This window comes from Bacillus sp. ISL-39, assembly GCF_018613295.1.
Taxonomy (GTDB): Bacteria; Bacillota; Bacilli; order Bacillales; family Cytobacillaceae; genus Mesobacillus.
This window is the reverse complement of the sequence record NZ_JAGGQM010000002.1, coordinates 57,672-115,342: the sequence shown is the minus strand read 5'-3', so window position 1 is coordinate 115,342 and position 57,671 is coordinate 57,672. Positions and strand designations below refer to the sequence as shown.

Below are 57,671 nucleotides of genomic sequence, written 5' to 3'. Positions count from 1 at the left end.
AAAGGTGCGCTCTAAACTGAGTGCACCTTTCATTTGAATAAAATATCCAAAGAAGTATTATGAACTTTAGAAAACACAGCTCTTATTCTGAACGGTTGGTTATTAATGCAACTTATACATACTATAGGTTATTGATGGGGAAGGTATTTTTAGTATATCTTTTTTGGAGGTTACTTATGGAGGGAAAGGGAAACCAGATCAGGCTAACAGCAGGTGAGATCGCTCAACTTTGGATTCAATACTTGAATGATAGCGCAAGTATATGTATTCTGTCGTATTTTTTAGAAAAAGCTGAGGATGAAGAAATTAAGCCTCTCATTAAATTTGCTTTAGGGTTATCTCAATTACATATTCAAAAAATCACAGCGATTTTAACAGAGGAAAAAAATGTTGTGCCATATGGATATAATATAAAAGAGGATGTTGACTTGACTGCCCCCAGGCTTTATTCAGACAGTTATGTCCTTAATTTTCTACACCAAATGGCTAAGGTTGGACTTACATCCTATGCTGGCAGTCTATCTACATCTGTAAGAGACGACATCAAAACCTATTATATGGATTGCCTTACCGAAACGATGAATTTATATAAAAAATCAACCGATTTATTATTGTCAAAAGGATTGTTTATCAGGTCTCCCAGTTTGCCTAATTTAGAAAAAGTTGAATTTGTGAAAAAGCAATGGTTTATATTAGATGTGTTTGGCGAGAAAAGGCCATTAATAGCAGCTGAAGTAGATCATTTATATGCTAATCTCCAAAGAAATGCATTGGGGGTGGCAACTCTTACTGGATTTAGTCAGGTTGCGCAAAATAAGGATGTAAAACAGTTCTTTTTAAAAGGATTAGAAATTGGCAATAAACATATAAAATTATTTAGAGCTAAGTTAGAGGAAAGTAAACTTCCCGCACCAATGGGCTGGGATTCAGAAATAACAAATAGTACATCGCATACATTTTCTGATAAACTAATGATGTTTTTTACATCTGGTTTGATTTCTTTGAGCGTAGGCTATTACGGTACAGCCACCAGTCAAAGTCCCAGAGGTGATATTGGAGCGATGTATAACAGGCTATCAATGGAAGTTCAGATGTATTCTGAAGATGGAGCTAATATAATGATAAAAAATGGCTGGCTGGAACAGCCTCCAATGGCATCCGATCGAGATGAATTAATAAGGAGAAAAAATCATTTATAAATCGATTCAAAGTCCGTATGTATATATCCATACGGCCTTTCTTTTATGTATCTTCCCCCCGATAGCTAGTGAAAAGTTTCCAGCTTCTATATGGACTGATATTAAGATGCTTGGGACCAAAGTATATGGACCCGGGCATTTTTTTGTGCTTTACTTTTCCAAACTGCTTGCAAGGGTCTGTTCAAGGAATGTACCAATATATCGAACTTACTTCAGACGATAATACAATCGCTGCTGTATTTTGTTTGTCGTAAATACAAGAGGGGAACTTCTATTATGTAGTTTGTAATGGAAGGGGTTCATGCTATATGATTGCAAACAAAACAAAGGCAAAAAACGTGATCCTTCCGATCCTTTTGGTTGCTGCAGGTTTAGGAACATCGATTGCTTTTCTTTACTTATTTGCCGAGCTGGCGGAAGAATTGCTGGAATCCGAGGTTAAAAAATTCGATGAAAGCATTATTCAATTCCTTTATCATATAGAAAATAATGTGTTAGATATGATCTTGTTTATCTTCACCGAGTTGGGTTCCGTCTGGTTCCTGACCATTTTTTCGATCATGATCATTTCATTCCTATGGTTTAAAAAGAGAGACAAATGGAGCATCCTCTTTTTCATTATCGGCATAGGCGGGGGAGGCCTCCTGACCAAACTTTTGAAATACTATTATAGAAGGGAACGACCTTCAATCGATGAAACCATTGACGCGATCGGCTACAGCTTTCCGAGCGGCCACGCAATGGGGTCTTTAATTTTTTACGGATTTCTGAGTTACTTACTGTTTCGTTCCAGCCTTCGAAAAAGAATCAAGTGGGTCGCGCTGTACATATGTGGTGTGCTGATTATGTTCATCGGGATCAGCAGGATTTATCTGGGAGCCCATTATCCAAGCGACGTCATCGCCGGCTATCTGGCAGGAAGCATCTGGCTCATCCTCTGTATTCTTGCGTTGGAATATGTAAAGTGGAGGAGTACTTCACAAAGAAAACCGATGAAGGCATTTAAGAAGTTTATTGGGAAGCAGTTGAGCAGCAGGGTTTAGGTGCCTATTTAGGGAATTGCAGGTACATGAGCAAGAACTTATTCGAAGTAGTTGCACCTTCAGACAAGATGGCAGGGCAGAAGCAAAAAGCTGTCAGAAATCAGGGTGACTTCGGACAAAACTGGGGTATAAACGCAAGATTTTGCCCGAAGTAGTGGCAGGTTCGGACAAAATTGAAGGCAACCAAGGAAAAGTTGTCCGAAGTAAGGGTAAGTTCGGACAAAAATGAAGGTAATCAAGCAAAAGTTGTCTGAAGTAAGGGTAAGTTCGGACAAAAATGAAGGTAATCAAGCAAAAGTTGTCTGAAGTAAGGGTAAGTTCGGACAAAATTATCGTGCAAGGACAGGAAGTTGTCCGAAGTGGGTGCATCTTAAGACAAGATTGAAGGGCAGAAGCGAAAAGCTGTCAGAAATCGAGGTGACTTCGGACAAAATTACGGTATAAACGAAAGATTTTGTCCGAAGTAGTGGCAGGTTCAGACAAAATTGAAGGCAATCAAGCAAAAGTTGTCTGAAGTAAGGGTAAGTTCAGACAAAATTACCGTACCAGGACAGGAAGTTGTCCGAAGAAGGTGCACCTTCAGACAAGATGGAAGGGCAGAAGCGAAAAGCTGTCAGAAATCGGGGTGACTTCGGACAAAATAGCGGTATAAACGCAAGATTTTGTCCGAAGTAGTGGCAGGTTCGGACAAAATTAAAGGCATTCAAGCAAAAGTTGTCCGAAGTAAGGGTAAGTTCGGACAAAATTACCGTGCCAGGATAGGAAGTTGTCCGAAGAGGGTGCATCTTCAGACAAGATGGAAGGGCAGAAGCGAAAAGCTGTCAGAAATCGAGGTAACTTCGAACAAAATTACGGTATAAACGAAAGATTTTGTCCGAAGTAGTGGTAGGTTCGGACAAAATTGAAGGCAACCAAGCAAGAGTTGTCCGAAGTAAGGGTAAATTCGGACAAAATTACCGTGCCAGGATAAGAAGTTGTCCGAAGAAGGTGCATCTTCAGACAAGATTTAAGGACAGAAGCGAAAAGCTGTCAGAAATCAGGGTAAGTTCAGACAAAATTGCGGTATAAACGCAAGATTTTGTCCGAAGTAGTGGCAGGTTCGGACAAAATTGAAGGCAATCAAGGAAAAGTTGTCCGAAGTAGTGGTAGGTTCGGACAAAATTGAAGGCAATCAAGCAAAAGTTGTCCGAAGTAAGGGTGAGTTCAGACAAAATTGAAGGCAATCAAGCAAAAGTTGTCCGAAGTAGGGTAAGTTCGGACAAAATTACTGGCCCAGGACAGGAAGTTGTCCGAAGCAAGAGTACGGAAAAAGCAGAAGAGGGTTCGAATCTATTTAATTCTCCTTGTCCCAAATCATACTATAATATATACGAACATACATTCCGCTGATATACTTATCTATGTACAGCAAATGCGGGGTGGGAGCACCCATTCCTCACTTTCTTAGGAAAGGGGATCCGCTGAAGGTTACGGACGAAGCAATGGACATAATGATTAATTTTGCTACTTTAGTCATTGCCGTCGGCGCATTAGGTACTTCTTCAAATAAAAAAATGATCTACCCTGCAATCCACAATGTTTGAGTAGACCATTTCTTATCCATATTTGGCTGCTGCACGCCAAGCAGCTTGCTATACATTAAGTCTCCGGTAGCAGCCGGATGCTCTGTTACATTAATTGTACAGAATTTCAATCCTAAATCTAAATGGTTTTCTTTTACCTCTCAATAAAGAAGGTAACCACCACAAACAGGATAAACGCAATCAGCAGCAATGATCCGCCTACGATGAATAGGACCATCACCAATGTATCACCGAGGTTGAATGGGTTGATATTGTACATCCACATTCCAATCGTTAGCCCAAGAGAACCGATCATCCCGGTGATAGAATGAATGGCTACTAGTTTTTTAGATTTGATTTGATAGTTTTTGTAAAAAATTCCCCAGGCGAATACGGATAGCCAGCCGACTAACAGGATGTGGGCGTGGATCGGGCGCATGGCATAGTCGCCGGCACCCGCCATATGTGAGCCCATGAATGTTCCGATGAGTCCGAAAATCGCTGCAAATCGTATAAGCCGAATACTCCAAGTTTGTTCCATTTTTTTATTCCTCCGTCTGTTTTTCTTTAGGGAGCTTTATCGTAAAAGTCGTGCCTTTTTGAATCTCGCTCTCCACTTCAATTTTTCCATTGTGTAATTCAATGATATGTTTAACAATCGACAGGCCCAACCCGGTTCCGTCTTTCTTTCGCGCCGCATCGACACGGTAAAAGCGTTCGAAGATTTTTGAAGCTTGCTCCTTGTTCATGCCGATTCCGGTGTCCTTGAAGGTGACCGTGGCAGAATCGTCGTTTCCGAAAATTTGAATAAAAATACTGCCGCCAGTTTGATTGTATTTAATAGCATTCGTAAGCAGGTTGTCCCAGACCGTCATTAAAAGTTCCGGGTCAGCGAGAATCGGGGCCGGGGGAAGAAGATAGGAGATTTCAATCTCCTTTTCCTCTAGCCGCCATTGATGCCTTCTGACCGTATCCTTGATTTGTGTGTCAATCCTTGTGACGCCCAGCTTCATGGGATATGATTTTTGGTCCAGTGAGGTAAGAAGCAGGAGCTGCTTCGTTAAATTGGACAGCCGTTTCGATTCCTGGTCAATGATATCGACATACTCGAGGTGCTCCTCATCGAGCGCCTGGGTTTTTAACAGCTCTGCATATCCCTGGATATTCATCAATGGTGACTGAAAATCATGCGATACATTATTGATGAAGGATTTCCGCGCTTCATCATTATGCTGCAATTGAACCTGCATTCTGCTGAAGCTTTCGGCAAGCTGGCCGATTTCATCGCTTCGGTAGATATTCAATGGGTAGTTAAAGTTTTCCCTGGTGATTTCCCTGGTGGCTTCTGTGAGCTTGGTGATCGGCTGGATCAGGTGTTTGGCAAACCAAATGACACCGCTGATACTGACGATTGAAACCGCGACGAAAAACCAGGCGAAAATAACATGGACGTCGGAAAATAACAATTTGTTATTTGGTCTCAGGTACAAGCCATAGTCCTCCTCTCCAATCGTAAAGGGGACCCCAACGGTATTATCCAGTTGATTGGAAAAATGGCTCATCATCATCCATGGAGAGTTTGAATTGTCCATTCCATGGTAGATTTCCTTATTTTCAACCACATTTACTGCCTCATCTGGCAGGTTCTTTTTCGAAAAAGGTTCTCCAAAGAAGAACTCCTCGCCTGATGCACTTAGCACATAAAGTTGGTACCCCAGTTTGCTGATCGAATCGAGATAAGCCGTAAAACTTAAATGGGTTGTTGAGTGCATTTGCTCAAGACTTGATGCGACCTCTTCGGCAACCCTTACGTTCTGTGAGTCAATCCTTTCTCTGGTTGAGGTCATATAGACCCAATTGGCCAGTATGAAGGCGATCACGATACTGATCCCTAGGATGAGAAGGGTTGCGATGATGAATTTCCGGTACAAAGTTTTCATTTCAATTCCTCGAGTCTGTAACCAATTCCACGGATGGTCTGGATTTCAACTGTAGCTTGATGCTTTTTCAGCCGTTCCCGAATCCGGTTGATATGGGTGTTCAGCGTTTGCTCACTGCCCTCATAGTCAGCTCCCCAGGCCTGTTCAATCAATGACGCGCGGGGAGTGGTTTTATTGATCCGTGAGGCGAGGATGCTCAACAGCTCGAACTCCTTCAGAGGAAAAAGAATCGTTTCTTGATTGATTTCCACTTCAAAGCTGTTGCGGTCAATTTTCATATTCCCAGCCTGGATAAGCGAATCGATGACCCTCTGCATCCTCCGGAGGACAACGGCCACTCTGAATAAAAGCTCCTTTACTTCGAAAGGTTTAACAATATAGTCCTCGCCGCCCGACAGGAATCCTTCTTCTTTATCGCTTAACTGGCCTTTTGCAGTAAGGAGGATGACAGGAATTTCCCAGTCATCAGTCAGGATTTTTGTCAGCTCGAACCCGTTCATCCCTGGCATCATCACATCAACAATCGCCAGGTCCACATTTTGTTTTTCAAGCAGGGATAAAGCTTCCTCAGCATCATTGGCTTTGAAAACCTGATATCCTTCCTGGGTTAAATGGATGGTCACGAGTCTTTGGATATTCAGATCATCATCGACAACCAAAATTCTCATTTTTTCAAGCCTCCTAAAAAGGGAATAAGAGAGGAGGCCCTCTCCATTCCTTAATGAATCTCCGGACTGTTTTGCTTGTCTTTTTCAAAGAAAAGAATCAAGGCCGGCAGCAGCATGCCGCGGACAAGGAAGGTGTCGATCAGGATCCCGATCGCTACCATGAATCCGAAAATGAACAGGTCGGCGATTGGCATCGTCGTCAGGGCTGCAAATGTTGCCGCCAAAATAATCCCTGCGGATGAAATAACACCGCCTGTATTTCGAATCGCGATTTCCAGTGCTTCCTTCACTTTATGGTTTTGACATTCCTCAATAAAGCGGGACGCTAAAATTATATTATAATCGATTCCGAGTGCGACGAGGAAAATGAATGCATAGACCGGCACACGGGTGCTGATGGCATCATACCCAAACAGCACGTCGATCAGGAATATTCCGAGACCTAAAGCGGATACGTAGGAAAGCAGGATTGTTCCCATCATATAGATTGGCATCTTCAAGCGTCGAGTCAGAACAACGAGCAATCCAAGAATAAGTGCCGTTTCCAGCAGTACGATTTTGATAATGTCGCCATTATTGTATTCACGCTCATCTACCAGCTTAGGTGTGACTCCGCTATAGTAAGCCTCAGCATCCAAACCTAAATCGTCAAGAATTTCTGGTGTTTTTTCCTGCAAATCCTCTATATAATCCATCGCCTCTACCGAGTATGGATTCATGGCGAGGGCGATGCTGAACTTGGCAGCTTCATTGTTTTCCGTTATTCCCGAAAAGCGGACAGATGCGATTTCCTCATCATCCTTCAGCTTCTCGGTGATTTCGATAGCATCTTCTTCAGTTAACGAGTTATCAGCTGCTATCAAAAGTGTAGTAGGAGCTAGCTCACCTTTGTCATATCTCTGTTCCACTATTTCATAGCCAACTCGTGAAGGCAAATCTTCTGGGAAGCTTTTCACCATATCGAATTCATATTCCAGATTGAATACGTTCAGAGCTGAAACAAACAGGAAAATCGCGACCAGACCGCCGGAAAGCCCGGGTTTGTTGACAACGAATCTGGCAATCGGTCCCCAAACACCATGCTTGACCTCTGTTTCAACACCATACTTAGGCACCTTCGGCCAGAAAGCCTTTCGTCCGAATAAAGTGAATAATGCAGGCACCAGTGTCACCGAAGCGAGCATGATGAAGAACATAGCTGTTCCGAAAATCGGGGCAAAGTTTTGATAATCGCGGAAATCTGCAAACAGCAGCACAAGCATCGCTGCCAATACCGTTCCTCCTGCAAAAAAGACCGGTTCACCTGTCGCACGCATTGCATGCTTCATGGCATCAAATTTATTCTCATAATGGTTCAGTTCTTCGCGGAAACGCGAGAATACAAATAAAGAATAATCAATAACGGCCGCGAAAAGCAGGATACTCATAATTGAGGTTGTCTGGTTATTGATTTCCAGTCCGCCTGCCCCCAAAAGGGCCACACTCTGGTTCACGACCTGATAGACAATGGCCGTCGCCAATAATGGAATGATCGCCAACAATGGCGAGCGATAGATCACAATCAGCAGGACAAGGATGATGCCGACCGTTGCTAGTAACAGCACGAAATCTGCCCGCTCAAAAAGCTTAATTGTATCACCAGAAATCCCGGCAGGACCTGTTATATAGAAAGCTGTACTTTCTAGCTTGTCAGCAATACCTGTGCCAATTTCCGTTGCCTTATCATTGATTTCAGCATACTCGTCATTGCCTAACCCTTGTTCAAGTTCCATCGGGACAATCATCGTTGTTTGGTCCTCGGAGATAAACCCACTTAGCGCCTGCGGCGGAAGGGAACGTATTTCTACGATGTTTCTTATTCCTTCGATATTTTCTGAAATGATTCCATCAAGAATTTGATTCACTTCATCAAGATTAATGTCCCCGTTGTCGTTATGGAAAACAAGAATACCTGGAGTTCCCTGTTCCTTCGGGAAAAATTCCTCCGTTTTTTGCTGTGCGATGATAGACTTTGCTTCATCCGGCAGCGATTGAAAGTTGTTTATTTTGTAATCGCCAAGCTGCGGACCTGCGCTTAAACCAAGCATCAGCACCAGCCAGGCAATAATGGTAATCCACATCCCGCGTTTCGTTGAAACCCAGTCTGTGATGGAATAAAGCATTTTCTTCATGAATATGGCCCCCTATGTTCTTTACTGAAATGAGTCGAACTTCAGCACTCTTTCCTGAGAAATCAAAATTACAGAAGGAGCCCTGAACAATGAACATCATAACCGATGAAAATAAACACAACCTCAACTTTCAGTTACAAATTACGGGGTTAGGAAAATAAAGGAATCTATCTGCCTGGAATAGAATGAATAAGGAGGGACGTAAGCAGGAGCGAGGGCCAATCGCTTATAGCAAAAATACGGTTTGGATGTTTGGAAGTTCAGGAGAGGATAAGTTTTTAGAAAACTAATCTCCTCTTTTGTTGGAGCACCTATGATGATCATGTCTGTAACAGGGGGGGGCGCTCTCTGAAACTATAGTGCATTTCAAAGATTTGGAGGGAAATGAAATGATGCACGATACTAAAAATGAATTACCTACTGGATTCGAGATGGAAGTAAATGCACCCTATTCATTAAATTACTTAATAATGATCCATAACATTTATCTAAACAGCAAAAATACAGAAGGAGAAAGACCGTTATTTCCTTATGTGAATAGTTCAAGGTGGGGACTTTTAGAGGGAGAATTCGAAGAAACTTATACTGAAATCTGGAAGGTGGCTGTCGATAAGAATTCCCAGGAACATATGTATGATCACAATGGAGTATTTCATCTGGACAATGAATTATATCAAAAGTTGTTTTATAAAAATGAAGCAGGTGCATTCGGATACTCAGAAAGTGTGAAGTTCTTTTTAGCCTGGTGGAGCGGGATTCATGGAAAGATCGCCATTGAAGGCGTGTTTGAGCATGATAGATTGGATAAGGTTTATAGGGAGTTATCTGAATCTATAAAGATCAATAAACGATTAAGAATTCATTTGATCTATGATAACCCCGTCTTAACTGGAAGTAGTGAACGTTCGTGGTATGCAGTAGTGCCTATAGAAGATGTTTTTATACATAAAAGACGACCAGAGTTACTATCAAATCTATTAAATAGTTGTAAAGGTATATGATAGCTAAACCATTACTAAACTTTTAAAGTTGATTCTGTTTTGATGTTTCTAAGGCAAAGTATCCAAGTGAAGATAAGGAGTGAAATATATGAATTCTATTAGTCGTTGGGTAATCGCAGTTATTCTATTTTTATTTGCAGCATTATTATTTAACAAAGGGTTAGATTTAAGGTCTCTTGGAACAAATGTGGATGGCGATGGTATTGGAGTATATTTTTTTGCCTTGGAGATAAATGACAGAGTACCAGAGGAAAGTATCCCATCATATGCAAATGGATTTCTAATATCGAGCTTTGTAGTCTTTATTATTTCTATTTTATTTGCTTGGATGAATTTAAAAATTAGGAATAAACAATGATGAAATGATTCCTTATCCCAACGTGGGAGTTAATTTTAATCAATTTAGAGAAAAAGCGTTAACCTTTTGATAAAAATGAAACATTTACTGAAATAAAACGTAGTTAATTTAAAGGTGGGATGTTCATGAAAAGGATAGTATATATGTTACTTTTATTAATTCCAATGATTATAATGGGTTGCAGTCAAAATGACGAAAAGTTTGATCATACGGCACTTAAAAAAGAATTAAAAGAAGAAGGGATCGCCCCAAAGCTTCCGACGAAATTTCCAGTGACCATAGTAAGTTACGAACGAGTTTCCCCTCCTCACGAAACAAATATTAACGAGGTGATCTTCAAAGGGGAAGAGGGAGGAATGCAGTTTTCATTGACTATTCAACCACCGCCAGTGGAATACCATTTCGAGGGATACGAAGTGACCGTTAACGGTAACGACGGTTTCTTTAAAGAAGGACCTGGAGCTTCGATTCATTGGACGGAAGGCGATTATCATTACATCTTGACATCCTATTCAGAAGAAAACGGAACCAAGGAAATAATGGTTGAAACAGCCGAGTCCTTTCGATAAAAAAGCATCCTTGGTCAATAACCTGGTGCTGAGATGATTAACGGCCTTTCTTTTTGAACTCCTTATTGAAAAAAATGCCGTAACGCTTTATTTGGGAAGAGACAGTAACTTTAAATTTTAAATGCAAGAAACCTTATAAACAATGAAGGGGGAAACGATGAGAAAAATACAATTTGGTATTGCACTTATTGTAATAATAGTGGCGTCCGCTTTTTTATTTAGTAAAAAGAATAATTCTTTTTCAACACCGGAAGAAGCATTAAGTAATGTTAAAAATCCCACACTTGATGTTTTGGAAATCATTGATACCAAGCTTTACGATCGTGTTGCGTATGTTTTTTACTATTCAGAAGCAGGTGAAATTCCTAAGAACTACTTAGCCGCAGCAAAGATAAAAAAGAATAAACAGGGCTGGCGTTTTGATGAAATAATTGGTGTTGGAAATATTGATCAAAGTAATGCGGGAATGATCTCAGGCAAGGATGATTACATAGTCGGACTTGCCGCAAAAGAAGTAGATAAAGTGCATTTTGGAAGTCTTGAGGCTAAATTGATCACGATGGATAAGAAAGATATGAAAGCATTTTTATTTCACGGTGTAGAACCTGATTTAATGAATCAAGCTGATTTCAACTATTTTGATAAAGAGGGCAACGAATTACCTTATTAAGAAATAACGGGAGCGTTTTTCCAGGAGGATAAACGCTCTTTTTATAAAATTCTGCGACCTGTATCCTCTAATTTGGCTGGCAGAGAGTTAAAATCTATTCATACTAATTGAAAATAGGGGTTCTTCCCTTTAAAAAGTGCTGTCGAAAGCGATCTGGTTCAACTTGCTCTTTTTAATTGGAAAATGGTAGTAAATCTTGTAATTGTGCTATAAACATATTAGATAACTTCAAAGGGGCCTATAAAAGGTGATTTCGATAAAAGATGGAAAAATTACCGTAAGCAAACGAAATGCTTTACTAATGTTATTTGTCATACTGCTTCTTTATTTTGCATGGAATTACCAAGATATTAGATTATGGTTTCATTCAGTGACTTTAGAAGGTGAGAAATATACAAGTGTACAACTGATAAGTGATGATTTGAATTTCGTTTATCAAGGTAAATATAAGATAGATGATGTTGGAGAATGGACCATTGATAAAGACTTCATTAATGATTTATTAGAAGATGATCGAAGAACGCTGCTAAGATTTTCTCACTCAAGCGGGAATAAACTATTGCAAATTAGTTTTACAGATGCCTATACCATAAGTGGTATTAATTTAAGTTATAAGGAAGTATTAACCCGCGAAGCTGTTAGCATATTGTATTTTCTATCCCAGAGAGAATTGATGGAAGATATAAAAGCAGTGCAATTTTTCTATCATCCAAACTTTGGCCCTTTAGCTATGGTGGGGGGCGAGAACATTATTATTCCGTTGGATGAGTTTGAGAAAGAGTTGCAAGAAAATAAAGGAAATTCTATTGAGGAAACCTTAACGAAAATACAATTGAGTTTTTACTAATTAATCTAAGAGTACCATGCTGGACAAACGGGAAGGATTTCAGTAATTCAGCAATAGTCGTGAAAAAGTGCACTTAAACATAACGTGCGTTGATTCAGAAAGAATTAACCGCCTTTTTTTGATTTCATTGAGCTAATCCAGCAGGATTGTTGAAAAAAAAGGAACTTGTTGGGGGAGTTAATATTATGAGTACCTTTGTTTTTATGGTGAGACACGGTGAATCGCCAAAAGAAGGAAATGAAAGAACAAGAGAGTTAACCGAAAAAGGATATTTAGATGCTCAGAGAGTGACTGACATACTGAAAAATGAAGAAATTGATGTAGTTGCTTCAAGTCCATACATACGATCAATTTTAACTGTTGAAAGTTTAGCTCAACAAATAGGAGAAGAAGTGTTAGTGTTTGAAGATTTAAAAGAGAGGAAATTTTCTTCTGATGGCAATCGTCTTTCTGATAAAGAGTTGGGTCCGCTTTTGGAAAAGTCATTTTCTGAATCAAATTTCTCTTTAGAGGGAGGAGAATCAAATGCCGATTGTCAAAAAAGAGCTATCAAAGTCTTAACAGAACTTTTAGAAACTTATAGAGATAAGAAAATACTGATAGGTACTCACGGAGCTGTTATGACCTTGATGATGGGATATTTCGATACCTCTTATGACTTAAACTTTTTACATAGCACATCAAAGCCTGATATTTATAGAATGGAATTTAATGAAAAGGAATTAGTGAAGGTTCAAAGACTATGGGTATAAATAATGGTGATAATCATTAAAATTACTTTTTCTTCTAAAACTGACGGGTTTCGTTAATACAGTGAGGTTGAACCGCCCTTTTTGTTAAACTCCTTATTGAAACATACAGTCCAGTAATGCTTAAGAAGGAAAATTATTACATAGTGTAGAAAAGGTAATGTATCGGAAAAGAAAGAGGATGTGATTGTTATTAAAGCAGTAATTTTTGACTTTGATGGTACGCTTGCTGATACGTTACCGGTGTGTTTCCTGGCATTTGAATCTGTCTTTAAGAAATTTGATAATCGTGATGTTACATCGGAAGAAATTAAGGCAATGTTCGGACCCTCAGAAACCGGCATTATCCGCGAAAACCTTAAGAATAATAATTATAATGAAGCCATTGAGTTGTATTATGAAATATATAGCGAACGACATAAAAATGTTGTTCAGAATAATGAGGATATTAACACTTTACTTAGACTGCTAAGAACAAATGGGTATAAACTTGGGATAGTGACCGGAAAAGCAAGAAGAAGTCTCGACATATCTTTAGATTGTCTGGGGTTAAACAACTTTTTTGATGTAATCATTACGGGTGATGACGTAGAATTTCCAAAACCTCACCCAGAAGGAATCTATAAGGCATTGGAAGATCTAGGCGTTTTACCCAGTGAGGCTGTTTTCCTGGGAGATAGCGACGCTGATATTATGGCTGGTAAAAAAGCGAATGTACTTACAGTGGGAGTACATTGGCTGCCAAATTATCAGACAATCGATTTCAATGTCCAACCAGATGAAGTTTATAGGAGTATCAATGATTTCATATCTTCCTTTTCCGTAAAAAAGGTAAAGTGAGTTTAAAGTTTGACTAGCTGCCAAATCAGGCGGCTTTTTTCTTATTTGCACGAAAGGTGCAGTCATGTTGAAGAAGGATTTCCCATTATCCACAGCGTAATTGATTAGTATATGCAAGGACCTGAATCGTTGCAAAGCAATAAGCACTATTTATATTTAAGCCGGTTAACAGCATTACTTTCAGATCCTAGATTATGTAACTCTGTCCAAACAAATTACATAGCAAAGTAGAGAGGAAATGGGTTGTTTTTTATAATAGAAGTGAAAAAGGCTGATATTAATCATTAAAACGGAATTAATAAGTTTTGTTCAGAAGGTTATAACTCAATGAATCTTACATTTATTGAATTAAAAGGGATTAGAACTTTTCGAGGGGAGTTACCATGGGTTTTTTCAAAATAATTAGAGAATTTATTGATAGTCAATATAAAACGCCAAGAGGAATTATAGGTGCATATATTGGTGAAAAGATGGTAAGGCAGCACAAGACTGAAACAAATTGGTCATTAGAGCTAATGAATATTCAAAAAGGGGATAGGCTTTTAGAGTTAGGGTGTGGGGCAGGATATGCAATTAAATTAATTTTTGAAAGGAATTTAGCTGAAGAAATAGTCGGTTTGGACATTTCTCCCACAATTATTCGATCAGCAAGAATTAGAAACAAAAAGGCAATAAACGAGAAGAGAGTAAAACTAGTAGAAGCGAATTTTAATAAGTTGCCCTTTCATAATGAAAATTTTAATACGGTCTTTAGTATCCAGACTATTTATTTCTGGACTGATATAGCTACGACCTTATCAGAAATATTTAGGGTTCTAAAGCCAAAAGGAATTGTAATCCTCACTTTTTCTGACGGGAAAGAAGACAAAACCTGGGAAGGCATGAGAGGTATTACAGAAAATCAAGTAATTCCGTATATGGAGAAGGCAGGATTTAGGGACATATCTTTTGTCAGAGGTCCAGATTCAAGAGGGTATCATACCGTTGCAGTTAAGGGAATTAAGAATTAACTTAAACCTTTCATACTTTTTTGTTCCAATAAAAGGTGCGTTCAACCATGAGGATTGAGGCACCTTTTTGATTCATTCCTTATTTAACTAATAGGCAAGTTAGTATAAAAATGGTTTAATGAAATAGCACCCAAATATTTATAAAAGTGTTAAAATAATGTAAATTCGCAATTTAATAAGGGGCATTATTATGACTATTAGTTTTAATGAGTTTTATAGGGAAGAATTAACGATTAATGAGATTCAAAGTGCCATGGAAAATGGGTTCATAACTTCAAAAGGATTAGTAATGTACTATTTGTATCGGATTGCGAAATATGACCAGGACGGACCAATAATCAATTCCGTTCTTGAAATAAATCCTGACGCTATCTTTTTAGCCGAAGCCCTTGATCACGAAAGAAACACTAAGGGTGTTAGAGGACCGTTGCATGGAATTCCTGTCCTATTAAAAGATAATATTCAAACTTCGGATTCTATGCATACAAGTGCAGGTAGCATTGCATTGGAGCAGTATATAGCGGAAAAAGATGCGTTCCTTGTTGAAAAGCTCCGTGAAGCAGGTGCGGTTATTTTAGGTAAGACGAATATGACTGAATTAGCTAATGCAATGTCTTCAACAATGTGGGCTGGGTATTGCTCGAGAGGAGGGCAAGTATTAAACCCTTATGGAGACCCTGACCTATTTGTGGGCGGGTCTAGTTCTGGTTCTGCTGTGGCAGTTGCTGCCAATTTTACGGTTTTATCCGTTGGTACAGAAACAGATGCTTCAATTCTTAGTCCTGCTATACAAAATTCAGTGGTGGGAATCAAACCAACCGTAGGTTTAATTAGCAGAAGCGGTATTATTCCTTTTACATATTCTCATGATACTGCTGGGCCAATGGCAAGGAATGTTACGGATGCAGCCCTTTTGCTCGGGGTTCTGGCTGGTATAGATAAGGAAGATGCTGCGACCTTTAAAAGTGAAGGAAGGATAGAGCAGGACTATTCTTTATTCCTTGATTCCGAGGGCCTAAAAGGAGCCAGGATCGGCATAGTTAAAAATCCATCTAATGACTTTCTAACTTCGGATGAGTATGATGAGGCCTTGTTTCAAAAAGCTATACAAGTTATTAAAAATCAGGGAGCCATTATAGAAGAGATAGAAATACCTTCCTTTCATAGGGAATGGAAGTGGGGAGTAAATCTCTACGAACTGAAACACAGTTTAGATAATTTTCTTTCACAACTCCCAACAAACTTACCTATTCATTCAATTAAAGATTTAATTCAATATAATCAAAACAACAAGGAAAAAGCATTAAAATATGGCCAGGATAAATTGGAACAAAGAGTCTCTTTTCCAAATACATTAAGGAATCCCGATTATATATTAAACAAATTGGAAGACCTGTATTTTTCCCAGGATCAAGGTATCGACCTTGCTTTGGAAAAATACAATCTAGATTCAATTCTTTTCCCCTCATATATAGGTTCAACAATTAGTGCGAAAGCAGGATATCCATCCATTGCCATACCTGCTGGATATAAGCAAAACGGCCGGCCTTTTGGAATTACCTTTGCAGGAACAGCTTACAGTGAAGGGAAATTAATTAAATTGGCATATGCCTTTGAACAGGCCACTAACCTTCGAAAAAAACCGAACTTTGGAACAGAATGATTGAATACAACTTGAAAGTATGAAAGGTAAAATTTGTGAAGAATCGTATCTAGACTAAAGGGTTCGTTGAATCGGGAAGGGTAGTGTAGAATTCAATGTTTTTTATAGGAAAATCCCTGCTTTACTTCAAGATTGTTGATAGCAATGTCTCCGTAAAAAAATCATTAAAGGAGATAAAAATAAATGATCACAAGTAAAAAACAATCACCTTATTTCTCTGTAGAAAAACTAGCAGATGGTGTATATGCTGCCATTGCAAAAAAAGGCGAAGGGGCGATGGGAAACTCTGGATTTATTGATATTGGCAAAGAAATTGTCATTTTTGATACCTTTACAACTCCAGGCGCTGCTAAAGAATTAAGGCGATTAGCGGAAGAAATCACACAAAAAAAAATTAAATATGTTTTTAACAGCCATTACCACGGAGATCACACTTTTGGAAATCAAATTTTTGAAGATGTAACCATTATTTCAACTACTAAAACAAGGGAGTTACATAGGGATAAAAATGTTATCACCAATCCGAATAAAGAAATGAAGGAAATGAGAAATTACTTGGATCAGTTGGAGGAAAGATTAGAGGCAGAGCGTATTACGATTTTACAAGTAAGCCTAGAAAATCAAATAAAGGAAATGAAAAAGGTCCTCGATTCAATTCCTGAGCTTCGTATTGTGCTTCCTAATCTGACTTTTGAAAATAGACTTATTCTTCATGGTGAAACTAGAAGCGTAGAGTTTTATTGTTTTGGCGGGGGGCATACTCCGAGTGATGCTTTTTTATATTTGCCTAAAGAGAAAATTGCATTTATGGGTGATATCGTATTAGAGAACCTTCATCCTCCTATTTACAATTCTCAAGAATTTATTGACAACTTAATAAAACTCTCTAAGTTGGATATTCAAAGAATCGTTCCAGGTCACGGTAACTTAGTAACAAATAGTCAAATAGATGTAATGTTAAACTATTTACATCACCTTACTGATAGGGTAAGTCGTGCTTTGGAAAGAAGACTACAAATGGAACAAATTTTAGCTTTAGAAACACCTGAAGAATATTCCACTTGGACAGGTCTCGATGGATATAAGAGAAATTTAAGAACGGTATATAATGAACTCAAAGAAAAAAATCATGTCTAATATTGTGAGGAATGCACTTACACTTTGCGTTGATTAAGTCCAGATTAACGCCCCTTTTTTGGAGGCTAGTTCATCAAAAGGAGATATTAATGTCACTTTGGAATTAATATAGCACTAATTACTTTTTATGGGGGAGTTGTGATAATGAGTTTAGTTGTCAATAAGGGATTAGCAGAGAGGTTGGAGATTTCAGAAATCGATACTTTAACCTCTAGGTTAACAGAAATGCAAAAAAAAGCTGGGAACCCAATGAAGGTTGAAATCCAAAAGTTTGGCAATGCAACGGCATTCTCGGTAAAGAACATACCTGGTCCATCCTTCAACACGGTTAAGGGGCTAAAAGAAGGTGATGAAAAGCAAATAGATAAGATAATTGATTTTTACAAACAAAAAGAGATTCCTGTTCGATTTGAACTAACTCCAGCACATACTTCTCCAGAATTATTAACCCACCTCAGTGAAACTGGTTTTTATCAAAATGATTTTCATACAACTCTATTTGCTCCACTCTCTATTGTAGAAACAAGCTATGAACAAAAAATTGATATCCGTAAGTTAAAACGTAACGAATTTGATACTTTTGCAGATATCTACACGAAAGGTTTCGAAATGCCAACGTTCTTAAAAAGTGGAATAGCACAAAATAATGAAATACTTTATAACATAAAAAATTGGACATTTTATCTAGCAAGTTATGAAAACGAACCTGCTGGAATTGGAGTTTTGTTCATAAAAGACAGCATAGCTACTTTAGCTGCAGCGGCCACATTACCGACTTTTAGAAATAAAGGTATACAAAGTGCAGTAATAAAGCATCGTATCTACCAAGCAATTCTACAAAACTGTGATTTAATTGTTGGACAAGCAAAATTTGGTTCCATCAGTCAAAATAATATGGAAAGAGCGGGATTGAGTATAGCTTATACAAAGGCAATATGGGTTGAAAAGTAAGTACATTATTTAACTAAAGAGTACGTTGATCCATTAAGGGTTAACGTACTTTACAGTTGAGTTTCTTTTTGAATAAACTATGCCGATTAAAAGGAAGTGTCCAACATATTGAACTGAAAGGAAATAATTTGATGAAGGAGATAAGTCGATGAATTATATAAAAGAGATGAGAAGGTATATAGGCCACGATACTCTGTTGACAGTTGGGTGCGGGATTATAATAGAAGAAAACGATCAAATATTATTGCAACATCGAACGGATGAAGACAATTGGTGTATTCCTGGAGGGCTTATGGAAATTGGAGAAACTTTTGAAGAGACCGCCAAGAGAGAGGCTTTTGAAGAAACAGCATTACGAGTTACGGATTTAGAGTTGTTTGGAATCTATTCAGGAGAAAAGTGTTTTGTTCAATATCCTAATGGAGATAAAGTCTTTAGTGTTCAAATCATTTTCAAAGCTACACATTATAAAGGAGAATTAAAACAAAAGGATATTGAAAGTAGGGAACATCGATTTTTCAGGAAGACAGAACTTCCTTATAACTTAAACCCACGTCAAAAAACTTTTATTAATGATTGGGTAGAAGGGAGAAGAAACCCGATTATAAAATAATAGTTTGACTTCTACTATTTCAATAACGGGGCCAGAAATTACAATCCCTAATTTTTAGGGCATTTTTCTTTTTTGGCTAATGAAGCAGCTTAGTGAAATAAGAAAAATTAATAATATTTTTGGTTTCGAGAGGTATTACTATTTTTATTCAGAATTAACTGGCAAGTATAAAATACAAGAAATTTTCAATTTACAGGGGATGAATACTCTTGAGAAGTGAAAAGGATATGATTGATTTAATATTAAGGGTAGCAGAAGAGGATGAACGAATCCGAGCAGTATATATGAACGGTTCCAGAACTAACCCAAATGTTCCAAAAGATATTTTTCAAGATTACGATATTGTTTATGTAGTGATGGAAATAGCATCTTTTATAGAAGACGAAGATTGGATTAAAATTTTTGGGGATCTATTGATGCTTCAAGAACCTGACAAAATGGATAAACAAATTGGTTTGGACAGGGATCTTGAACGTTCATATGGATATTTAATGCTTTTTACTGACGGGAATCGAATTGACCTTCATATAGAAACAAAAGATTCTATGATTAATGGTTATGTCAGTGATAAACTTACTGTTCCATTATTAGATAAAGATAACATTTTACCAATCATTCCTCCGCCTTCGGATATTGATTATCAAGTGAAAAAGCCATCAGAACCAATGTTTGCGAGTTGCACTAATGATTTTTGGTGGTGTTTACAAAATGTTGCAAAAGGAATTTGGCGAGACGAATTACCATACGCAAAATCAATGTTTGAATATACCACCAGAGCATCACTTGATGAAATGGTATCATGGTGGATTGGAACGAAATATAACTTCCAAGTCTCAACAGGTAAGATGGGCAAATATTTTAAAAACTATCTTCCAGAACCATATTGGGAATTGTATATAAATACTCATTCCGATTATAACTATGAAAATTTTTGGGACTCCATATTTGTTACATGTGAGTTATTTAGAACTTTAGCAAAGGATGTATCAGATAATCTATTATTCACATATCCTTTTGATGACGATGAAAACATGACGAAATTCCTTAAACATGTAAGATATTTGCCATCTGATGCGAAAGAAATTTTATAATAAAGTTATCTTTTTCATAAAATCTTTAACCCAAGGGTGTTTTGATCCAGAAGGATTGGGGACCCTTTGTTGAATTCCTTATGTAGCTATAGAGGCAGGTTACTTCAATAAAGAATGAAACTAATTTGAATATTTATCGTCATTGATAGTTAGAAAAAAATTTGTCGGGGTGTGAAATTGAGGATATATTTTCTTGTACCAGCAATAGTAATAATAGTTTTATGGTTTATTATTAAAGGTATTGCTGTCATTTATAGAAAGAAGAAAATGGAATTAAAACAAGAAGTAATTAATCTGTTTTTTTTATTGAGTGTTCTATGGATAATTGGAATGACCATTTTCCCTATTGAAATTGGTATACCTAATAGATATGGTCCTTCAAATAATTTTGTACCATTTTCAAGTATAAAAGATTTACTAAGCCACTCTTATTTTATGGTTCCCTTAAGAAATATTGCTGGTAATATTATATTGTTTGTACCATTAGGGTTTATGATTGCATTAAAATTTAAAAAATTAAATAGTGTACTAAGCGTTGGATTAGTAGGATTACTAAGTTCTGCATGTATTGAGTTAGTACAATTATTGCTGCCAATTAGGGCAATTGATGTTGATGATATTATATTGAACACTTTAGGTTCTATAATCGGCTTTCTTGTACTAAAAACACTTAAAAGCATTATTCATATGTCTGCCAAACAAAATTAACAATGTTCTTTATTAAACGGGTGCAATAGCTCCATATTGTGCTCCATCACACTTCATTCGTTGTTAGGCTAAACCAGGCTAATAGTTTGTCAATATTTTTCATTAAATTTCAAAATCCATCGTGATAACTAAAAAGGGACCAAATAACCTTCTTATCCTCTGAAATGGAAGGTTTTACGTTATTTAGTTAGATGTTGTTTCTATACTATATATTAAAAAGTTGTTCTGTTGTTTAAAAGGGCAAATATCCAATGCAAGAGCTTATTTACACAAGCAATTACAGCTACTTTAAATGGTTTTCCTTCCTTGCGATTCTTATTATAGAGCTCTCGTAATTTTTTATTTCGAGAAAAGATTTCCTCCGCTTGTTTTGCTCTTGCGACAGTCACGTATAGCACAACGAACAGCCATATATAAGGCGTGACGAAGCCTGCTGGCTCCTCTTTTTGTGATTATGTTTTTGGTGCTGCCATTCAAGGGCGGCATTTTTGTTATTGAAATAACGAAACAGGTTCAGAAGGTAATGGTTGTCTTTAAATAGAATATATTTTATTAAGCTGAATTTGGGGTGTGTACAATGATTAAATTTTTTGAATATAACTGGCAGGTAAGAGATGAGTGGTTTGACTGGTGTGATCAAGTAACAATTGAAGAGCTATTAATGGATCGTAAAGGAGGAGTAGGAAATATTTTATACACACTCTTTCATATAATTGATGTGGAATATAGTTGGATTCGTGGTATCCAGGGGAAAGAGGATGTAGTTTTTCAGTTTGCTGATTATTATACACTTGAAAAGGTTAAGTCACTTTCAGATCAATTACGTATTGAAATAGCTGATTTTTTAAAAGTGGATCTTTCTGACTTAAAGGAACTGAGTGTCGGTGTACCCTGGGATGAAGCAAGATACACTGTGAATGATATACTTCACCATATTATTGCACACGAAATTCATCATATCGGTCAGCTTTCAGTTTGGGCAAGAGAATTGGAACTACAGCCTGTATCCTCTAATTTGGTTGGCCGTGAGTTAAGATCTGTCCATTCTTACTGAAAAAAACCGTACGATTCCCTTTAAGATTTTCTCTCAAAAGGCAGCTTTTTTTGTTGAACTAAAGAAATAGTTTAATTAGATAAAGAATGAATGAAATTGTGGCTTTAGTGCTAAAATATTTGATAAATGAGTACCCTAATGAGATGGCCATTTTTAATTCGGAGAATGCTAACATACAAAAGAGGTGGTAAATTGATTAAGATTTTAATAGCAATAACGTCTCTAATATTTATATTTATTGGTATGTTACACTTTTTTTGGGCATTTGGAGGAAGTTGGGGAGTAAATTCGGCTCTTCCGACTAGAGATGACAGTAAATTACCAGTTTTACAACCAAGAATGTTAGGTACACTTTTTATCGGATTTCTTTGCTTTTTTGCATCTGTACTTCTATTAGTTCAAATAGATTGGTTCATAGCCATCAAATCCTCCCCCCTTACAAAATGGCTTTGTATAGCTGGAGGACTTGTTTTCTTGTTACGTGGTATTGGTGAAGGGAAATACATAGGTTTTTTTAAGAAAATCAAACATACAAGATTTGCAAAACGAGATACCGCCTTCTATTCACCTCTATGTGTATGGATTAGTCTCATTTTTTTGCTAGCATCATTTATATGAAATTTGTTATTAGCGAACGTGGCAGGATAGTGAGAGAAGGAGTTGAAAATTTTAAAGATATTAAGGTGATATAAATTTGCTTATAAATTTCATTTTTTGATACAAGAGCAAGCTGAAAATATTGCATTTAATTGGCATTATGACGGAGAATATTCTTTTTATGATATGGAAGCTGATGAAGAAGATTTAGCTGAATTCTTAAATCCCCAAAAAAGAGGAACTTCTAAATACGCTGTTACAGTAAGAAATGAATTGGTCGGGTTCTTAAGTGTTATAAAAATTTCAGATAAAACTTGTGATATTGGACTTGGAATGAGACCCGATCTAACCGGGAAAGGCGAGGGAACAGGGTTTATAAGAGAAGGTATGGACTTTATTCAATCAGAATTTAGACCTGAAAAAATCACCTAATCAGTAGCAGCTTTTAATCAAAGGGTAATTAAATTATATAGAAAAGTTGGCTTTATTGATAAAAAGACTTTTAAGCAAGATACAAATGGTAGCTCTTTTGAATTTCATGAAATGGAATATGAATGTAAATAAAACTCTTATCTAACTAAAGAATGCAGTAATGTAGAAGATAAAGTGCTAAATAAGGATGGGAAATGTTAAGGGGGCTTAGTATGGAATTACTATACGGCATTATTTTTTTATTTATTTTTTATCTAATTATTAAAACAGCCGTTACAAAAGGCATAGACGACTCACGTTTAATAAAGGAATTGAAAAAAGAGATTAATGAGTTAAAAAAGCAAAAGTCGAAAGAACAAAACAGGGGAGACTCTAAACACATCATAAACAGAAGAGCTTAAATCGGTAGGGAAATGGTGTAATTTCACGCTTCCGTTTCAAGGAGCATTTTATCGTATGGAACAAACGATGCAAGATAGTTCAATAAGAATTCACTGAAAAAATAAGAAAATGAAAGATCGTAAATAAATAGGAAAGGCTTATTGTGTTAATGGGTGCTTTACTGCAGAATCTGTTTTTTATTATCAGAAGAAAGCAAAGGGGACTTCAAAGGAGTCTAAATTATAAAACTACCAATATGGTTTTTACTTAGTTTAAGTGGAGTTTGCTTTTTGCAATGGACTTTAGGATATTGGATAAATTAATGACAAATAATGCAAGAGATGCTTTTTTAATATTTTTAGTTATTTCTTTTATTGTTTATCCTGTATTCACAATCTTTTCAGTAATTTCCCTCAGAAAAAATAAAGCATTATCAAGAACGAGTAAAAGGATAGGTGTTACTTTACTGCTTTTTGGTTTCATTACTAATCCAGCAGTTTTCCAAGTATTGAGGCAAGTTCTTTAGCTATTAATTCTAAGGCCCACTAATTAAGTAAAGGAGAGCAAGTGACCAGATCGTCCTGCTGAATTGGCAATGATTATTGAAACAAACTGTGCAGGTTTACTTAAATAGGAAGAATGGGAAAAGTTAGGCTAAAGTAATTTGGATGGTGAAAATATGACTCTTAATTAGGGCAGTCTCCTTCTTGTCGTACTGATGCTTATTCAGATTAGCATTTTTATTTATACTGCCTACAAGTATCCCTTATATAAAGTTTTTATGTGGGTTGCAGCCATAGTTACTTTTCTAATATACGGAGGGATTATTTTAATGATTATACTTACAAACCTGAATATACTGTAAACCCTCCTACAATTTCAAGGTAGAATGACACCATACTTTGCGAAAAATTATACATAAATATAAGGGTGCGTTGCTCCTGGCAGGATTAACCGCCTTTTGTTAATTCCTTATTGAACGAAGAAGGATAGTTAAATAAACAAGAAGATATAAAAATGTGATTAGATAAGGTAAAAAGGGGAAATCTGTCATGGCTATATTGAAAAAGTCGGAATTAGAATTAGTGCAATTTCGTAAGAATGATATCAAGGGTTTAATAGAGTTATCAGCATCAGTCGGGTGGGATTATAATGAATATGAGATTGGAACAGTGTTATTGTCTGGTAAAATATTCGGCCATAAAAATTTTGAGGGGAAAATTGTTTCTAGTGCTGCAATAATTCCATATGATACTAAGTTAGCTTCGATTGGTATGGTAATTGTTCATAAAGAGTATAGGGGAATGGGATTAGGGAAAGATGCAACTCAAAAGTGTATAGATTTTACTTTAAGCAACACTTCAATTATGTTAATTGCAACTGAAGAAGGTAGACCCCTTTATGAAAAAATGGGCTTTATAACTGTCGATTGTGTTCATAAGTTTCTTTGTGATGACTATAAACCATTTAGCAAAAGCGGTAGTGTTACTATTGAAGAGTTCAATAGTAATGATCTTAAAGAAATTTTAAAGTTAGATAAGGCTGCATTTGGAGATAAAAGAAGCAAATTTCTTCAAAATAGAATTAATCAATCAGAAAAATGCTTAGTAGTTAGAGATCACCAAGCGAACATTATTGGTTTTGGAATATCTATTTCTGGACCAATTAATCTAATATTAGGACCTATCGTAGCACCTGATTCTCAAACAGCTGCTTTAATAGTAGATAGATTAGCCTCTAGGCACCAAGGAAATTTAAGGATTGATGTGCCTTCAGGCAATGAAGAGTTTATGTTCTTTTTGGAGCAGCGAGGATTTAAACAAGTGAGTCAACCACCAGTAATGGTGATTCATTCTGCTGAAATGCCGCCTAGAAACAATACATTATTCGGAATTGCTGCCCAGATTTTTGGATAAAAAAATATTTCTTATTGTGACTAAATGCCCTTAAACATAAGGGTGCGTATCTTCAATAAGCAGGTTTGCTCCGTATAGTTAAAGTCGAAAGAGAAGGTTATAGATCATTCTTTTCTCTCCATGGTAATGTTAATGCTTCCACCACCAGTAACTTCATTCATTCCTATAAGCTGAGCTTCTATATGGTCGTGAAGAAAAGGCTTGTCAATTTTCCATGTTAACGAAAATGTCTGTGGACTATTAAAAGTTTTTTCTTTTTCTGTATTTATTGCATATCCAATAAGAGTTCTTTCCCACCATGTCTCAGTACCAGTTGGTATAAGCCAAAATAGAACAGTTTCTGTGTTTTCGGCTTCTACATAAATTGTTATTTCTTCAGTACCTTTTGGTACAGTAACCCAATTGTTCGTTTCGGGAATGTTTGTATGAATACTTTTTATCACTTTTGGCGGAGGTACAGTAATTTGGCTGTTAGCAGTAATAATCCCTAAGTTGCAAAAAAGGCTTAGGGAAATCAACATTTTAGGAATTAACATAATATCACCTCATAGGGTTATTATTTTCCTGGAACTAGGAAAGTATGTGGTTTTCGCTAGGCGGTTAATGTTCAATAAAGACAAAAAAAACACCGACCTTTAATAATAGTCGGTGTGTTCTTGAAATTCTTATTATTTCCGCAGAATCTTTTCCATAGCTTTTCCCTTTGCAAGCTCATCGATCAGCTTGTCCAGGTAGCGAATTTCCCTCATGGTCGGTTCTTCGATGTTTTCGACTCGGACTCCGCAGATTACGCCTTTGATCAAGTCTCTCGAAGGATTCATCTTTGGAGCTTCAGCAAAAAAGGTCTCAAAGTCTGTCTGTTTTTCCAGTATGGCTTCTAACTCTTCCTGGCTATATCCTGTCAACCAGGTGATGATTTCATCGACTTCTGATTTCGTACGTCCTTTTCTTTCCGCCTTATTGACATAATGTGGATAGACACTTGCGAAACTCATAGTATAGATTTTATGTTTGCTCAAGATACAAACTCCCTTAAAATTGTTTTCTTCATTATAGTACGAAGAATTAGCTGGTACAAATTTGTTTTTATTAAAGAAATCAAAGGAAATTGGCCTGTTAGGAAAGAATATTAAAGCATATGTATTTGGGGGTGTGGTTGATGGCTAAGACAGTGCTTTCCAACAAGGGAAGTAAAACACCTAGAATCTTTTTCGAAGAAAGCTCTTTTTTCCGTATGCTTCGGTTTGTCTTCTTATTATTTCTTTCCTTTTTATTGGTGTATACCTACTATCTGCACCTTACAGACAATCTTCAAAAAACCATTCTGCATATCTGGTCTACTCATCAGCAAATCATCATTGCCACATCGATTTTCGTTACCTATACAGGGATTGTTTTTCAGTTGGGTGTATGGAGAGGGAGAAGAAGGTGAAGGGGTATCTCTGCTTTTTCGTGTTAAGAGCTATCCAAATAAAGCTGACCCATATCCTTTCACCAATCAAAGTCATAGGTGATATACTAATGGTCTAATATAATAGAAACAGATTTGTTATATAGAGCAAAGGAGTCAACAGTATGGCCAATGTACATAATTTTACGAAGAGAGAGGAAATCGCGAATGCAATTATCCATGGCATCGGTGGATTATTAAGCATTGCTGCCCTTGTTATCCTGATTGTGTTTGCTTCCCTGTACGGAACAGCATGGCATGTCGTGAGTTTCACCTTATTTGGCGCGACCATGGTTCTGTTATATACATCATCCACTCTTGTCCACAGCTTTCCGCCTGGCAAAGCAAAGGACTTCTTTGAAATCATGGACCACTCATCCATCTATTTCTTCATTGCCGGCACCTATACACCATTCCTGTTCATCGCTGTAAAAGGAGCATTAGGCTGGACACTGTTCGGAATCGTATGGGGCCTTTCCATCGCAGGAACAGTATTCAAATCCTTATTCGTCAAACGCTTCCTGCATACATCCACCGTGTTATATGTCGTCATGGGCTGGCTGATCGTCTTTGCATGGGGACCACTGACACAGAATGTATCATCACAAGGACTATTATTCCTGGTGATCGGAGGAGTCTTGTATACAGTAGGAGCCATCTTTTACGTCTGGCGCGGATTCCATTACCACCATGCAATTTGGCATGTGTTTGTATTAGCCGGATCGATCATGCATTTTTTTGCGGTTTTGAGTTTGCTGCCTTGAAGCTAGAAAAATATCGATAAAAGCGGAGGTCTTTGCATGCTTACTGTCGAGGTTAGAAGGCCGAAAACTGAGGATAAAGAACTGTTAAATGAATTTTTTAGAACAGTGATCACCGATACGTTTATTAAAGAAGGTATTGGGGACCAATTGGATGATATTAAAGAAGAAATAGAAGCAAAAAGAAGATACTTAGAAAGTGATTTTGATAGCAATGGTAAGAGCCGGTATTTTCTAATTGCCTTCTATGGTGGCAAAATCATTGGCTCTATTGAATTTGGCCTAGCAAATGAAATCATAAGAAATTGCATAAACAATGAAGTTCTTGTTGAGGTAGGTACAGTATTTGTTCATCCTGATTACCAAAGGAATGGAGTAGGTAATTTACTCTTGAAGGCAATGTATGACACCTTACATCAAAGAGGGATAAAAGAATTTTGGTTGGATAGTGGGTATAAAAGGGCCCAATCAATCTGGAAAAAGAAATTTGGAGAACCAGAAATCTTATTAGAGGATTACTGGGGTGAAGATTTTGATCATATGATTTGGAGAGTAAAGGTCAGAGAAATAAATGGACCAGGTCAGAGTCGATATCGTAATTATCATGAAAAAGGAATGGAGTAAAAGCTTGCAAAAAAAGTTTTAAAAAAGTACAGATAGATAGATTGGATATTAAAAAGAGAGAAGCATAATCAATGGCAGAGAGTAGGGTTCTCACAGAACCTGATCGTTATGCTATATGTGCACGGAAGACGAATCCAGATCAATTGATCATGTTTTGGTTGGAAAATAGAACAGACAAGCCTTGTGATCAATAAAGGGCTTGTCTTTTTTATTGCTGCAGTCATTTTGCTTAAAAATTAATAAGTTATTGTACAAGTGAAAAGGGTATCTAACTTATAAGAAAGCTTTCCTAATATAAAACAGAAAGGAAAATGTGCAGTGGCTATAGCGAGAGATTTTTTCATGGCGTTGTCAAAAAATCAGTTACTAAATGCTAGTGCAAAAAAATGGGGATTTAAACTCGGGGCGGGGAAAGTTGTAGCAGGAATTGACACAGATGGAATGATACAATCAGTGGAAAATCTAAACTCTCATGGTATTAGTGCAACAGTAGACCATCTAGGTGAATTTGTTACTCATGAGCATGAAGCAATAGAAGCCAAAGAGAGTGTCCTAAAAACATTGCAAGCCATTAAACAATCAGGTGTAGACGCACATTTATCAATTAAATTAACACAACTGGGATTAGATGTTGATCAAGAATTTTGCCTGAAAAATATGCAGGAAATAATGGAAGCAGCAAAAGAATACGGAATTTTTGTAAATATAGATATGGAAGATTACAGTCATCTCCAAATGACGTTTGATATATTAAAACAGCTGCAAGTTGAATACGATAATATCGGTACAGTCATTCAAGCCTATCTCTACAGGTCAGACAATGATATTGAAAATCTAAAGCATATGCGGCTGCGACTCGTAAAAGGCGCATATAAGGAAAATGAACAAGTCTCTCTGCAAAAAAAGGAAGAAATTGATGCGAATTACTTGAAACTGATTAAAAAGCGACTGATGCATCCAGGTTTCACATCGATCGCAACACATGACCACAACATTATTAATGAAGTTAAAAAATTTGTGATGGAGAATGATATTCCGAAAGATAAGTTTGAATTCCAAATGCTATATGGTTTCCGAACAGATATGCAGCTAGAACTAGTAGAAGAAGGATATTCCTTCTGCACCTACGTACCATATGGGCAAGACTGGTACGGATATTTTATGAGAAGACTGGCAGAACGCCCACAAAATTTGAATCTTGTGTTGAAAAGTTTAGTGGCGAAATAAACTTCTTACTAATATTGATTTGCCGCCTAGCCTGCAAACTCTCATTTTGTGGCATGGGGGATATGAAGTGTGGATCGAAATGAAATGAAAGCAAACACAATGCTGAAAGATCGGCTAATTGAAAGCGGTATCGAGAAAAAAAGGCTGAACCAGATAAGATGCTGGTTCAGCCTTTTTATGTAACCATGGAAAATGAATATCGATGAATGAATAACACAGCTATCTTGATCACCTTTAAAATCTATCCCGTTAATATGCGAACCACATAAATACGTTTACTCATTTTTTTACCTTTAAAAAAGTTCTGTCAATAAAGCCTGTTTGTATAACCCTCTTTTAATTCCATTGCCACTTGCTCAGCAGAAACATTCGGGATCTTTGAGTGAGCGACTAACATGCTGGGAACGGAGGGAAGAACATCTTTCTCCAGCCAAGAATCAGGCTTCCATAACTCTGATCTGATAAAAGCCTTTGCACAATGAGCATAACATTCTTCCACTTCTACTAATAAACCAAACAAAGGAGCTTTTCCTTTCACAGCACATTTCTCAAGCAGTTCAGGATCACGAGAAATATAGGCTTTTCCATTTATTCTTAATGTTTCACCTAATCCAGGGATGAGAAACAGCAGGCCAATATGAGGGTTAGTCATTATATTATGGACAGAATCCATTCTTCGATTTCCTGGCCGTTCAGGAATAAACAAATGCTTCTCATCAAGGACTGCTACAAACCCGGGTGCATCCCCTCGTGGTGACACATCACAATGACCATTTATATTTGATGTGGCCAATGATAAAAACGGAGATTTTAATATGAAGTTTCTGCAATGTTCATCAACAAATGAAATGACTTTATTGGCTGCCCGCGGGCTAGGATTGCCGATCGAGGAACGAAACTCTTCAAATTCTTCTTGTGTAGAAATAATGTGTTGAGATTTTATAGTCATAGAATCACCTTTCATAATGGAATATATACCAATAATACCATTTTATAGATACGGTAGGTTTAGTGAATTTAGTTAGCATCGAACAAAGGCCGACTAAATTTATTAATGATTTTTCACTTACAATCTCTCTATTAAATGAAAGAACTGTCCTAATACATCCCCATCGACTATTTCCCAACTCCCACTAGGTCTTTCCTCCCTTTTCCATTTATGTTAATAATTTAATATTTAATTAATACTAGATTAATAGAGGCAAAATATGATGGAGAAGAAAAGAGATGCATTACATAGCGGTTAAATTATCCTTTAGAGGGGGAGAACGATGAAGAAGAAATGGGAAAAGGGATTCAAAGCCACTCTAGTTTTTGCGGTTATGGCGAGTACGTTAATTTCTCCAGCATCAACGTTAGCACTTGGAGACTTCGAATTGAAATCGCCGGTCATTCAGACCCCGATCAATCAGTACAACGCCGACCTGGCCTCTGGAGTCATGGAAAAGCATTACAGCTTTGAAAGCAAGGAAGGGAAAAAGCTTGAGAGTTTTGTTGTTGAGGTCGACATGCAGGACGCATCTGTTGCCATTGAGGCGGGGACACCGAATGATGGCACGGCATTCGGTTTGCAGCCAGTGAGGAAGCAGGCGGAAGCGGCAAATGCTGAAAACCATACCGTAGTCGCTGCAGTGAATGCTGACTTTTACAATATGGCAACGGGAGAGCCATCTGGCTATGTCTATAAGGATGGACAGGCCATTAAGGGCACATCACTGTCATCACAGGAATTCTTTGCGATTAAGAAATCAGGCGAGGCTGTGATTGGTACTCCAGGCGAATTTGAAGGAATGAAGGACCAAATCAAAGAGGCTTTAGGCGGGAATGCGATTCTAGTAAAAAACGGCCAAGTCTATCAGACTCCGCAAACCGGTGCAGATAAAGAGCCGCGGACAGCCGTCGGAATCAAACAGGACGGAGATGTGTTTTTTGTCGTTGTGGACGGACGACAGGAGCCGTATTCAGCCGGGATTTCAATGCCTGACCTGGCTCAAATGATGATTGACCTGGGAGCGGTGAGTGCCCTGAACCTGGATGGGGGAGGGTCATCAACCTTCACAACACGTGAATTAGGTGGAGACCAGATGGAGGTTGACAATAAGCCATCTGACCGGGCAGAAAGAAGCGTCGCCAACTCGTGGCTGATCGTTTCCAATACTCCTTCTGATCATGTTTTCGATTCAGCTTATGTCCAGCCGTATGACCAGTCGTTCACGCCTGGATCAACGATAGCCTTCTCCGCAAAAGGCAGGGACAAGTCAATGGCTTCGGCTTCATTGCCTGAAACGGGACTAACCTGGGAGCTGTCCGACCCTTCATTCGGTACAATTCTTGAAAACGGCACATTTGTTTCCAATGGAAAAACAGGCCAGTTTCATGTTGTTTTAAAGCATGAAGGAAGAGAAGTTGGCAAAAGTATCATCGAGATTGCCCAGCCTGATGAAATGGCTTTTTCAGCTGCTGAACTGACCTCAGCTCGAAACAGCGAAGTGAATCTTGGACTCATCACAAAGTTTCAAAAACGGGAAGTAGATTGGAACTTAAACGATATTGAATTTGAGATACCGGAAGGAATGGGAAGCATCACTGAAGCAGGTGTCCTGCAAACAGGAGACCAGAATGTAACCGGGATGATAACAGCCCGTCTCAAGGGTACGGATCTCTCTGCTGAAATGAAGGTTTCAGTCGGGAAGCTTCCTGAAGTTGTGTTCGATTTTGAAAAAGACCTTGGAAGCTGGAGGACGGCCACTGCGAATCGCGGTGAAAAAGGGGTTGTGAGCCTTTCGAAATATCCTTCCCCAGTAAGGTTCGGAAATCAATCATTAAAGCTGGACTTTGATTTTACCAATTCACCGGTAGGTACAACACTGGGAGTTTATGCAGGTCCGGGTGTGAATACAACCGTCAATGACAATCCTACAGGAATCGGAATGTGGGTTTATGGGACCCCTGAAGCTCAAGGCTACTGGCTGCGCATGCTGATTGTTGACGGTAATAATAAAAGCCAGGCCCTCAATTTTACTGGCGAGAAGCCAGGCATCGACTGGACGGGCTGGAAATACGTTGAGGCTGAAATACCGGCTTCATTTACTGGTCCTTTCAAACTATCAGGGACACAGACAATCCGGTTGATGTCTACAAAGTCAGGGATTACGGGCCCGATGACGAAAGGCTCCATCTATGTTGACAACATCCGTGCCGTCTACGGTGAAAAAATGGATGATTTGTATCCACCGGAGATTCAGTCCATTAACGTGGATGGAAAGAATTTTACAACCAGTGCAGTGAATTTGAAAGCAGAAGTCAATGAGTATCAAGATGATCCATTTAAAACGGGAATTGACTGGGAAAAGATCAATGTTTTTGTGGACGGCAAGAATTATGCCGGTGCCGAAGGACATTTCTCCTATGATATGGACGGAAGTATATCTTTAAGCGGACTGAACTGGGCAGACGGAACGCACAAAGTCACGCTGATGGTACCCGACCAATTTGGCAATCAGGCAATCAAGACGGTCTATTTTACCGTTAATACTGGTTCAGCGAAAATCGATTTAATGAAGAAGCAAGAAAAAGCGCTTCTCGGAGATGTATTTGAGCTGGCTGTCAAGGCAACGAATCCTAATGAGATCACCGGGACAGCTATAAAGCTCCAGGTTGATAAGAACTTTCCGGTAGAGGATGTCCAGTTTGCTGAGGCATTCAAGACGAGTACATTCAGTTATGAAGAAGAGACAGGACTGCTGACCATGAAAATTGTCAAGAGCGGTGAACCAGCTGCCGATGCAGACGCGGCATCCATTAGAATCAGGATACCTGCCTCTGTGAAGGAAGGAAGCAAGTTAACGTATGAAATTTTGGAAGCTAACCTAAACTACGAGATTCCTCGGGGTGAAAACTTTGTTTCTACCTATTCAATGGAACCGGTAAGCGTTAATGTGGAAGGGGCCTTTGCCATTGAAGGGGAGCCAATCCTGATTGGAAAGCCATTTAGCCTGACGGTCAAAAATGACCAAAACCAAGTGGCACAAGACACGGAAGTATTTGCTCTAGTCGAGGGTGCAAATGAGCCTGTTCTGTTAGGGAAGACAGATCACGATGGAAAGCTCATGGTTGAATCGCTGACAAGTGATGCAAAGAAAGTTAGCATTTACGCTGTCAAGGATGGCAAGTATTCGTTCAAATGGAATACACAAACCTATCCTGCACTTGCAGCTATGTATGAAATGAAAAACATTTTATCCACTCCAACTGGAGACCCGTATAAGGAAAAGGCGTTCACCTGGATGTCCAGTCCACTGGCAGAAGGAGAAAGTTTGATCCAATTTGCCAGAAAACAGGACTATGACAGGAAGGGTGAAGCAGCTCTTGAAACGATTACTGGATCATCAAGCAGCCAGGTCTTCTCAGGCGAGCAGGATATCAAGAAGAACGGAATTGTCAGAGTGAATGAAGTGAAGCTGGAAAAACTGCAGCAGGATACCGCCTACATCTACCGGGTAGGCGATGGGAAGAACTGGTCCGATTTTGATGAATTCACGACATTGAAAAGAAAGCAAAGCTTCGAGTTTGCTGTCCTGGGGGATACTCAGTCTCCTTCAGACCTGACTGATTTTAATAAAATCCTTGGAGATCTGAATGAAAAAGACTTATCATTCATGATTCATGTTGGAGACCTGGTTGATGAATCGTCCAAGTTCGGGCAGTGGGACAGCGCTTTGAAATCACTGAGCCAGTACAATAAGATTCGCACAACCGATTTTGCCGGAACCTTAGGCAACCATGAATACATGGGTGATGCAGATGGAAGCTTGGCCAAAGCGATTTTCAACTCACCTGAAAACCGGCCTAAAATCGACCGAGGCGGGACCTACTCAGTCGATTACAATAATATGCACATCAGCGTGTTAGGGTACACGAGCGAGAGAGAAGTGCTGGAACAGCAGCTTGAGTGGCTGAAACAGGATGTGAAAAATTCAGACAAGCCATGGAAAATCCTTGTGACCCATAAGCCGCCATACTTTACGAATCCTTTTGGCGGTAATGACATCATGAAGGAAAAACTGCCTCCAGTCGTTGATGAACTCGGAATCGATATCGTCTTCTCAGGACACGACCATTCTTACGGCAGGACGAAAAAACTGAAGGCTGGCAAGGAAGATTCAAATGGCACCATTTATGTAGTAGCCGGAACAACTGGCAAGAAACACTACGACGCTGTTGCTGATGAGAAATTTGAATATGTCAACATGGAGAACATCGCTGTTTCCATGCAGGCAAAGGTTGATAAAGACAAAATCACCTTTACGACGGTTACATCAGACGGAGAAGTCATCGATGAGTTTACAGTATTAAATGAAGATTATTTTTTAGAAGAATAAATGCCATGGACAGGCCAGTCCCTTATTCAGCAAGGGTCTGGCCTTTCATTATGAGTCATCGTTGTATCCCTTAATTGTCAGTAATAGGTTGAGCGGTAATCAAGTAGATTTTGAACACGAACTTTCAGGATCGGACTACTTTATAGTAAATGTAGAAGAGGAAGGACTTTTGGATAGCGATTTGAAAAAGAAATGAACGAAGGTTAAATTAATTCCATTTGCTTCACGATTAGAAGCCGTTTTTTCACCAATAAAATAAGACCTTGAATAAGGTCTTGGAAAATCTGCTGCTCAACTTTATGATTCACTTCAGTTTAGCCTATAATCGTCTTATTTTTCTTTTATGTGTTCTTATAGCTGTTTGCTTATCCTTTAAACTAGTGGTAATCACTCCATAACTTTCGACAACTACCAAATTGTTGTTCCCGCCATGATAATTCCGATAGGAAATTAACAGAAATATCATCCTTCCTATATGAATAATATTTGTTTTTCCTTTTTGTTGTTCTACCACAATCGTTCTAGCTTTCGTTTTTTAAGTTAAGATTAAGAACCAATTAAGGTTTTTTAAATTATCTTTTTTAAGGGATTTAGCAAGCTGGTATATCATTTATAAAGATTCGGGATTTCGTGCTGACGTACAGAAAATGAGGGGTGCTGCTGAAGTGAATGGATAACTTTTCAAAATATAAATCGGATAGAAGAAAGGGCTCAGGCTGAACAACCAAGCTGCCCCCAAATGAAATTTTTTATAACTGAGCGACAGCTATAGGTTGTCGTTTTTTTTGTTATCATGCATGAATGTTGGATAAGAGAAACAAATGGTCATTATAGTGCGTGGTCAACACTTTTCGGTAGGTATCTAATGGTTTTAAAAAGGAGTAACCGCCTTGGAAGAGAAACAGACCATTAAATTCGGCCACAAATTAAAACCGTTACGTAAAAAACATTTCCTAAGCCAAGAAGATTTAGCAGAATTAAGTAATTTGGACAGAAAGTACATAAGCAATTTAGAGAAAGATGTATCTAGTCCGACGCTACATACATTGTATAAACTAGCCGCAGCATTCAGCATAACATTTTTGGGACTGAGTCAGGAGATTAATGAAGTAGAAGAAAACCAAAATTACCTTATCAGCACCACAAAAGAAGTAGAAGAAATAAAGGCTATGTAAAAAAAAGCGGTAGATCCCTATCCCACAGGAGGTAACTATGCAGACAATAGATTTTATTGACAGAAAAGTATCGCAATTCATCAATGAGTATAACGATGAGATTGAGATGGAAATCATTAAGTATCCAGATCATTATAAAGTCGTTGTGACGATTTGCCAGGATAAGCCACCAATTAAGGATTTTATAGGGATTGGGATGGATAGGCGGAGTGCGAGGAGAGCGGCTAGGAAGGCGTTGAAAAGTTTATATTTGGAAGCATATAGTTAGGAATAGAAGTACTGGCCTATTGTGAATGAAAACAAATTTATTATATGTTACATACAAGCTACACGCTTTGAAGCCATTGAAAAGCTAATAATCTTATAAAGCCTTATCCCTTGGTGGATAAGGCTTTATAAGTAAGAAGATATAACTATTTGAAATGTTTCTATTCTCGAATGATACACAAGAACCGTGATGTACACCCTTTAAAGTAGAGGTTGAAAAACAACCAGTTTGGAAACCATCTTAAGGGGTGATTCATTATGCCAGAAAAAGGCCAAATCTATAAAAACTATGAAATGGAAGTTAAAATCAAAGCTATTGAACTAAAAAAGAATGGACGTTCCTATTCTCAGATTGCCAATGAGTTAAACATTAAAAACAGTACGGTGAAGACTTGGTGGAGTAGATATCTACAGAATGGAAATACATTCTTTCTTGATAAAAGAGGGCAAAAAATTCATCTTCAGATCAGGATATATATATCAGGAAGCTGGAATTGGAGAATGCCGTCCTAAAAAAGTTAGAGGAAATCTTGATCAAGGAGGGAAGAAGATAAAATTTAAAGTTATAGAAGCATTAAGGGGACAATTTACAGTAGAAGAGCTTTGTCATTACCTAGGCGTATCTGTAAGTGGTTACTACAAATTCAAGAAGAACATGGACATCGATAGGGATTCGGACTTGAAGGAACTGGTCCAAGAATTTTATAAGGCATCAGACCGCCAGTGGGGATACCGAAGAATCCACATGGAGCTCCAGGAAGAACATAAGATGGTGATTAATCACAAGCGAGTTTACCATCTCTGTCGAGACCTAGGTATCCAATCCATTATTCGAAGAAAGCGAAAGTCACAGAATATCAATCTTCATAAACAGACAGAGTCCGAAGTAATCGCAGATAATCTTTTAAAAAGGGACTTTACTGTCACACAACCAAATGAAAAATGGGTTACTGACATTACCACTTTCAAAGTGGGGAACAACAGCTTATACCTTTCTGCCGTGATGGATCTATATGGCAATGAAATCCTAGCGTATGAGATGGGAGAAAAGGCAGGATCATTACTGGTGATCAAGACGGTATATAGCGCAGTCCAAAAAGAAAAGGATGTGCAGGGTGTCCTTCTCCATAGCGACCGGGGAGGACAATACACATCCAAGGTATATCAGGACACGCTTGAATCCTATGAGATAAAGGCAAGCATGTCCCGCCCTGGGAATCCTATCGATAATGCATGTATCGAAAGTTTCTTTTCCCATTTGAAGAGCGAAGCTATTCATCCCTATTCTGTACAAAATATAGAGGATTTAAAAGCCAAAATAGACGATTATATCTACCGTTATAATCACACAAGAAGGCAAAAGCGTTGGGACCGACAGTCTCCTGTTAACTTTCGTAAGCAGTTTTCCGCCGCATAAAGGGAAGGAAATGGCTCCCTTTGAATGAATGAGCTGATTTTTAGTAATCCATCACTTGATATGGAGTGAACGCATGATACCTTTTTTCGGGGAGCCAGCTGATATCCTCCAGCTGCTTCCTGGCTCGAAAGTTATGCGAGAAGAGGCTCCATGTCAAGTGTTTAAGCTGAACGAATAAGATTAATGATTAAACCAGGGAGCCATTCCCTTCAGTAATATCATTGTTTCAATTAAGAATCTACTATTTTGGGGTTTGACCACCGTCCCTATGTCTCATAGTAAAAAATTTTAATTGATGTGAGAATAATATGGTACGCCCCTGTTCTCCTATTGTTAAAGTTTAACTAATAAAATGGATAAAATGTTCTTTGATGTTACAAAACTACAATTTGTTTATAACCGAATGAATGGATGAGGTAAAAAGCTCTTCCTTTTTTTAATTTTTATCTTGAAGTTAAGAGAAAATAATATTTTCCTTTCTTGAGCTATTTGTACAATAATATAAATTTCTGTAAAATAATTAACATACATGTTTTTTGCTAGTCTTAATTCAATCATTTAAGGAGGGGATTATGTGCGATTTTCAATTAATTCACGAGTATTGGAACATTTAGGAAGAGATTTGATTACAAGTGATGAAATTGCCATAACAGAGCTAATAAAAAACGCATATGATGCTAATGCTAAGGTAGTACAAATGTATTTAATTGATGATATTTCCCAAACCAATCTAAATAACACTGTGGCCCCAGTATCTTCAAAAATGCTTTCTTTAATAAAGAGACATTTAAGTAATGACCGAAGAATACTTGTCTTAGAGGATAACGGTGATGGTATGTCCTATCAGGACTTAGAAACGGGCTTTTTTACCATTGGTACTGACATTAAAAAGAAGCAGAAATCTTCAGCCAAAAGTATAAATCAAAGATTACCATTGGGTGAAAAGGGAATTGGACGTTTGGCAGCACAGCGACTTAGTAAAGTACTCTTTATTGAAACAACCAGTAGCGAATCGAATGTATCAAATGTTGTTCGTATAAATTGGGAAGATTTTATAAAACAGGGAGCAAGTCTAGAGCAAATAGAAATTGAAAGTTATAAGTTCCCTAAAACTATCAATAAATTTACAAGGCTTTGGTTTCTAGATCTAAATGTTGAATTTGGTGATTTTGTAACCATGAATAGATCAGAGCAACTAAACTTGTTTGAAGAAAGTAAAGACAAATCGGACAGTTTAAAAATTAGAGAAAACTTACAGTCTGCATTAAGCTTTCTAATGTCTCCTTTTGATGACAGAATTGAAGACTTTGATATTAAAATATATCTTAACGAGACCAAAGTAAATTCTAAGTTCAAAAATGAGGCTTTAAATGTAGCTGAAACAATACACGATTTTAAATTGGAAACAATTGACGGTCACTTACATTTAGACTTGAAAATGATATTAAAACCTTGGTATATAGAAAGAATTCACCAAAGATTAGTGGGGAAAAACCTTTTTAATGATTGGCGTAAATTACCGGAAGAATATAAAAAGCTATTAGATAAATATGAAGAAAAGTATAAAAAGAGTCTTGAAATTAAAAAGAATGAGAAAGATATTCAGGAGTCTGTCGGAGATATTTCATTAGACCCTATAAAAAAAATATCCCCCATTAAGGGAAAAGTTTTTTCTTTCAAACGTGATCCAGCACTTTCAGCTATGGCTATTCATGCTGCAAAAGAAACTAATATCCTTAAAAAGGACTATAACATCCGCGATATTCGAAGTTTTCTAGATTCAAATAATGGGATTAAACTTTATCGTGGGAAATATAGAATTGCTACACTGGGTAATAAAGATAGTGATTGGCTGGAGTTACAACAAGCCCGAACTAAAGGGCAGCAGTTCTTTCGTTTTGAATTGGGAAATGTTATCGGGTACATTGAAATTAATGATCCCTTTCAAAATTACATAAGAGAAACTAGTTCTAGGATGAATTTAGCAGATAATCCCCATTCCAGGTCGCTTTTTGTTATTTTACAAAAGGTTTTCAATGAAATTTTTTATTCTTTCAGTCGATCTGCTTATTACATAACACGGGATATCCTTAAGGATGAAGGAATGTTACCAACCTATTCCATTGAGAAGCTAAAAGAAAGGTTTGAGGATACAGACAAACAGGTTGAAAATGGAAAACAACATCTGAATGAATTTGAGAGCTTGCTACTTAAAGCACAAAATATAATTAGTGCGGACGGCGAAAATAAAATGCTAGAAGCTGATTTAGTGCTCAAATCTTTATCTTCTAAAGGTACTGTATTTAAAGAAGCTTTCGAAAAAACACTTAATCAATTAAATGAATCAAAAGAATTAGTTAAGCAAGTTGAACAAGAGAAGGAACTTATTGAATTAGAAACTTATAATAACTATAAACTTATGGCCAATGGATTGGTTACTGAAGTTTTAACACATGAACTTCACTCAATTCTAACCAATTTTGAAAGTAAAGAAGATATAGGCTATCACCTAAAAGCAACTGAAGATTATTTATTAAGTCAAAGTCAATATGATCTTTTTGAAGATCATTTCCTTCCAATACGAGAACAAACCACTTTTTTCTCAGAAAGGATAAGGGAGTTAAGTCTATTTTATGGTTTTATGGAAAAGACATTTCTTTATAAAGGTACTATTGAAGAATTTGATGAGGAAGATGTGCATTCTTTTATTGAGAATTTAATAATACGTCTTGATGATAGATTAAAAAGTGCAAAAGTGACTGTTGATTTCTCAGAACTTAAGATGAAATGGCTAGTACCTACAGGAGTGTTGATTCATATTTTTTATAATTTAATAGATAACTCAATTTATTGGATAAAGGAACGAAGGTTAAAACAAAAATATGATAAAGTCTACCAAAGATTGGAGCAAGACTTTATTAAAATTGAAAAAAAGGATGATTTCGTCATACATTATTATGATACCGGAACAGGAGTTATTCCTAGGATGGAAAATACCTTATTTCAGCCACTTGAATCTGGAAAAGAGAGAAATGGTAGGGGGATGGGGTTATATATTATACGACAGTTATTAAGATCATTTGGAGCTGATATTGAACTATTACAAGACCGCAATGAATTTGGAAATCGTTACATCTTTGCAATTTATTTAAGTTCGGAGGAGAAAGAGCATGCAGGCCAGAATAGATGATGCCTCTAGTCCATTTATTGAGCTGCTTTATGGCCTTGATACAGGACTCATTATACTTATAGACGATGATTTTATTTTTAAACCAGATAATTTCGAGGGAATTATTAGCGATTTGGTATGCTTAAGAGATTGTGATATTGAATCTATTATTAACAAGTTCAGAAAAGAAGAACTTGTTGATTTAGCAGATGAAATTTTGGGATTTAAAGAGGCTTTCGTAAAACTCCCAGTTTTAGAAGAGCACTATCCGCTCTTAAATACTGCAAAAAGAATAATTCTTTATCTTGATAAATTTAATTCCAGAATCGCAGAAGAAGTTAAAAGTAAAGCTGAATCATTGATTAATTTTTTTAAAGTAAAATTAGAAAAGGAATCAGCTATAGAAGAAATATTTATGAGATATGGTGTAGGTTTATCTCGAATAAAAAATTACCGAGAGCTTTTAACGCTTGTAAGAAATCATTCTGTGCGCCTATATAAACAGAAGCCAGATATGCAGCTAATCCAAGAGGATATGGCAGAGAGTATAACGGGTTCTCAATTTTGTATTTTTATCGTTGATAAATTATTAGGTGATGAAGACGGGGTTCGTTTTGTTAAGGATGAACTTATACCATATTATAAAGATAAAAATGTTATTAGTATTATTTATACAAGTGAACCTAAAATTACAGAACCTCAACGAATGAAGGATTACTTTGTACTAGAAATTGATAAAAAGGATTCAGATGCTTTAAAACAATTGACTGATGGACTTGCCCTCTGTACGTATGTAGAACTCTTTAATAGATTAGGTAAGATCCATATTAACTCAATTGAAAAAGCTCAAGAATTAGCCCTTTCTCGAAAAGATAATATGATATATTTGGCAAGCATGGCTCATGAAGAAGGTCTTACGGCGTACGAGGCAATATCAAATTGGTTCAATTTAGCTTCACAATATAATTTAGCTTCTTCTATGATGACAGGTGATTCAAAATCTGAATACAATTTTCTATTAGGATTAACTAATTTTCTACAAGAAGACTATTTAGGCTCTAATGCTGGAGTGGAGATAGAGAAAGAAGCAACAATTCAAGAACTAAATACCTTTGAAATATTTGACTACGGAATAAACATTCAGTGCCAACCTCCGGCACCAGGTGATGTATTTAAAATGCCTGATGGTAAATATGCTATTTTAGTAGGTCAGGATTGTGACCTGGTAATAAGAGGATCTAATGTTAAAAGGAAAGCAAAACATGCAGACTTAGTTAGAGCAGATTTTATACCTACACATAACATTGAAAAAGTAATGAAAGATGCTAAATCTTTGGAATTTAATTATTTTTGTCCAAATAGAGCACAATCTAGTTCACACGGAGTTCTGAAAGTGAATTTTGAGAACCCTCTTACAAGTGACTTTTTAGTGTTAGATACTTGTAGCTTTAATGAAAATGGAGAGGCAAACATTAATTTAGGCTTAGAAATTGACTCAAATGTAAAAAAGGTGATTCCTCTTTCATGGTCTAAATATTATGACAAAATACAGAGTCAACTAGAACAATACTTAAATATCTACAAATTTTGTAATGAAACCTCAGCGGATATGGAAATTTTATCGGCAAATGATATATCTGTATACAAATTTAATCAAGATGGATCTAATATTAATTTCAACATTCAAAGAGTCTGTAGAATTAAACGAGAGTTTCGTGACATTCTTCTAAATACTTATTGGGAGTATAGACGTCGTACAGGGGTTAATACAATTGGACTAGTTGAAAGGGAAAAAATACCTCATCTTAATATCAAGATTGGGTATCCCGGACAAGATTATAAGTTACTTAATGATATTGATCTCGATGCTTATATTCGCAAAAGCAACAAGAGGAAACATAATGCCGATTTTAAAAAGATTCCACTGTATTTTAAAACGGATATATTAATAGATAAACTTAGGGAATTTAGTGATTTTAAAGGAATAGAAGAGGAGACTATTGAAATTGAAAAACGCTCCCATACTCACCCAAGGACCAGCATAATATTTGAGAAGGAAATTGAAGAAGATAAAATCTCATCGATTATTATTACATTACCATATAGGATTGGTGAACGTGGGCTTATTGCTCAGGGAGAAAAATTTTCTATAAAATCACTCCTTAATAAAGAACTTCAAGAAACTATGAAAGAAAACAAAGAGAATTTATTTTTTTTATTAGAAGGTAACAAAGAAAAACATCCAATTTTTGACCCGGCTAAAAATGAATATAGAAAGGTGGAAGTTAAAGAGTTACTAATCGGATTGGTTATTCCTGGATTAAAAGTAAAAATCAAGATAAATAATGGAACTATTAGCGTTTTGGAAGATCTTCATGCTATTGAGTACTAATAAAAATCGTGATGTTAAATTTAAATAATTTTATTTTTTATTGAGGAAAGCATTTCTTGGATAGTTTCAATTGAACTTGATAATGTTATTAAATTATATATTCAAGTAGGAGGCATTAGAAATAGAACCTTTGCAAATAATTAATCAATTTGGGCAACTGCTATTTAGCAATTTTTTATAAATAAGCCACCTTTGAAATTTGAAAAATAGTTCCTAATTAATCAGCTCAAGCTGAACCATGTTCAGAGTTTATAAAAATAAATATATGATCCAGGTGAACTTCTGGCTCCCTGGCTCCCTAGATTATATCGTTGACAGCATGCTTATGCGCTTCACTGATTTCGTCCTGAACTTCCCATTCCTGGTTTTCGTTATCGTATTGGCTACAATTTTCCTGAAGTATCGGTAGTTTAATTGTTATTTCTAATAAAGTATCTTTATCGACATTAAAGATACTTCTTTTTTTGCTATTTTGGAGAGTTATTCATCATAAAAATTTTACAATTGTCCATACTATTTTAATCACAGAATAGTTATTGCTTGACGAAAATGAAAGAATATCCCTTCCCAATACTTTTATAACCGCTTGCTGAGCTGAATGCCAGTTTAGATGACTAGCCCAACACTCGTATAAAAACTGACTGTATCTGGATTTTATTATTATACCTAAATGTTATTATGGATTAAATCGGGAAGTTATATGTCTTCTTATTAAAAATTATTTTACTTATAATCCTAAGGAAATTAAGGAAGGTTATTTTTATGCAATAAAAAATCACTGTATAAGTAAAGGCGGATCAACTAGAAAAATATTTAATATTGCTGATATATTAACTCTGTTTTTTGCGTTTTATGACTGGGTAAGATAAGTAGATTTTAAATTTACTTTACTAATTTAACTTGTACTGAAACTTTTTCCTATCCAGTGGGTATCCCCATAAAATTTTGAAGGGAAGATTTGAAGCACTTACGGTTTGTTTCTAATTGCTTAACAAATCTATAGTTTATAATGTGGCTTCAACTGGATTGGATTCTCGTATTTCTCTTGTGATTTATATAAATGACCGTTATTTTTTCCTTGAATCCTATTTTTAACATTAATACTATGAAAGGAAATGAGAACTAGTTTGTCATCTAATCCTATGTCACTATGCTATAATGAAAGTAATTTAATAAATGATTTTTTCTTTAGAAAGGTTGCTAAACAAAATGAAATACCCGGTTTTTTCTTTCTTTTCAGGTGCTGGCTTTTTAGATATGGGCTTCGAAGACAATGGGTTTGAGGTAGTTTATGTAAACGAGCTTCATAAACCATTTTTAAAGACCTACCAACATTCAAGAGAAGTTATGCGAAAAGAAAAGCCTAGGTTTGGTTATCATCAAGGAGATATAACTGAACTAATGGAACAAGAGCAATTACAAAGTTACATAGAAGAGATAAAAAAAGAAAGTAATTTATTTGGGTTTATTGGGGGACCTCCTTGTCCAGATTTTTCGGTAGGAGGAAAAAACAAGGGAAGAGAAGGAGAGAACGGAAAACTATCTGAAACTTATGTGGATTTAATTTGTCAACACACCCCCTCATTTTTCTTGTTCGAGAATGTTAAAGGACTGTGGAGAACTAAAAGACACCGTGAGTTTTTTGAAGAAATGAAGGCTAAGTTACATGCTAATGGGTATTTTACTACTGAGCGTTTGATTAATTCGCTTGAGTACGGTACACCTCAGCACCGTGAACGTATTATTCTTTTAGGCTTTCGTCAAGAAGTATTAAAACATTATAATTTCCAAAAAGAGTTTAACAGTTATGTTTTGCCTCAGAAGTTTTTTCCGTGGCTTAGTCACATGAAGTATAACATGGAAGATATAAAACGTATGCCATGGCCTATAACAAATGAATTTCATGAAGACTCTATCCTATCTGAACCGATTGGCATCGCAACTGAACTGACAGTGGAATATTGGTTAATGAAAAATAATACAGAAAATCACCCTAATGGTCTACAGTTTTTTAAACCAAGAGCAGGCTTGGCGAAATTCCTTAAAATTGAAGAAGGTGATGATTCTAAGAAGTCTTATAAACGACTTCACAGATGGAGATATTCTTCAACGGCTGCATATGGGAATAACGAGGTTCATCTCCATCCTTATAAAGCTAGAAGAATATCTGTTGCAGAAGCACTAGCAATTCAATCGATGCCACCACAATTTGAAATACCATCCGATATTTCCTTGACTGACGCCTTTAAAACAATCGGAAATGGTGTGCCATATCTCGCTTCTTTGGGAATCGCAAAAACAATTCATGATTTCTTAGGAATGAAAAAACTTCATGTTAATAGCGTCTGATCTAGTTGCTTATATTGATTATGTAACTAAAAACGGAACTGACAGGATGGGTATAACGGGCAGTTTTACAAGGACTGAGTCGACATTCGACGCTTAACCACCTTTTTTGAGTATTGGAACAAGAGAATTGATTATTACCTCAAATAATAACAATGTTATGAATCAATGATGATTTTTTAGAAGATAAGTTAACAATATTTTAAAGTCGTTTAAGTGTTAGAAATTAACATAAAAACGACTTTTTATTTATTCTTAATTAGTTATATCTTATAGATTTTTTTCTTTATTTAATTCATTTTTTTAATTTGAATATTTTTACAAATTTCGCTAATATAGACTGACATTTTGGTATAATAGGATTATTAAAAACTACGAGAAGGCCGTGTTAGATTTGATCACTAAAGAAAAAAAGAGCAATTTGTACGTTAGAAATGATAATGAATGGTCAGTGATTCCTGTTTGGGCTAATTCTTTTATTAATATCGGTAATATATTTCATCAAAACTTACCAAGTAACGCGAGAGCAAAGCTAGTTTTAACGGTTCCAACAAGGTTATTCGCCGGTGTTTTTATAGCATATGGGGCTATTCTATCTTCAATTTCTGAAAAGGTTGATAAAAAGTTAGAGGATAAACATTTTCAAATGTTAAAGGGTCTAAATGAAGGTACTTCGGTTATTTATCGAAAGCAAAATAGGATTTATCGTGCGATATATTCTGGTCTTGAGATGGTAGCTGATGAAGAAAGGATCAGAATTACAATCCAGGCTAAGGAAGCAGGGAATTTAACAGAGATATTAAACAAAAGACAAGCTCTGGCTGTACAAGTGGCGACAGATAAAAACTATAAACTGCCTAAAGATCCAAAAGGAAGACAGAACAATCTATCTGACTTTCTAAAGACAGGGTATAAAGGATTTAACTATGATAGTCTTCTCACGCTCTCTCAATCGCAATTCTATTACATAGGAAGTAAAAAATGGGTAAAGAATGAAGCAGTCGATACAGAATTAGCAGTATATGATTCAATTAATGAGAAATTTGTAACTGGTAATCTTCAAGAGTTATTGCGAATAAAGGAGTTTGGTGGGGAACAGGATTCGTACCAGTCTCAGATTATATCCGCGAGTTCTAATATTAAAAAATATGATTTTCAAAATATCACCAATTCAACTTTCACAATCTTTGATGGAGCAAATAGTTACTTGCGTTGGCGTGAAAAATTTAAAGAAACTCATTCGATTCTTATTTTAGATCGAACAGAAGCCCAATTTGAAACCGCTCTCTTTGAATTAGACGATGAATACACACTAATACAGAAGGTAGACAGGGATTTGTTTACAGATACTAGTCTCCTTCCTAAAGGGATTGAATTAAAATATTGGGAGGCTTTATAATCCATGAGTTACCTAAAAATGGTTAATAAAATCTATGAAAATGTAAATAATTACGAACTTCATTTTCATAGGTTACAACATAATAGATTGAAGAACTTTTCAACAACTCTTAATCGTTTAGAAACAGCAATTAGAAATTATGAATTATCTAATGAACCTATACTAAATGATATAATTGTAAATTTACGAAGATATCGGTTTTATATAGTGGCTGCACTTATTCCTTTTAATAATTTTGAGGCTATTCTTGAAAAGGATAAATTGGAAAAGCTTTATAGTAGAAGTTCAAAATTATATCCAAACCTAATAGATGAAATAGAAAGCTGCTATTTAGCGTTTAACAGTTTATCACGATCTTCAGAAAACCCTTTATTAAATTATATTAAAGAAAATATAGATAGTCGCTTGCAGACAGGAGTACTCTTAAAGGCAGTTTATGATTTTGAGTCAACGAAAAACGAAATTCGGAATTTTTCCATTCAAAATGAATTTAAGTTGATTGGTCCACAGATTTTAAAAACGAATAATTTTTTTGAACAACTTGTAGTTATTGGTCCAACACGTTGGTTTCCTGAATTCATTTATAATAGCCCACATGCACTAAAGATTCATACAATAACATATAATTGGCTAGAAGGTAAATTCCAAGAGGAACCCTATTTATACGGTGGAATTACAAAGTCCACAATTTTTTCTGGAAGAGAAATAATTTTTCATGATCACTATTTAAAAACTGGTGAAGAAGATAACATTATAAATGATTATAATATTGAAAAAGCCATTGATTTATCCTATATAGAACAACAAGTAAAGGAAAAATATAAAAATAATGAAAGTGAGGAAGGAGAGCTCATACCTGCAAAGCTAGTGCTACTTAATGGTAATAAGGGGATTTTCTTTGAAGATATTTCGTTAAAAAATATCTTTTCTATTTTTTCTGAAACAGAAGGCTTCACAGTAGGAAAAACATCAATCAATGAAGTAGAAGAAAATACGTATATATTAGTACGGACTGGCACAAAACAGGATTTAATTAGGAAAAAGGCCGACGAAATTATAGGAACAGGCTCTAAAACTTTTAGAATTTTTCATAGGCGATGGAAATTTAGACTTAAGAAATTTGTGAATCGTTATGGAATAATATCAGTTCAAAAAGCTTTAGAAAAACAGGGAGCAAAAAATCCAGCAGAGCAAAATATCAGAAATTGGATGTCTGAAGACAACATAATGCCTGCCTCTGAAATAGACTTCAAAGCAATTTTAAAGTTTGTGAAGTTAGATGAAGAAGAGTCTAAGCACGTTAAAGTCGCAAAACTATTACGTAGGGCTCATATGGAAGCAGGTGTTTTAATTCGTAATAAACTGATTAATGAAATAAAAAATACTGATTTATCTGGCTTAGAGCTTCGAGGAGAACATGTTTTTAATTTGTCAGATGAAGATGGAGTATCCTTTACTGCGTATAGAGTAGAGTATATATCAAAACAAAACTACCAAATTTCTTCTAGTAAATTGAAAGAAATTTTTCATTTGAATTGAAGGAGGTATAGTATTGGACTTAAATACTAGTACAAAGATAAGAGAATCTATAAGTGAAAAAAGAGAACAAAATGTTAAAAATCGAGAAAAAATGATTGAAGCCTTAAGATCTGAATTTATTGGTGGAGAACCTTGCTTTGGAGAAGAATTAGATTGTTCAATTGAACTTGATTTTAAAGAAAAAAAAGAAGCTTTTAGACCATTCGTACAGAAGGAAACAAGGCAAGAAATAATCCAAAGAGGAACACCATTGACCCGATACGGTACAGCTATATTATTTCCGACTGGTAAAATGGAAAATGAAGATCAAGACAATCCTATAATTTCGTTTAATGAAACAGATGATTCAATAGAAAGATTGATTGATGAAGAGGAAGTAAAAAAGCTTGAGAATCGTGAGAGTAATCTAAAAAGTGATATCAATGATGATGAATTTGATATTTCAACTGCAAACTCTTTTAGGCCGAATAGTATGGCGGTGAGTTTTAAAGCAATGATTACTAATCAATCAAATTTGATCGTCCGCGTAAAAGGGGGAAGGTACACTTCTAAAAAATTGATTGTTGAAGAACATGAGCAAGAATGGTGGCTACGTAGTGCATTAGAAGGAACCTTTACTTGTTCTGGCAAAGAACTTCTTGAAAAAACTGTTAACACAGCTAAACCTATTAAACTTATAGAAGGTTTAAATCTTGAAGTAAGAGTTATCTCCCGTCATCAAAAAGATGGTACCAGACTTTTGACAGTAAGCCTAACAAATCGCACAGATGGTTCTAATAAAGGCAAATTAGATAGCGTTTGTTTCTTTCAATCAGAGTTTACCGTGAGCATTGAAAACCCTTTGGAAGAATTTTGCATCCTTCCCTACCCAGAAGGAGACCTATACGAAAACCTTGATGAAGAGGAAAAATCCATTACTTTGTTGTACCGTAATCTAAAAACCTATGCGATTGGCCATGGGTGTGCAGCTGATTGGGGAGAAGTAAAGGACGACAAAGTGTTTTTTGTTCGTACAGAATTTCTTCCAACACATGAAACTAAAAGTATGACTCCAGACATTCAGCGTGAAGATGGTACTAAAATAGAAGTTTCGATGAAACAATTAGCAGGGCTAGACCCTGAGAATGATGGTTTTCAGGACCTAGAAGAAATTATTTATTTATATCGTCACTGGATTGATAAGCAAAGGGCAAAAGTAGCTAGTATAGATCCGAAGTTCCAAAAAATTGCAAATAAGAACTTAGATATTTGTGAAGATTGTGCCGATCGAATGGATAGAGGGTTAACCTATTTAAAGACTGATGAAGAAGCACTTACTTCATTCCGTCTTGCAAATCATGCGGTACTTCTACAACAAATTACAGGGGAGAGACGTCAGGGGATTGTACAAGATGGGAATTTAGTGTTCAATAAACCTTTTCGTGATCCTAATATAAATAACATTTCAAAAACAAAGGGGAAATGGCGAGCATTTCAGATTGCTTTTCTACTAATGTCGGTTCATTCAGTAGGTGAAAGGGATTCTCTTGAAAGAGAAGTTGTTGATTTAATCTTCTTTCCCACTGGTGGTGGTAAGACGGAAGCATATTTAGGGTTGGCTGCATTTTCTATGTTCATGAGAAGAATTAAAGATAACCAAGATAGTGGTGTAGAGGTTTTAATGCGATACACTTTACGCTTGCTAACTGCTGACCAATTCCAACGTTCATCTAGACTTATTTGCGCCATGGAACATTTACGTAGACAAAACGAAGAATTACTGGGACTAAATGAGTTTTCAATTGGTATATGGCTTGGTGGAGATACAACTCCAAATAGCAATGAAAGTGCAGTGAAATCGTTAAACAATATTAAAATTGGAAAGTCAGAGAATAATCCTTTTATATTAAGTGCTTGTCCTTGGTGTGGAGCAGAGTTGGGTATATATAAAGTCCAAAATGATAAACATCAAAGTAAACGCATAGGACGAAGAAAGAAGAGAAATAATATTGGTTTTTATGGATATAAGACGCTGGCTGATAAAGTAGTAACCCATTGCCCAGATAGCCAGTGTCAATTTTTTGAACACCTCCCTGTTTATTTAATTGATGAAGAGATTTACAAAGTGAAACCGACGTTTATCATAGGAACAGTAGACAAATTTGCGATGTTAGCGTGGAACCCAAATATAAGGTCTTTATTTGGGATTGGTGATAGTGGAAAACGCGATGTTGCTCCACCTGGATTAATTATACAAGATGAGCTCCATTTAATCTCCGGTCCTCTTGGTTCTTTGACAGGTTTTTTCGAAACAATAATTGATGAACTTTGTACTGACAGAAGAGGAGTCAATAGTTATCGTCCTAAAATTGTTTGTTCAACGGCAACAATTCGTCGATATGAAGAGCAAGTAAGAGCTTTATACGCGAGAAAAAAGGTTAAGCTATTCCCGCCACCTGCTCTAGATGAAGATGATTCTTTTTTTGCAAATTATGCTATTGATGAAAATGGTAATTTTATGCCCGGAAGAAAGTATTTAGGAATTAACTCTCCTATTTTAGGTTCTATGCAAACACTGCAGGTTAGAGCGTTGACCTCTCTATTGCAGGCACCAATGGGATTGACTGAAGGTGAAAGGGACCCTTGGTGGACATTACTCTTATTCTTTAATAGTTTACGGGAATTAGGAACAACAATAACCCTGCTTCACTCGGATATACCGAATCACTTGAAAGTGCTACAAAACCGCCTAGGCCTCAATTATGATCAAATAAGGAGGTTAAAGAAAATTGAGGAATTAACTTCAAGATTATCTAACGATGAAGTATCAGTTGCGATAGATAAGCTTAAACAAACATACGATGACAAAGGAAATGTGATTGATATTAGCCTAGCTTCAAATATTATTGAGGTGGGTGTTGATATTGACCGTTTATCCCTAATGTCAGTTATCGGGCAACCCAAAACAACTGCACAATATATTCAAGTAACGGGACGTGTAGGACGGAGATGGTTTGAACGTCCAGGCTTAATTGTCACTTTATATAGTGCTACAAAACCGAGGGATAGGTCTCATTTTGAAAAATTCCGTAGTTATCATCAAATGCTGTATGCCCAAGTAGAACCAACAAGCGTAACCCCCTTTTCTCCAAGAGTAATTGATCGGGCACTTCATGCTATTATGGTTGCATATGTACGTCAATTTGGTGAGAAAAATGAAGTTGGTACACCTCGACCTTTCCCAAAACACTTAATAGATGAAATAGAAAGGGTTATTTTAAATAGAGTGAGTGCTGTGGATCGTTCGGAATTGGATAATGTTAAACAGGTCTTTATGAAAAAAAGGAAACAATGGGAGATGCGTGAACCTTTACGATGGAGTGGTAACTCCATTGATGGGGATTATCCTCTGCTACGAGTAGCGGGGCAGTATGCAGACCCGAAAACAAAGCAAATTTCATGGCCAACTATGATGTCAATGAGAAATGTTGATGCCCAATGTAAAGGAAAGATTACTGACTTATATTTAGAATTGGGGGAAGATTAAACGATGGTTGAAATACCTGTCCGAAGAGCCCAATTGATTGCTCCATTTGGTCCAGGTGCAATGACAGTTACAAAGGAAGGTGTCTCTGTTATTTGTGCGGGAATAGACCATTGGTATAAAGACATATATGGTGAATATGACAATGTTGATATAAATCACTTCAAGATTTATGAATGGCGGTTGGAACGGTTATTACAGGTAGACCATTTCCGTTTACCACCAGATTTTCGAAAAAAGGGACAATCAGATGAAGGTATCAATTTATATTTAAACGTTCCTTTCCTCAGGTTTCCTCAATGGCATTACTGTCGCTTTTGTGGGAGAATGGAAAAATTTAAACTTCATACAAGTTCAAATAGAATGGAATGTCCAACTTGTAAGGCTAAAAAGTTTAGTAATTATTTAGTACAGGTTCCATATGTGGCAATGTGTGAGAGTGGCCATCTCCAAGATTTTCCATGGAGGGAGTGGGTCCATCAAACTGGAAAGCCGAGTTGTAATAAACCTATGTATCTTATAAGTACTGGAGGAACGAGTCTAGCCACAATGGTCGTAAAATGCGAATGCGGAATTGAGCCGAGGAGTTTGATGAAAATTACGTCCATTAATCTAAATGGGACAACTTTTTTGAGTGAAAATTTAGATAAAGATAAGGATTCTATATTTACTTGCCAAGGAAAAATGCCTTGGTTAGGAACAGAAAACGGTCAACCTTGTTCGAATCATTTACAAGCTACACTGCGAAATGCTTCAAATGTCTATTTTGCGAAGGTAAAAAGTGCACTTTATATTCCAGGAGATACAGAAAAAGAAGTTGATGAACTTCTTGAAATGTTCTATAGTGAAATGTTCCAATCTTATTTAAAAATATTAAACCGACGCACACTTTCCATTAATGAAAAATTAGAAGATTTAAGAATTCTAGCAAATAAGGAACTGAAGCCTTATACTGACAATCAAATTAAAGATGCATTAGTTCGTTTAGATTCAGAAATGCAAATTAATGAGGAAGATAATACTGATGAAACTGGTAATGATTATCAACTTAGGGTTGAAGAATACATTGTACTTAATAATGAAACAGACCAACATAACTTATTAATAAAAAAAACAAATATTACTGATTATAATTCTAATGTTTCTGATTACTTCTCTGACGTATTTTTGGTTGAAAAATTAAAAGAAACTCGTGTATTAGCAGGCTTCACTAGGGTTATGAGTGAAAATGGATTGGTTAATGAGGATTTAAAGGCAATGCTCAGAATAAATAAACAAAAGAGTGAAGAGGAAAACTGGTTACCTGCATATGAAGTATACGGAGAAGGTATCTTTTTAAAAATTGATAATAAAAAGCTTACTGAATGGGAGAAACAACCAGACGTTTTAAAAAGAATAAAACCTTTACAAGAAAAAGCAAATGAGCTGTACCATTCGGGTCGGATGGAGAATAAGACAATTTCACCTAGATTTGTAATGATTCACACTTTAGCACATATATTAATTAATCAACTTACTTTTGAATGTGGTTACAGTACAGCAGCTCTGCGTGAAAGACTTTATGTGTCAGAAAATCCTAAGGAAAATATGTGCGGATTATTGATATATACAGCGGCTGGAGATTCTGATGGTACAATGGGTGGTTTGGTTAAAATGGGAAAACCAGGCTACCTAGAGTCTATTATTAAAAAAGCAATTGAAAATGCAAGATGGTGTTCTGCAGATCCTATTTGTATGGAAATTGGTTCTCAGGGTGGGCAAGGGCCTGATTCCTCCAATCTTGCTGCTTGTCATAATTGTGGACTTGTTCCTGAGACAGCCTGTGAAGAATTTAATCGTTTTCTAGATCGAGCTCTTATTATAGGAGATTTTACATCGAATACAATGGGATTTTTTAAATAACATATAACACGTGGTTAGTAAGAATAATTATATGATTCCAAAAAAGATAGACTAGGATTAAGTCTGTTTTGATTGATCTTATTTAATTGGAGAATATCTAAGATATAGTAGATTAGTTACGTCACCTATTTTGAACTTTAACCCGGATAACGAACACACTAATAAGTGTATCTTATCCGGTTTTTATTTTTCCATTGGTATATAAGAATAAATTTCTAGATATTTCGGAGTGGTAAAAGTGCTGGAGAATATAATCATTGAATTAATTAAAAAGTTAGATCACATCAAAAAATTAAATTTCTGGAAAGAAAATAAAATAGTGAATGTTGGCAAGACAGGAATCTATATTATGACTAAAGATTCTTTAGGTAATCAGCAAATGGAAGAAAAAAACAAACCACAAGAGTTTATATCAAATGATTTTATCTTAAATGGGTGGTTAAAGTTTATTTCAATAAGAAAAACAGATTCAAATGACTTAAAAAAACATTTAGGTAAAGGAAATACATCTTTCTTAATAAACTTATTTTCACTTTTGCCTTTTGTTGAAATCTCAAGAAATGATATCAAATTAGAAATTAGATTATTAGAATTTCAAACAGATGATTTACCCAATGTACCTTTTAAAGATGTAAAATCTTTCTTGGAAGAAGTATCAGAAAAAAATCTTGAGCCTAAAAATTTTAATGAGTACTTTGATGATAACATGTATAGGGTAAAATCGAGGAGTCGTCAGGATGTACGATTATTAGGATTAATCAATGAATATAATGAAATTAATAAACCACTTTTTAACAAATATAAAAACATAGAGAATAAAGATCTATTTCTTAGTAACCTCCTGAAAAATCAAGGATATTTTAGAGTAGCCCTTATTTGTTTAGACCTTATGCGTAACATGGCAAAGTCAGATAAGAAAATAGCTCTCTTAGAGTTAGGAATGTTGATTGTTCGAAATTCTAAAGGAGAAAATTTAATGGTAAAATCTGTAGCAAAAGAAAGAACTAATTATCTTCTTATGTGGTTAGAGCAGACAAGTTTAATAGATAGGGATTGGTCTCCAAAACAAAATTTTTTCATTGATACTTTTAATTTAGCGGAGGATTGTATGATCAGTAACTTAAGAGGTAGTCTACAAAGATTAATGAGTGAATACCTTTCCATCAAAGCAGAAAGTATTGGTGTAAGCCCTAATATAGGGTCATTTGTGAGAAATGAAATTCCAGAGATAATTAATAACCTTCATTTTATTGATAGGAATCAGTATATAATAACCGGCTCTGTAGGCGTAGGTCGATGGGCCTTAGTTCCGTGGGTTGCTATCATGAACCGTGAAGTTACTACATCTACTAAAAAGGGGTATTACATAGTTTATCTTTTTAGCGAGGATATGAAGAGTGTCTACCTAACTATTGGGCTAGGGGTAGAAAAGACACCAAAGGAAGATATAAAAAGAATAAAGGAGGACATTCGTAAGAATATTCCTAGATGGAGTAAAGTTAATAAAGATGATTATATAAATTTAGGAAGTAGTTCCAAAGCTAAAGATTATGCATATTCAACAGCTGTTTATATAAAGTACGAATATGAAAATATGCCTGGAGAAAATGCGCTCGTTCATGATTTAGAAGAAATGATTAATATTTACGAGAACTTTATTTCGATTAAGAATGGCAGTGTGCCTTCTAGGTATGAAGGAGATATTATGAGTGAAAATCCACATGATGTAACTAGAGAAAAATTCGAATATCTCTCGTACAATGATCTAGTTTCTCATATTTATTCTTTTATTAAGGGAAAAGGTTTTTATTACGAAAAGGACGAAATTATCAATCTCTTCCTATCCCTAAAAACCAAACCCTTCGTTATCATCTCAGGAATTTCTGGAACTGGGAAAACAAAAATTGTTCAATGGTTTGCAGAGAGTGTGGGAGCAACAGAAAAGAATGGGCAATTTAGTTTAATACCTATTCGTCCGGATTGGAATGATGGATCTGATTTGCTTGGTTATGTTGATATAAAGGGTGAATTTAAAGAGGGGCCTTTAACTAAGGTAATCAAGAACGCCCACCAGAATCCTGAGTTGCCTTATTTTGTTCTTCTGGATGAGATGAACCTGGCGCGTGTTGAGTATTATTTTAGTGATATTTTAAGTGTGATGGAGAGCCGCAAGTGGGAGAATGATGAAGTTGTTTCTTCGACTCTTCTCTCAAGTGATGTTTATGGGGAGGACGTTACTCTTCCAACCAATCTTTATATTATCGGAACTGTTAATATGGATGAAACGACGCATCCGTTCAGCAAAAAGGTATTGGATCGGGCAAATACCATTGAGTTTAATCGTGTTAATCTTGGTAACCTGGCTTTTTTAACTGAGCTTAAAGAAGTTGAGCCGAAAGTCATCGGTCAGGATCGTTTTGCTTCTAAGTATCTTCATTTAAAGGATGTATATAAAGAAAATAAAGAAATAGTGGCCAGGGCTACGGAAGAGCTGGTTAGAATCAATGAATCACTTCAGTTGATTAATGCGCATGTTGGTTACCGTGTCCGGGATGAGATTTGTTTTTATCTTGCATACAATGAAGAATCAAGTTTAATGGAGTTTGAAAATGCATTTGATCACTGCATCCTGCAGAAGATCCTACCGCGAATTGCTGGCAGCGACACAAGAGTGGAACAATTGCTGAGGGGACTTTATAGTCTGTTTACGAATCAAGACTATGAAGAAGATGGTCAAAATGACATTCATAATGGCAAGTATCCACGAAGCGCAGCAAAGGTTGCTGAAATGCTTGGGAGGTTAAGAAACCATGGCTTTACTTCCTTCTGGATCTCGTGATGATGAATTAGTAAAAATAGAGACCGAGGATCTTTCATTAGTGATTAAGGGGAAACCTTATCACGAACGGTATGAGGGTTTACGGCAGTATAAGGCTATGGATCGTCACGATGTGATGGATTTTACAGTGAATGGAGATGGCATTCAGGAGATCAAGGTATATGATATCTCAAATCAAGAGCTGGTTACTCCTTCTGAGCAAAGGCCAATCTTCTTTGAAAATGGGGTCTATCAGCTGATTGTCGTTCCTAAGGATAATCGGGAGTTCTCTTTTTATCATGAATATCCTCTTATCAGACAAGCCGTTTCTCCTGTTCCTATTGGCAGCCAATCTATTCTAATGGGGAATCTGCACTTTCAAAATGAGGTTGGTTTTACAACGTTTGAGATAAGGGCGGATGGTAAGGCGATCCTTGAAGTTACGCTGGAGATTTTTCCTGTAAAACTAGATTATAAAAAGGATTATCAAAAGTTATTAGAAGAAGTAAACGATGAAATTTATAACCTGGCTTTTCATTTTATCCGAAAAACCTATTTGGGTGCCAGGTTAAGGCTGGAGGGAAATCCGTCAAAAACTGAGTTTTACCGGCTGATCAGTGAGCATTTTCTTCAATTTCTTCAGGCTGTTGCGAGAATTGAGTTCCAACCTCATCATAAATTGGAGAAGACGTATGAAAAAGCACGCGGGGACCAGCTGAGGAAGCAAGACTCTGTAAGCAGAAACTTTTTGCGGAAGCGTGCGAACGTCATTGTCGATGTTTCAAAGGGGATTGCTGTTCATGGCAGGACGGTGATGCCTTCAGAAGGGTTGAAAATCAAAAAAGAGCTTACATATGATACTTTGGAGAACCGCTATGTTAAGTGGATGATTGAGCGGATCAAGCAAAAGCTGGATGATTTATTGGACTCAATTGTCAGCAAAAACAGATGGACCAGAGAGAAGCCAGATTATGATTTAGTTGAGAAAATAGGAACAATGTCCAAGCAGTTAAAGTCTAAGCTGGGCAGTCCATTTTGGAAGTCTATTGGCAAGCTGGACCGATCGGTTATGAGTTTGGTACTGCAAATGGCACCTGGCTATCGGGACGCT

At 36.5% G+C, this 57,671-nt stretch carries 46 protein-coding genes and 2 pseudogenes (1 of these 48 only partly in view); 40 read left to right on the top strand and 8 right to left on the bottom strand.

The genetic code is table 11. The features are described 5' to 3' along the window. The first annotated feature begins 176 nt into the window (after positions 1–176). The 3 genes from J7E37_RS02225 to J7E37_RS22205 all read left to right on the top strand — a co-directional run bounded on the left by J7E37_RS02225 (position 177) and on the right by J7E37_RS22205 (position 2,397). On the top strand, positions 177–1,199 hold the full coding sequence (locus tag J7E37_RS02225) for a DUF3231 family protein (RefSeq protein WP_215022209.1): 1,023 nt from the start codon (positions 177–179) through the stop codon (positions 1,197–1,199). A 308-nt stretch (positions 1,200–1,507) separates the two neighbouring features. After that, positions 1,508–2,242, top strand: coding sequence for a phosphatase PAP2 family protein (locus J7E37_RS02220; RefSeq protein ID WP_215022207.1), 735 nt, complete (start codon positions 1,508–1,510; stop codon positions 2,240–2,242). A 26-nt stretch (positions 2,243–2,268) separates the two neighbouring features. Continuing rightward, complete coding sequence (locus tag J7E37_RS22205; RefSeq protein ID WP_285290285.1) at positions 2,269–2,397, top strand: hypothetical protein; 129 nt, start codon at positions 2,269–2,271, stop codon at positions 2,395–2,397. Between the two features lie 1,561 nt (positions 2,398–3,958). Here the strand turns inward: J7E37_RS22205 and J7E37_RS02215 are convergent. The 4 genes from J7E37_RS02215 to J7E37_RS02200 are packed head-to-tail and all read right to left on the bottom strand — an operon-like array spanning position 3,959 to position 8,583. After that, the gene (locus J7E37_RS02215; protein WP_214782861.1) at positions 3,959–4,345 is read right to left on the bottom strand and encodes a hypothetical protein; all 387 of its coding nucleotides are present in this window, start codon (positions 4,343–4,345) and stop codon (positions 3,959–3,961) included. A 4-nt stretch (positions 4,346–4,349) separates the two neighbouring features. Then, positions 4,350–5,744 carry a sensor histidine kinase gene (locus tag J7E37_RS02210; protein WP_215022205.1) on the bottom strand — a complete coding sequence of 465 codons (1,395 nt, stop codon included), beginning with the start codon at positions 5,742–5,744 and terminating at the stop codon, positions 4,350–4,352. Continuing rightward, positions 5,741–6,412, bottom strand: a complete 672-nt coding sequence (locus J7E37_RS02205) for a response regulator transcription factor (protein ID WP_214782867.1) — start codon at positions 6,410–6,412, stop codon at positions 5,741–5,743. Before J7E37_RS02205 ends, J7E37_RS02210 begins: the two co-directional genes overlap by 4 nt. 50 nt (positions 6,413–6,462) lie before the next feature. Further along, positions 6,463–8,583, bottom strand: a complete 2,121-nt coding sequence (locus J7E37_RS02200) for an MMPL family transporter (RefSeq protein ID WP_215022203.1) — start codon at positions 8,581–8,583, stop codon at positions 6,463–6,465. 389 nt (positions 8,584–8,972) lie between these two features. On the opposite strand from J7E37_RS02200, the gene J7E37_RS02195 reads away from it, so the two are divergent. From J7E37_RS02195 to J7E37_RS02130, 14 genes are all read left to right on the top strand, one after another. Continuing rightward, positions 8,973–9,584: a group-specific protein gene (locus J7E37_RS02195; protein ID WP_215022201.1), complete on the top strand. Its 612-nt coding sequence runs from the start codon at positions 8,973–8,975 to the stop codon at positions 9,582–9,584. Between the two features lie 88 nt (positions 9,585–9,672). Then, positions 9,673–9,942, top strand: a complete 270-nt coding sequence (locus tag J7E37_RS02190; protein ID WP_215022200.1) for a hypothetical protein — start codon at positions 9,673–9,675, stop codon at positions 9,940–9,942. A 125-nt stretch (positions 9,943–10,067) separates the two neighbouring features. Beyond that, positions 10,068–10,511 carry a hypothetical protein gene (locus J7E37_RS02185; RefSeq protein WP_215022198.1) on the top strand — a complete coding sequence of 148 codons (444 nt, stop codon included), beginning with the start codon at positions 10,068–10,070 and terminating at the stop codon, positions 10,509–10,511. Between the two features lie 157 nt (positions 10,512–10,668). Beyond that, complete coding sequence (locus J7E37_RS02180) at positions 10,669–11,181, top strand: hypothetical protein (RefSeq protein ID WP_215022196.1); 513 nt, start codon at positions 10,669–10,671, stop codon at positions 11,179–11,181. Between the two features lie 247 nt (positions 11,182–11,428). Continuing rightward, a complete protein-coding gene (locus tag J7E37_RS02175; protein WP_215022194.1) occupies positions 11,429–12,028 on the top strand; it encodes a hypothetical protein in 600 nt (199 codons plus the stop codon). A 185-nt stretch (positions 12,029–12,213) separates the two neighbouring features. Continuing rightward, entirely contained in the window at positions 12,214–12,780 is a 567-nt protein-coding gene (locus J7E37_RS02170) for a histidine phosphatase family protein (RefSeq protein ID WP_215022192.1), read from the top strand. Between the two features lie 189 nt (positions 12,781–12,969). Continuing rightward, positions 12,970–13,617 (top strand): HAD family hydrolase, encoded by a 648-nt coding sequence (locus tag J7E37_RS02165; protein WP_215022884.1) that lies wholly within the window; start codon positions 12,970–12,972, stop codon positions 13,615–13,617. A gap of 383 nt (positions 13,618–14,000) precedes the next feature. Then, entirely contained in the window at positions 14,001–14,627 is a 627-nt protein-coding gene (locus tag J7E37_RS02160; protein ID WP_215022191.1) for a class I SAM-dependent methyltransferase, read from the top strand. Positions 14,628–14,817: 190 nt separating this feature from the next. Beyond that, entirely contained in the window at positions 14,818–16,290 is a 1,473-nt protein-coding gene (locus tag J7E37_RS02155; RefSeq protein ID WP_215022190.1) for an amidase family protein, read from the top strand. Between the two features lie 183 nt (positions 16,291–16,473). After that, on the top strand, positions 16,474–17,427 hold the full coding sequence (locus J7E37_RS02150) for an MBL fold metallo-hydrolase (protein WP_215022189.1): 954 nt from the start codon (positions 16,474–16,476) through the stop codon (positions 17,425–17,427). Between the two features lie 144 nt (positions 17,428–17,571). Beyond that, positions 17,572–18,378 carry a GNAT family N-acetyltransferase gene (locus tag J7E37_RS02145; RefSeq protein WP_215022188.1) on the top strand — a complete coding sequence of 269 codons (807 nt, stop codon included), beginning with the start codon at positions 17,572–17,574 and terminating at the stop codon, positions 18,376–18,378. A 148-nt stretch (positions 18,379–18,526) separates the two neighbouring features. Continuing rightward, entirely contained in the window at positions 18,527–18,991 is a 465-nt protein-coding gene (locus J7E37_RS02140; protein ID WP_215022187.1) for an NUDIX hydrolase, read from the top strand. A gap of 209 nt (positions 18,992–19,200) precedes the next feature. Further along, complete coding sequence (locus tag J7E37_RS02135; RefSeq protein ID WP_215022186.1) at positions 19,201–20,082, top strand: aminoglycoside 6-adenylyltransferase; 882 nt, start codon at positions 19,201–19,203, stop codon at positions 20,080–20,082. Between the two features lie 177 nt (positions 20,083–20,259). Next, on the top strand, positions 20,260–20,790 hold the full coding sequence (locus J7E37_RS02130; protein WP_215022183.1) for a VanZ family protein: 531 nt from the start codon (positions 20,260–20,262) through the stop codon (positions 20,788–20,790). Between the two features lie 212 nt (positions 20,791–21,002). Here the strand turns inward: J7E37_RS02130 and J7E37_RS02125 are convergent. Then, a pseudogene (locus J7E37_RS02125) lies at positions 21,003–21,243 on the bottom strand (IS110 family transposase); the annotation flags it as partial. A gap of 124 nt (positions 21,244–21,367) precedes the next feature. Here J7E37_RS02125 and J7E37_RS02120 point away from each other — a divergent pair. From J7E37_RS02120 to J7E37_RS02100, 5 genes and pseudogenes are all read left to right on the top strand, one after another. After that, positions 21,368–21,844: a DinB family protein gene (locus J7E37_RS02120; RefSeq protein ID WP_215022181.1), complete on the top strand. Its 477-nt coding sequence runs from the start codon at positions 21,368–21,370 to the stop codon at positions 21,842–21,844. A gap of 192 nt (positions 21,845–22,036) precedes the next feature. Beyond that, the gene (locus J7E37_RS02115) at positions 22,037–22,462 is read left to right on the top strand and encodes a DUF3995 domain-containing protein (protein WP_215022179.1); all 426 of its coding nucleotides are present in this window, start codon (positions 22,037–22,039) and stop codon (positions 22,460–22,462) included. Between the two features lie 96 nt (positions 22,463–22,558). Next, positions 22,559–23,005: pseudogene (locus J7E37_RS02110) on the top strand (GNAT family N-acetyltransferase). A gap of 80 nt (positions 23,006–23,085) precedes the next feature. After that, positions 23,086–23,274 (top strand): hypothetical protein, encoded by a 189-nt coding sequence (locus tag J7E37_RS02105; protein ID WP_215022177.1) that lies wholly within the window; start codon positions 23,086–23,088, stop codon positions 23,272–23,274. 1,032 nt (positions 23,275–24,306) lie between these two features. Further along, positions 24,307–25,170, top strand: coding sequence for a GNAT family N-acetyltransferase (locus J7E37_RS02100; RefSeq protein WP_215022175.1), 864 nt, complete (start codon positions 24,307–24,309; stop codon positions 25,168–25,170). A 104-nt stretch (positions 25,171–25,274) separates the two neighbouring features. Here the strand turns inward: J7E37_RS02100 and J7E37_RS02095 are convergent, their stop codons facing one another. Together J7E37_RS02095 and J7E37_RS02090 are read right to left on the bottom strand one after the other, a co-directional pair. Next, entirely contained in the window at positions 25,275–25,706 is a 432-nt protein-coding gene (locus J7E37_RS02095) for a hypothetical protein (RefSeq protein WP_251009415.1), read from the bottom strand. A 132-nt stretch (positions 25,707–25,838) separates the two neighbouring features. Beyond that, the gene (locus tag J7E37_RS02090) at positions 25,839–26,189 is read right to left on the bottom strand and encodes a DUF2200 domain-containing protein (protein ID WP_215022173.1); all 351 of its coding nucleotides are present in this window, start codon (positions 26,187–26,189) and stop codon (positions 25,839–25,841) included. Positions 26,190–26,329: 140 nt separating this feature from the next. Here J7E37_RS02090 and J7E37_RS02085 point away from each other — a divergent pair, with 140 nt between their 5' ends. The 4 genes from J7E37_RS02085 to J7E37_RS02070 all read left to right on the top strand — a co-directional run bounded on the left by J7E37_RS02085 (position 26,330) and on the right by J7E37_RS02070 (position 29,232). Beyond that, positions 26,330–26,602, top strand: coding sequence for a hypothetical protein (locus J7E37_RS02085; protein WP_215022172.1), 273 nt, complete (start codon positions 26,330–26,332; stop codon positions 26,600–26,602). 143 nt (positions 26,603–26,745) lie between these two features. After that, positions 26,746–27,384: a PAQR family membrane homeostasis protein TrhA gene (trhA, locus tag J7E37_RS02080; protein WP_214782914.1), complete on the top strand. Its 639-nt coding sequence runs from the start codon at positions 26,746–26,748 to the stop codon at positions 27,382–27,384. A gap of 36 nt (positions 27,385–27,420) precedes the next feature. After that, positions 27,421–28,005 (top strand): GNAT family N-acetyltransferase, encoded by a 585-nt coding sequence (locus J7E37_RS02075; RefSeq protein ID WP_215022170.1) that lies wholly within the window; start codon positions 27,421–27,423, stop codon positions 28,003–28,005. A 318-nt stretch (positions 28,006–28,323) separates the two neighbouring features. Next, positions 28,324–29,232: a proline dehydrogenase family protein gene (locus J7E37_RS02070; RefSeq protein ID WP_353049976.1), complete on the top strand. Its 909-nt coding sequence runs from the start codon at positions 28,324–28,326 to the stop codon at positions 29,230–29,232. 307 nt (positions 29,233–29,539) lie between these two features. Here J7E37_RS02070 and J7E37_RS02065 read toward each other — a convergent pair whose 3' ends face one another. After that, the gene (locus tag J7E37_RS02065) at positions 29,540–30,196 is read right to left on the bottom strand and encodes a pyridoxamine 5'-phosphate oxidase family protein (protein WP_215022168.1); all 657 of its coding nucleotides are present in this window, start codon (positions 30,194–30,196) and stop codon (positions 29,540–29,542) included. A 307-nt stretch (positions 30,197–30,503) separates the two neighbouring features. Between J7E37_RS02065 and J7E37_RS02060 the strand changes: the two genes are divergently transcribed. The 14 genes from J7E37_RS02060 to J7E37_RS01995 form a co-directional block, all read left to right on the top strand. Then, a complete protein-coding gene (locus tag J7E37_RS02060) occupies positions 30,504–34,613 on the top strand; it encodes a phosphodiester glycosidase family protein (RefSeq protein WP_215022166.1) in 4,110 nt (1,369 codons plus the stop codon). A gap of 890 nt (positions 34,614–35,503) precedes the next feature. Beyond that, positions 35,504–35,788: a helix-turn-helix domain-containing protein gene (locus J7E37_RS02055; RefSeq protein ID WP_215022164.1), complete on the top strand. Its 285-nt coding sequence runs from the start codon at positions 35,504–35,506 to the stop codon at positions 35,786–35,788. A 37-nt stretch (positions 35,789–35,825) separates the two neighbouring features. Next, positions 35,826–36,056: a hypothetical protein gene (locus J7E37_RS02050; RefSeq protein WP_215022162.1), complete on the top strand. Its 231-nt coding sequence runs from the start codon at positions 35,826–35,828 to the stop codon at positions 36,054–36,056. A 257-nt stretch (positions 36,057–36,313) separates the two neighbouring features. Further along, positions 36,314–36,568, top strand: a complete 255-nt coding sequence (locus J7E37_RS22410; protein ID WP_215022160.1) for a helix-turn-helix domain-containing protein — start codon at positions 36,314–36,316, stop codon at positions 36,566–36,568. Beyond that, the gene (locus J7E37_RS02040; RefSeq protein WP_215022158.1) at positions 36,471–37,472 is read left to right on the top strand and encodes an IS3 family transposase; all 1,002 of its coding nucleotides are present in this window, start codon (positions 36,471–36,473) and stop codon (positions 37,470–37,472) included. The genes J7E37_RS22410 and J7E37_RS02040 overlap by 98 nt, the downstream gene beginning before the upstream one ends. Before the next feature lie 574 nt (positions 37,473–38,046). Beyond that, complete coding sequence (locus J7E37_RS02035) at positions 38,047–40,662, top strand: ATP-binding protein (protein WP_215022156.1); 2,616 nt, start codon at positions 38,047–38,049, stop codon at positions 40,660–40,662. Further along, on the top strand, positions 40,643–43,033 hold the full coding sequence (locus J7E37_RS02030) for a hypothetical protein (protein WP_215022154.1): 2,391 nt from the start codon (positions 40,643–40,645) through the stop codon (positions 43,031–43,033). The genes J7E37_RS02035 and J7E37_RS02030 overlap by 20 nt, the downstream gene beginning before the upstream one ends. Positions 43,034–44,242: 1,209 nt before the next feature. Beyond that, positions 44,243–45,382 carry a DNA cytosine methyltransferase gene (locus J7E37_RS02025; protein ID WP_215022152.1) on the top strand — a complete coding sequence of 380 codons (1,140 nt, stop codon included), beginning with the start codon at positions 44,243–44,245 and terminating at the stop codon, positions 45,380–45,382. Positions 45,383–45,773: 391 nt separating this feature from the next. After that, positions 45,774–46,778, top strand: coding sequence for a hypothetical protein (locus J7E37_RS02020; protein WP_215022150.1), 1,005 nt, complete (start codon positions 45,774–45,776; stop codon positions 46,776–46,778). Positions 46,779–46,781: 3 nt separating this feature from the next. After that, positions 46,782–48,317: a hypothetical protein gene (locus tag J7E37_RS02015; protein ID WP_215022148.1), complete on the top strand. Its 1,536-nt coding sequence runs from the start codon at positions 46,782–46,784 to the stop codon at positions 48,315–48,317. Positions 48,318–48,330: 13 nt separating this feature from the next. Beyond that, entirely contained in the window at positions 48,331–51,843 is a 3,513-nt protein-coding gene (locus J7E37_RS02010; protein WP_215022146.1) for a helicase-related protein, read from the top strand. Positions 51,844–51,846: 3 nt separating this feature from the next. Next, positions 51,847–53,742 carry a DUF1998 domain-containing protein gene (gene drmB / locus J7E37_RS02005; protein ID WP_215022143.1) on the top strand — a complete coding sequence of 632 codons (1,896 nt, stop codon included), beginning with the start codon at positions 51,847–51,849 and terminating at the stop codon, positions 53,740–53,742. Positions 53,743–53,980: 238 nt separating this feature from the next. Then, positions 53,981–56,581 carry an MrcB family domain-containing protein gene (locus tag J7E37_RS02000; RefSeq protein ID WP_215022141.1) on the top strand — a complete coding sequence of 867 codons (2,601 nt, stop codon included), beginning with the start codon at positions 53,981–53,983 and terminating at the stop codon, positions 56,579–56,581. Further along, positions 56,553–57,671: the start of a restriction endonuclease-like protein gene (locus tag J7E37_RS01995; protein WP_215022139.1), read on the top strand. The gene runs 1,374 nt beyond the window's last position; the window shows 1,119 of its 2,493 coding nt (coding positions 1–1,119); it begins with the start codon at positions 56,553–56,555; its stop codon lies beyond the right edge, outside the window. Before J7E37_RS02000 ends, J7E37_RS01995 begins: the two co-directional genes overlap by 29 nt.

What these genes read in the sequence shown, in the direction of transcription:
- J7E37_RS02225 (WP_215022209.1), top strand. Translation starts at nt 177, where the DNA reads ATGGAGGGAAAGGGAAACCAGATCAGGCTAACAGCAGGTGAGATCGCT.
- J7E37_RS02220 (WP_215022207.1), top strand. Translation starts at nt 1,508, where the DNA reads ATGATTGCAAACAAAACAAAGGCAAAAAACGTGATCCTTCCGATCCTT.
- J7E37_RS22205 (WP_285290285.1), top strand. Translation starts at nt 2,269, where the DNA reads ATGAGCAAGAACTTATTCGAAGTAGTTGCACCTTCAGACAAGATGGCA.
- J7E37_RS02215 (WP_214782861.1), bottom strand. Translation starts at nt 4,345, where the DNA reads ATGGAACAAACTTGGAGTATTCGGCTTATACGATTTGCAGCGATTTTC.
- J7E37_RS02210 (WP_215022205.1), bottom strand. Translation starts at nt 5,744, where the DNA reads ATGAAAACTTTGTACCGGAAATTCATCATCGCAACCCTTCTCATCCTA.
- J7E37_RS02205 (WP_214782867.1), bottom strand. Translation starts at nt 6,412, where the DNA reads ATGAGAATTTTGGTTGTCGATGATGATCTGAATATCCAAAGACTCGTG.
- J7E37_RS02200 (WP_215022203.1), bottom strand. Translation starts at nt 8,583, where the DNA reads ATGAAGAAAATGCTTTATTCCATCACAGACTGGGTTTCAACGAAACGC.
- J7E37_RS02195 (WP_215022201.1), top strand. Translation starts at nt 8,973, where the DNA reads ATGATGCACGATACTAAAAATGAATTACCTACTGGATTCGAGATGGAA.
- J7E37_RS02190 (WP_215022200.1), top strand. Translation starts at nt 9,673, where the DNA reads ATGAATTCTATTAGTCGTTGGGTAATCGCAGTTATTCTATTTTTATTT.
- J7E37_RS02185 (WP_215022198.1), top strand. Translation starts at nt 10,068, where the DNA reads ATGAAAAGGATAGTATATATGTTACTTTTATTAATTCCAATGATTATA.
- J7E37_RS02180 (WP_215022196.1), top strand. Translation starts at nt 10,669, where the DNA reads ATGAGAAAAATACAATTTGGTATTGCACTTATTGTAATAATAGTGGCG.
- J7E37_RS02170 (WP_215022192.1), top strand. Translation starts at nt 12,214, where the DNA reads ATGAGTACCTTTGTTTTTATGGTGAGACACGGTGAATCGCCAAAAGAA.
- J7E37_RS02160 (WP_215022191.1), top strand. Translation starts at nt 14,001, where the DNA reads ATGGGTTTTTTCAAAATAATTAGAGAATTTATTGATAGTCAATATAAA.
- J7E37_RS02155 (WP_215022190.1), top strand. Translation starts at nt 14,818, where the DNA reads ATGACTATTAGTTTTAATGAGTTTTATAGGGAAGAATTAACGATTAAT.
- J7E37_RS02150 (WP_215022189.1), top strand. Translation starts at nt 16,474, where the DNA reads ATGATCACAAGTAAAAAACAATCACCTTATTTCTCTGTAGAAAAACTA.
- J7E37_RS02145 (WP_215022188.1), top strand. Translation starts at nt 17,572, where the DNA reads ATGAGTTTAGTTGTCAATAAGGGATTAGCAGAGAGGTTGGAGATTTCA.
- J7E37_RS02140 (WP_215022187.1), top strand. Translation starts at nt 18,527, where the DNA reads ATGAATTATATAAAAGAGATGAGAAGGTATATAGGCCACGATACTCTG.
- J7E37_RS02120 (WP_215022181.1), top strand. Translation starts at nt 21,368, where the DNA reads ATGATTAAATTTTTTGAATATAACTGGCAGGTAAGAGATGAGTGGTTT.
- J7E37_RS02105 (WP_215022177.1), top strand. Translation starts at nt 23,086, where the DNA reads ATGGAATTACTATACGGCATTATTTTTTTATTTATTTTTTATCTAATT.
- J7E37_RS02100 (WP_215022175.1), top strand. Translation starts at nt 24,307, where the DNA reads ATGGCTATATTGAAAAAGTCGGAATTAGAATTAGTGCAATTTCGTAAG.
- J7E37_RS02095 (WP_251009415.1), bottom strand. Translation starts at nt 25,706, where the DNA reads ATGTTAATTCCTAAAATGTTGATTTCCCTAAGCCTTTTTTGCAACTTA.
- J7E37_RS02085 (WP_215022172.1), top strand. Translation starts at nt 26,330, where the DNA reads ATGGCTAAGACAGTGCTTTCCAACAAGGGAAGTAAAACACCTAGAATC.
- trhA (WP_214782914.1), top strand. Translation starts at nt 26,746, where the DNA reads ATGGCCAATGTACATAATTTTACGAAGAGAGAGGAAATCGCGAATGCA.
- J7E37_RS02075 (WP_215022170.1), top strand. Translation starts at nt 27,421, where the DNA reads ATGCTTACTGTCGAGGTTAGAAGGCCGAAAACTGAGGATAAAGAACTG.
- J7E37_RS02065 (WP_215022168.1), bottom strand. Translation starts at nt 30,196, where the DNA reads ATGAAAGGTGATTCTATGACTATAAAATCTCAACACATTATTTCTACA.
- J7E37_RS02060 (WP_215022166.1), top strand. Translation starts at nt 30,504, where the DNA reads ATGAAGAAGAAATGGGAAAAGGGATTCAAAGCCACTCTAGTTTTTGCG.
- J7E37_RS02050 (WP_215022162.1), top strand. Translation starts at nt 35,826, where the DNA reads ATGCAGACAATAGATTTTATTGACAGAAAAGTATCGCAATTCATCAAT.
- J7E37_RS22410 (WP_215022160.1), top strand. Translation starts at nt 36,314, where the DNA reads ATGCCAGAAAAAGGCCAAATCTATAAAAACTATGAAATGGAAGTTAAA.
- J7E37_RS02040 (WP_215022158.1), top strand. Translation starts at nt 36,471, where the DNA reads ATGGAAATACATTCTTTCTTGATAAAAGAGGGCAAAAAATTCATCTTC.
- J7E37_RS02030 (WP_215022154.1), top strand. Translation starts at nt 40,643, where the DNA reads ATGCAGGCCAGAATAGATGATGCCTCTAGTCCATTTATTGAGCTGCTT.
- J7E37_RS02025 (WP_215022152.1), top strand. Translation starts at nt 44,243, where the DNA reads ATGAAATACCCGGTTTTTTCTTTCTTTTCAGGTGCTGGCTTTTTAGAT.
- J7E37_RS02015 (WP_215022148.1), top strand. Translation starts at nt 46,782, where the DNA reads ATGAGTTACCTAAAAATGGTTAATAAAATCTATGAAAATGTAAATAAT.
- drmB (WP_215022143.1), top strand. Translation starts at nt 51,847, where the DNA reads ATGGTTGAAATACCTGTCCGAAGAGCCCAATTGATTGCTCCATTTGGT.